54 protein-coding genes, 1 other RNA gene and 1 pseudogene (1 of these 56 running past the window's edge) are annotated in these 57,671 nt (G+C 40.5%); 36 read left to right on the plus strand and 20 right to left on the minus strand.

From position 1 onward, the window contains the following. The 8 genes from KIH23_RS12550 to rlmH all read left to right on the plus strand — a co-directional run. On the plus strand, positions 1-232 hold a 232-nt coding region (locus KIH23_RS12550; protein ID WP_213213847.1), incomplete at its 5' end, for a hypothetical protein. 150 nt (positions 233-382) lie between these two features. Continuing rightward, complete coding sequence (gene uvrA / locus KIH23_RS12555; protein ID WP_213213848.1) at positions 383-3,229, plus strand: excinuclease ABC subunit UvrA; 2,847 nt, start codon at positions 383-385, stop codon at positions 3,227-3,229. Between the two features lie 194 nt (positions 3,230-3,423). After that, positions 3,424-4,152 carry a TIGR00730 family Rossman fold protein gene (locus tag KIH23_RS12560; protein WP_213213849.1) on the plus strand — a complete coding sequence of 243 codons (729 nt, stop codon included), beginning with the start codon at positions 3,424-3,426 and terminating at the stop codon, positions 4,150-4,152. Between the two features lie 39 nt (positions 4,153-4,191). After that, positions 4,192-7,023, plus strand: coding sequence for an aminopeptidase (locus KIH23_RS12565; protein WP_213213850.1), 2,832 nt, complete (start codon positions 4,192-4,194; stop codon positions 7,021-7,023). Between the two features lie 190 nt (positions 7,024-7,213). Further along, a complete protein-coding gene (locus tag KIH23_RS12570; protein ID WP_213213851.1) occupies positions 7,214-9,616 on the plus strand; it encodes a thiamine pyrophosphate-dependent enzyme in 2,403 nt (800 codons plus the stop codon). A 32-nt stretch (positions 9,617-9,648) separates the two neighbouring features. Then, positions 9,649-10,164, plus strand: a complete 516-nt coding sequence (locus KIH23_RS12575; RefSeq protein ID WP_213213852.1) for a hypothetical protein — start codon at positions 9,649-9,651, stop codon at positions 10,162-10,164. A gap of 5 nt (positions 10,165-10,169) precedes the next feature. Further along, positions 10,170-10,709, plus strand: a complete 540-nt coding sequence (locus KIH23_RS12580) for a hypothetical protein (protein WP_213213853.1) — start codon at positions 10,170-10,172, stop codon at positions 10,707-10,709. A gap of 33 nt (positions 10,710-10,742) precedes the next feature. Then, positions 10,743-11,216, plus strand: coding sequence for a 23S rRNA (pseudouridine(1915)-N(3))-methyltransferase RlmH (gene rlmH / locus KIH23_RS12585; RefSeq protein ID WP_213213854.1), 474 nt, complete (start codon positions 10,743-10,745; stop codon positions 11,214-11,216). Here rlmH and folP read toward each other — a convergent pair whose 3' ends face one another. Continuing rightward, on the minus strand, positions 11,217-12,068 hold the full coding sequence (folP, locus tag KIH23_RS12590; protein ID WP_213213855.1) for a dihydropteroate synthase: 852 nt from the start codon (positions 12,066-12,068) through the stop codon (positions 11,217-11,219). It lies immediately after the preceding gene. 76 nt (positions 12,069-12,144) lie between these two features. On the opposite strand from folP, the gene KIH23_RS12595 reads away from it, so the two are divergent. The 7 genes from KIH23_RS12595 to KIH23_RS12625 are packed head-to-tail and all read left to right on the plus strand — an operon-like array spanning position 12,145 to position 16,616. Then, entirely contained in the window at positions 12,145-12,693 is a 549-nt protein-coding gene (locus KIH23_RS12595; RefSeq protein WP_213213856.1) for a DUF1599 domain-containing protein, read from the plus strand. Between the two features lie 25 nt (positions 12,694-12,718). Then, on the plus strand, positions 12,719-13,819 hold the full coding sequence (locus KIH23_RS12600; RefSeq protein ID WP_213213857.1) for a BT_3928 family protein: 1,101 nt from the start codon (positions 12,719-12,721) through the stop codon (positions 13,817-13,819). Between the two features lie 19 nt (positions 13,820-13,838). Beyond that, entirely contained in the window at positions 13,839-14,189 is a 351-nt protein-coding gene (locus KIH23_RS12605; RefSeq protein ID WP_213213858.1) for a hypothetical protein, read from the plus strand. A gap of 25 nt (positions 14,190-14,214) precedes the next feature. Beyond that, positions 14,215-14,709, plus strand: a complete 495-nt coding sequence (locus KIH23_RS12610) for a TlpA family protein disulfide reductase (protein WP_213213859.1) — start codon at positions 14,215-14,217, stop codon at positions 14,707-14,709. Then, complete coding sequence (tpiA, locus tag KIH23_RS12615; RefSeq protein ID WP_213213860.1) at positions 14,709-15,464, plus strand: triose-phosphate isomerase; 756 nt, start codon at positions 14,709-14,711, stop codon at positions 15,462-15,464. Before KIH23_RS12610 ends, tpiA begins: the two co-directional genes overlap by 1 nt. An 18-nt stretch (positions 15,465-15,482) precedes the next feature. After that, a complete protein-coding gene (prmA, locus tag KIH23_RS12620; RefSeq protein ID WP_213213861.1) occupies positions 15,483-16,316 on the plus strand; it encodes a 50S ribosomal protein L11 methyltransferase in 834 nt (277 codons plus the stop codon). 24 nt (positions 16,317-16,340) lie between these two features. Beyond that, positions 16,341-16,616, plus strand: coding sequence for an ATP-dependent Clp protease adaptor ClpS (locus tag KIH23_RS12625; protein WP_213213862.1), 276 nt, complete (start codon positions 16,341-16,343; stop codon positions 16,614-16,616). Here KIH23_RS12625 and KIH23_RS12630 read toward each other — a convergent pair. The 3 genes from KIH23_RS12630 to KIH23_RS12640 form a co-directional block, all read right to left on the minus strand. Beyond that, entirely contained in the window at positions 16,613-16,888 is a 276-nt protein-coding gene (locus KIH23_RS12630) for a heavy-metal-associated domain-containing protein (RefSeq protein WP_213213863.1), read from the minus strand. The two genes, KIH23_RS12625 and KIH23_RS12630, sit on opposite strands and share 4 nt — an antisense overlap. 74 nt (positions 16,889-16,962) lie before the next feature. Further along, positions 16,963-17,376 (minus strand): DUF6691 family protein, encoded by a 414-nt coding sequence (locus KIH23_RS12635; protein WP_213213864.1) that lies wholly within the window; start codon positions 17,374-17,376, stop codon positions 16,963-16,965. 1 nt (position 17,377) lies between these two features. Further along, positions 17,378-17,935 carry a YeeE/YedE family protein gene (locus KIH23_RS12640; protein ID WP_213213865.1) on the minus strand — a complete coding sequence of 186 codons (558 nt, stop codon included), beginning with the start codon at positions 17,933-17,935 and terminating at the stop codon, positions 17,378-17,380. Positions 17,936-18,030: 95 nt separating this feature from the next. Between KIH23_RS12640 and KIH23_RS12645 the strand changes: the two genes are divergently transcribed. From KIH23_RS12645 to KIH23_RS12665, 5 genes are all read left to right on the plus strand, one after another. Continuing rightward, on the plus strand, positions 18,031-18,519 hold the full coding sequence (locus tag KIH23_RS12645) for a DUF4199 domain-containing protein (protein WP_213213866.1): 489 nt from the start codon (positions 18,031-18,033) through the stop codon (positions 18,517-18,519). Next, the gene (locus KIH23_RS12650) at positions 18,516-18,971 is read left to right on the plus strand and encodes a 2-dehydro-3-deoxyphosphooctonate aldolase (RefSeq protein ID WP_213213867.1); all 456 of its coding nucleotides are present in this window, start codon (positions 18,516-18,518) and stop codon (positions 18,969-18,971) included. Before KIH23_RS12645 ends, KIH23_RS12650 begins: the two co-directional genes overlap by 4 nt. Positions 18,972-19,066: 95 nt before the next feature. Further along, the gene (gene kdsA / locus KIH23_RS12655; protein WP_213213868.1) at positions 19,067-19,885 is read left to right on the plus strand and encodes a 3-deoxy-8-phosphooctulonate synthase; all 819 of its coding nucleotides are present in this window, start codon (positions 19,067-19,069) and stop codon (positions 19,883-19,885) included. 53 nt (positions 19,886-19,938) lie between these two features. Continuing rightward, positions 19,939-20,742 (plus strand): hypothetical protein, encoded by an 804-nt coding sequence (locus KIH23_RS12660; RefSeq protein WP_213213921.1) that lies wholly within the window; start codon positions 19,939-19,941, stop codon positions 20,740-20,742. A 78-nt stretch (positions 20,743-20,820) separates the two neighbouring features. Beyond that, positions 20,821-21,066 (plus strand): hypothetical protein, encoded by a 246-nt coding sequence (locus KIH23_RS12665; RefSeq protein ID WP_213213869.1) that lies wholly within the window; start codon positions 20,821-20,823, stop codon positions 21,064-21,066. 42 nt (positions 21,067-21,108) lie between these two features. On the opposite strand, the gene KIH23_RS12670 is transcribed toward KIH23_RS12665, so the two are convergent. The 11 genes from KIH23_RS12670 to KIH23_RS12720 form a co-directional block, all read right to left on the minus strand. After that, positions 21,109-22,545 (minus strand): MFS transporter, encoded by a 1,437-nt coding sequence (locus tag KIH23_RS12670; RefSeq protein ID WP_213213870.1) that lies wholly within the window; start codon positions 22,543-22,545, stop codon positions 21,109-21,111. A gap of 112 nt (positions 22,546-22,657) precedes the next feature. Then, positions 22,658-24,415, minus strand: a complete 1,758-nt coding sequence (locus KIH23_RS12675) for a discoidin domain-containing protein (RefSeq protein ID WP_213213871.1) — start codon at positions 24,413-24,415, stop codon at positions 22,658-22,660. A gap of 4 nt (positions 24,416-24,419) precedes the next feature. Beyond that, entirely contained in the window at positions 24,420-26,516 is a 2,097-nt protein-coding gene (locus KIH23_RS12680) for a glycoside hydrolase family 97 protein (RefSeq protein WP_213213872.1), read from the minus strand. Positions 26,517-26,568: 52 nt separating this feature from the next. Next, complete coding sequence (bglX, locus tag KIH23_RS12685) at positions 26,569-28,851, minus strand: beta-glucosidase BglX (RefSeq protein ID WP_213213873.1); 2,283 nt, start codon at positions 28,849-28,851, stop codon at positions 26,569-26,571. A gap of 9 nt (positions 28,852-28,860) precedes the next feature. Beyond that, the gene (locus KIH23_RS12690) at positions 28,861-29,556 is read right to left on the minus strand and encodes a prolyl oligopeptidase family serine peptidase (RefSeq protein WP_213213874.1); all 696 of its coding nucleotides are present in this window, start codon (positions 29,554-29,556) and stop codon (positions 28,861-28,863) included. A 5-nt stretch (positions 29,557-29,561) separates the two neighbouring features. Beyond that, positions 29,562-30,944 (minus strand): glucoamylase family protein, encoded by a 1,383-nt coding sequence (locus KIH23_RS12695; protein ID WP_213213875.1) that lies wholly within the window; start codon positions 30,942-30,944, stop codon positions 29,562-29,564. Between the two features lie 69 nt (positions 30,945-31,013). After that, positions 31,014-31,958, minus strand: coding sequence for a LamG-like jellyroll fold domain-containing protein (locus tag KIH23_RS12700; protein WP_213213876.1), 945 nt, complete (start codon positions 31,956-31,958; stop codon positions 31,014-31,016). Between the two features lie 38 nt (positions 31,959-31,996). Continuing rightward, positions 31,997-33,457 carry a RagB/SusD family nutrient uptake outer membrane protein gene (locus KIH23_RS12705; protein WP_213213877.1) on the minus strand — a complete coding sequence of 487 codons (1,461 nt, stop codon included), beginning with the start codon at positions 33,455-33,457 and terminating at the stop codon, positions 31,997-31,999. Positions 33,458-33,460: 3 nt separating this feature from the next. Beyond that, positions 33,461-36,367: a SusC/RagA family TonB-linked outer membrane protein gene (locus tag KIH23_RS12710; RefSeq protein ID WP_213213878.1), complete on the minus strand. Its 2,907-nt coding sequence runs from the start codon at positions 36,365-36,367 to the stop codon at positions 33,461-33,463. Positions 36,368-36,618: 251 nt separating this feature from the next. Further along, positions 36,619-39,363, minus strand: coding sequence for a histidine kinase (locus KIH23_RS12715; RefSeq protein ID WP_213213879.1), 2,745 nt, complete (start codon positions 39,361-39,363; stop codon positions 36,619-36,621). Positions 39,364-39,424: 61 nt separating this feature from the next. After that, positions 39,425-40,630: an NAD(P)-dependent oxidoreductase gene (locus KIH23_RS12720; protein WP_213213880.1), complete on the minus strand. Its 1,206-nt coding sequence runs from the start codon at positions 40,628-40,630 to the stop codon at positions 39,425-39,427. A 201-nt stretch (positions 40,631-40,831) separates the two neighbouring features. Between KIH23_RS12720 and KIH23_RS12725 the strand changes: the two genes are divergently transcribed. The 5 genes from KIH23_RS12725 (at position 40,832) to KIH23_RS12740 (ending at position 46,555) form a co-directional block, all read left to right on the plus strand. Beyond that, on the plus strand, positions 40,832-42,022 hold the full coding sequence (locus tag KIH23_RS12725; protein WP_317197042.1) for a serine hydrolase domain-containing protein: 1,191 nt from the start codon (positions 40,832-40,834) through the stop codon (positions 42,020-42,022). A 159-nt stretch (positions 42,023-42,181) separates the two neighbouring features. Next, a complete protein-coding gene (locus KIH23_RS13780) occupies positions 42,182-42,301 on the plus strand; it encodes a ClbS/DfsB family four-helix bundle protein (RefSeq protein WP_249684926.1) in 120 nt (39 codons plus the stop codon). Between the two features lie 634 nt (positions 42,302-42,935). Further along, positions 42,936-43,826 (plus strand): DUF6607 family protein, encoded by an 891-nt coding sequence (locus KIH23_RS12730; protein ID WP_213213881.1) that lies wholly within the window; start codon positions 42,936-42,938, stop codon positions 43,824-43,826. A 56-nt stretch (positions 43,827-43,882) separates the two neighbouring features. Next, a complete protein-coding gene (locus KIH23_RS12735; protein WP_249684928.1) occupies positions 43,883-45,898 on the plus strand; it encodes a TonB-dependent receptor plug domain-containing protein in 2,016 nt (671 codons plus the stop codon). 30 nt (positions 45,899-45,928) lie between these two features. Beyond that, positions 45,929-46,555: an HmuY family protein gene (locus KIH23_RS12740; RefSeq protein ID WP_213213882.1), complete on the plus strand. Its 627-nt coding sequence runs from the start codon at positions 45,929-45,931 to the stop codon at positions 46,553-46,555. A gap of 781 nt (positions 46,556-47,336) precedes the next feature. Here KIH23_RS12740 and KIH23_RS13905 read toward each other — a convergent pair. The 3 genes and pseudogenes from KIH23_RS13905 to KIH23_RS12755 all read right to left on the minus strand — a co-directional run. Further along, positions 47,337-47,471: pseudogene (locus KIH23_RS13905) on the minus strand (T9SS type A sorting domain-containing protein); the annotation flags it as partial. Positions 47,472-47,482: 11 nt separating this feature from the next. Next, on the minus strand, positions 47,483-47,968 hold the full coding sequence (locus KIH23_RS12750) for a hypothetical protein (protein WP_213213883.1): 486 nt from the start codon (positions 47,966-47,968) through the stop codon (positions 47,483-47,485). A gap of 162 nt (positions 47,969-48,130) precedes the next feature. Beyond that, positions 48,131-48,757 (minus strand): chloramphenicol acetyltransferase, encoded by a 627-nt coding sequence (locus KIH23_RS12755; protein WP_213213884.1) that lies wholly within the window; start codon positions 48,755-48,757, stop codon positions 48,131-48,133. A 400-nt stretch (positions 48,758-49,157) separates the two neighbouring features. Between KIH23_RS12755 and ssrA the strand changes: the two genes are divergently transcribed. Further along, positions 49,158-49,553, plus strand: a transfer-messenger RNA (tmRNA) gene (gene ssrA / locus KIH23_RS12760). Between the two features lie 424 nt (positions 49,554-49,977). Here the strand turns inward: ssrA and KIH23_RS12765 are convergent. Together KIH23_RS12765 and KIH23_RS12770 are read right to left on the minus strand one after the other, a co-directional pair. Continuing rightward, on the minus strand, positions 49,978-51,357 hold the full coding sequence (locus tag KIH23_RS12765) for a S41 family peptidase (protein WP_213213885.1): 1,380 nt from the start codon (positions 51,355-51,357) through the stop codon (positions 49,978-49,980). A 127-nt stretch (positions 51,358-51,484) separates the two neighbouring features. Then, a complete protein-coding gene (locus tag KIH23_RS12770; RefSeq protein ID WP_213213886.1) occupies positions 51,485-52,210 on the minus strand; it encodes a LytTR family DNA-binding domain-containing protein in 726 nt (241 codons plus the stop codon). A 221-nt stretch (positions 52,211-52,431) separates the two neighbouring features. Between KIH23_RS12770 and KIH23_RS12775 the strand changes: the two genes are divergently transcribed. From KIH23_RS12775 to KIH23_RS12820, 10 genes are all read left to right on the plus strand, one after another. Continuing rightward, positions 52,432-52,596, plus strand: coding sequence for a hypothetical protein (locus KIH23_RS12775; protein WP_213213887.1), 165 nt, complete (start codon positions 52,432-52,434; stop codon positions 52,594-52,596). A gap of 6 nt (positions 52,597-52,602) precedes the next feature. Beyond that, positions 52,603-53,118: a HEAT repeat domain-containing protein gene (locus tag KIH23_RS12780; protein WP_213213888.1), complete on the plus strand. Its 516-nt coding sequence runs from the start codon at positions 52,603-52,605 to the stop codon at positions 53,116-53,118. A 2-nt stretch (positions 53,119-53,120) separates the two neighbouring features. Then, the gene (locus KIH23_RS12785) at positions 53,121-53,744 is read left to right on the plus strand and encodes a class I SAM-dependent methyltransferase (RefSeq protein WP_213213889.1); all 624 of its coding nucleotides are present in this window, start codon (positions 53,121-53,123) and stop codon (positions 53,742-53,744) included. Between the two features lie 10 nt (positions 53,745-53,754). Further along, on the plus strand, positions 53,755-54,426 hold the full coding sequence (locus KIH23_RS12790; RefSeq protein ID WP_213213890.1) for a TMEM175 family protein: 672 nt from the start codon (positions 53,755-53,757) through the stop codon (positions 54,424-54,426). Continuing rightward, positions 54,423-54,788, plus strand: coding sequence for an iron chaperone (locus KIH23_RS12795; protein ID WP_213213891.1), 366 nt, complete (start codon positions 54,423-54,425; stop codon positions 54,786-54,788). Before KIH23_RS12790 ends, KIH23_RS12795 begins: the two co-directional genes overlap by 4 nt. 81 nt (positions 54,789-54,869) lie before the next feature. Next, on the plus strand, positions 54,870-55,550 hold the full coding sequence (locus KIH23_RS12800) for an OmpW/AlkL family protein (RefSeq protein ID WP_213213892.1): 681 nt from the start codon (positions 54,870-54,872) through the stop codon (positions 55,548-55,550). A 163-nt stretch (positions 55,551-55,713) separates the two neighbouring features. After that, positions 55,714-56,034, plus strand: coding sequence for an ArsR/SmtB family transcription factor (locus KIH23_RS12805; RefSeq protein WP_213213893.1), 321 nt, complete (start codon positions 55,714-55,716; stop codon positions 56,032-56,034). After that, positions 56,031-56,462: an SRPBCC domain-containing protein gene (locus KIH23_RS12810; protein ID WP_213213894.1), complete on the plus strand. Its 432-nt coding sequence runs from the start codon at positions 56,031-56,033 to the stop codon at positions 56,460-56,462. Before KIH23_RS12805 ends, KIH23_RS12810 begins: the two co-directional genes overlap by 4 nt. 15 nt (positions 56,463-56,477) lie before the next feature. Then, positions 56,478-57,467, plus strand: coding sequence for an SRPBCC domain-containing protein (locus tag KIH23_RS12815; RefSeq protein ID WP_213213895.1), 990 nt, complete (start codon positions 56,478-56,480; stop codon positions 57,465-57,467). A gap of 21 nt (positions 57,468-57,488) precedes the next feature. Further along, on the plus strand, positions 57,489-57,671 hold the beginning of the coding sequence (locus KIH23_RS12820) for a DoxX family protein (protein WP_213213896.1). Its footprint extends 195 nt past the window's final position; the window shows 183 of its 378 coding nt (coding positions 1-183); its start codon is at positions 57,489-57,491; its stop codon lies off the right edge, out of view.

Raw genomic sequence — 57,671 nt, forward strand, 5'->3', positions numbered from 1 at the left:
TCTGGTTTTGAATCGTATATTCGACAAATATCCCTTCTGTCCTAAAGCGAAGCGGTCTTACAGCGAAGCGGTCGTTCTTCTCATTCCGACGCAGGAAGAACCTCATACACTTCCCAACTCAGGCACTCAGTATCTCAGCTTCTCAGCATCTCAGGCACCAATTGGCACGGATTGCAAATCGGCGCTGTCTGGTTTTGAATCGTATATTCGACAAATATCCCTTCTGTCCTAAAGCGAAGCGGTCTTACAGCGAAGCGGTCGTTCTTCTCATTCCGACGCAGGAAGAACCTCATACACTTCCCAACTCAGGCACTATTTTTATCTCACCCTTTACCTCAAAACAAAACCGAAAATAAATACCTTTGCGCTTTGCAAAAAAACCATGTTTACAGATTCTATAGAAGTGCTCGGTGCCCGAGTGCACAACCTCAAAAATATTGACATCAGCATACCGCGCGAGCAGCTCGTGGTTATTACCGGACTTTCGGGTTCGGGCAAATCATCGTTGGCTTTTGACACCATTTATGCCGAAGGGCAACGCCGTTATGTAGAGACTTTTTCGGCCTATGCACGTCAGTTTTTGGGCGGATTAGAGCGCCCTGATGTTGATAAGATTGATGGCCTCTCGCCGGTGATTGCCATTGAGCAAAAAACCACGAGCAAAAGTCCGCGTTCTACCGTGGGCACCATTACCGAAGTGTATGACTTTTTGCGTTTGTTGTTTGCGCGTGCCGCCGATGCCTACAGCTACAACACGGGTGAGCTCATGGTGTCGTATTCAGATGATCAAATCAAAGAACTTATTGCGCAGCATTTTACCGGAAAACGCATCAATATATTAGCACCGGTGATTCGTGCGCGTAAAGGACATTACGGCGAGCTTTTTCAGCAAATAGCCAAGCAAGGATTTTTGCGTGTACGCGTGAATGGCGAAATCAAAGAAATTACCCCGGGCATGAAGCTTGACCGCTATAAAACGCATGATATTGAAATCGTGATTGATCGGTTACTACTCGAAGACGCAGCGCCCGACAGCACCCTGTTTCAGCAGAATGATTTGCGCCTATCCCAAAGCATACAAACGGCCATGCACCACGGCGACAACATCTTGATGATTCTGGATCAAGACACCGATGAAGTGCGCTACTTTAGCCGCAATTTGATGTGCCCAACTACGGGTATATCGTATCAAAACCCTGAGCCGAACTTGTTTTCATTTAACTCACCCAAAGGCGCTTGCCCGCATTGCAACGGTTTGGGCCATGTAGATGAAATCAACCTCAAGAAGATTATTCCGAACCCTAAGTTATCAATCAAAGCCGGAGGTATAGCGCCGTTGGGCGAATACAAAAACAGTTGGATATTCAAACAACTTGAAACCATTGGTGAGCGCTTTGGCTTTAAAATCACCGATGCTATGGAGAAGATTCCTGAAGATGCGATGGAGATTATTCTCTATGGCGGACGCGAGAAATTCAACGTGGCCTCGAAGACTTTGGGCGTAACCAAAGAATACAAAATTGAGTTTGAAGGCATTTCGCACTTCATCAAAAACCAACACGACGAAAGTGGTTCGAGCACTATTAAACGCTGGGCCAAAGAGTTTATGGACGAGGTGATTTGCCCTGAGTGCAACGGTTCGCGCCTCAAGAAAGAAGCTTTGTATTTTAGAATCAACAATCAAAACATTCAGCAGCTTTCAGAAATGGACATTGCTGATTTGGCCGCTTGGTTTGATCAGATTGATGCGATACTCACCGACAAACAAAAACAAATTGCCACCGAAGTCATCAAAGAAATTCGCGACCGACTGCACTTTTTGGTGAACGTGGGCTTAGATTATTTGTCGCTGAGCCGCAGTTCAAAATCGCTTTCGGGTGGTGAAGCGCAACGCATTCGTTTGGCCACGCAGATTGGTTCGCAACTCGTGGGCGTGTTGTATATTTTAGATGAACCCAGTATTGGTTTGCACCAACGCGACAACGAAAAACTGATTAAATCACTCGAGCAATTGCGCGATATTGGCAACTCAGTCTTGGTGGTCGAGCACGACAAAGACATGATTGAGCGCGCTGATTATGTGATTGACATTGGCCCGAGAGCCGGCAAACACGGCGGTGAAATCATCAGTCAAGGAACGCCCAAAGACATCCTCAAACAACATACGCTCACAGCGCAATACCTCAACGGCGAACGCGAGATTGCGGTGCCGAACAAGCGCAGAGCGGGCAACGGAAAGTTTTTAAAATTATCAGGCGCCACGGGCAACAACCTCAAAAACGTGAGCATTGAATTGCCGTTGGGGCAGCTTATTTGCGTATCGGGTGTGTCGGGTTCGGGTAAATCAACCCTAATCAATGAAACGCTCTACCCTATTTTGAACGCGCACTTTTTTAATGCGGTCAAAAAACCCATGCCGTACAAAAAAATCGAAGGTTTAGAGCATATTGACAAAGTGATTGATATTGACCAAAGCCCGATTGGCAGAACCCCGCGCTCAAATCCGGCCACGTATACCGAGGTTTTTTCTGAAATCAGAAATCTGTTTACCATGACTTCTGAGAGTATGATTCGCGGTTATAAAGCCGGCCGATTTAGCTTTAATGTGGCGGGCGGCCGATGTGAAACCTGCGAAGGTTCGGGCGTGCGCACCATTGAGATGAGTTTCTTGCCCGATGTATATGTTGAATGCGAAACTTGTCAAGGCAAACGATTCAACCGCGAAACACTAGAGATTCGCTATAAAGGCAAATCAATTTCGGACGTTTTAAACATGACCGTGGATGAAGCGGTGGTGTTTTTTGAGCATATTCCGAAGATTTACCGAAAAATCAAAACCATTCAAGAGGTAGGTTTGGGCTATATTACGCTTGGGCAACAAAGCACCACGCTTTCGGGCGGCGAAGCGCAGCGCATTAAACTGGCGGGTGAACTCTCAAAAAAAGATACCGGAAATACGTTTTATATCTTGGATGAACCCACCACAGGTTTGCACTTTGAAGACATACGCGTGCTCATGGAAGTGATTCAAAAACTCGTAGACAAAGGCAATACGATTTTGGTGATTGAACACAATATGGACGTGATCAAACTGGCCGATTATATTATTGATATTGGCCCCGAAGGCGGAAAAGGCGGCGGAACCGTAGTAGCCTGTGGCACACCTGAAGAAATAGTCAAAAAAGGCAAAGGTTATACCGCTCCGTTTTTGAAGCGGGAGTTGGCATGATGGAAGTGTAAAGATAAATTGTAGTGGTAATTTATTTTTTTAGCGTAATTTAGCCCGCTGTTTTTAACAGATGTTTCTGCGGAAACGGCATTGCAGCCCTGATCGAAGCAGCATCCCCGCAGCGCAGCGCGCAAGGGATAACGCGTAGAGCAGGAATAGCTGCCCTAATCATTTTTAAAAATTGTATAGATTATATGAAGATTCAAGATTTTGACAACGACGATGACAAAGTAATTCAAGACAAGCTTAAACAAAAGACTTGGAATGAGATTCGCACCAATGATTCGTGGGCGATTTTTAAGATTATGTCAGAGTTTGTGAATGGTTATGAAACCATGGGGCGCATTGGTCCGTGTGTGTCTATTTTTGGATCGGCGCGCACCAAGCCCGACAACAAATATTATTTATTGGCCGAAAAGATTGCTTTTAAAATCAGTAAAGCGGGTTATGGCGTGATTACCGGTGGTGGCCCGGGCATTATGGAAGCCGGTAACAAAGGTGCGCATTTTGGCGGCGGAACCTCGGTAGGTCTGAATATTGAATTGCCTTTTGAGCAACACTACAACCCGTATATTGACAAAGACAAAAACCTGAACTTTGATTACTTTTTTGTGCGCAAAGTGATGTTTGTGAAGTATTCGCAAGGTTTTGTGGTCATGCCCGGCGGTTTTGGTACACTCGACGAACTTTTTGAAGCCATCACGCTCATTCAGACCAAGAAAATTGGCAAGTTTCCGATTATTTTGGTGGGCAGAGATTTCTGGGCCGGTTTGATAGATTGGATCAAAGAAGTCATTATTGAGCGCGAGCACAATGCCAACCCGGACGATATGAATTTGTTCAGAATTGTCGACACCGAAGACGAGGTGGTTGAGGCACTGGACAACTTCTACAAAAAATACAACTTAAGCCCGAATTTTTAATCGGGCTTTTTTTATATTTAGCATCAAAATGCTATGCCCTTGAAATCTCTTCTCAAAATATTTTGGTGTTGGCTCATGCTTTGGGCTTCGGGGTATATCAACGCGCAACATCGGGTACAGGCAAAAGTGGTTTTAGACCATCAAAAACACCAGCTTTTGATTGAGCAGCAACTCACCTATTTTAACTCAAGCAACGACACCCTTAAAAAGCTGATTTTAAATGATTGGAACAACGCCTATTCAAGCAAGAGTTCGTTGTTGGCCAAGCGTTTCTCTGATGAGTTTGTGCGCAGTTTTCACTTTGCGCGCGCCAAAGAGTTAGGCGCAACTTCTGTTGAAAAAATAGCTTCAAGCCACGGTCAAAATTTAAACTGGGAACGTTTGCCCGAACAAGTTGATTTGATTGAAGTTGATCTCGCACAACCTATTTTGCCCCAACAAAAACAAACAATAGTGTTGGTTTATGTGTTGCAAATTCCGAGCGATAGGTTTACTGATTTTGGCTATACTGAAAAAGGCGGTTATGCATTGCGCGATTGGTTGTTGCTGCCGGCCTTGTATCGCGACCAAAAGTTTGCTCGGTACAGCAATGCCGATTTGGATGATGCTGCGTATGGCTTGACCGATTTTGATTTAGAAGTGCATGTGCCTGAACATTTAGAGTTATTTACTGATTTGAGTCAAACTTCTGTTGAGAAATCGAATGCTGAAAAGGTGTATACCATAGCCGGTACATCACGTGTTAACTTTAGTTTTTATCTTCAACCAAAACCTGAGTTTTACAGCTATAAAAATAATGATATAGAAGTAGTTACAGATATTCAAGACGCCAAACTTAACGACATTCAAAAAGCGGTGATTATTGATCAAATTGCCGATTTTGTTCAAGACCACTTGGGCCGATATCCGCTGAGCAAAATGACGTTGTCTCAGGTTGATTACAGCCGAAATCCGTTTTACGGACTCAATCAGTTGCCTTCGTTTATTAGTGTTTTTAAAGACGATTTTATGTTTGAGCTCAAGTTTTTAAAAACCTACCTCAACAGTTATTTACAAAACAGTTTACACCTTGACCCCAGAAAAGAACACTGGGTTTATGATGGTATTCAAAGCTATTTGATGATGCAATATGTAGCGCAATACCACCCCGATATGAAAATGATGGGCGGCTTGTACAAATACCGTTGGCTCAGAGGTTTTAACTTGGTCAGCACCGAATTTAACGAGCAATACAATTACTTTTATTTGCTCATGGCGCGCAGAAATTTAGATCAAGCGCCCGGTGAGTCACGTGAGCAACTTATTCGCTTTAACGAAAAAATAGCCACTAAGTATTATGCGGGTTTGAGCTTAAAATATCTGGACAGTTATCTTGAAGAAAATAAACTAAGCCAAGCTCTTCGTGATTTTGTTGCCGCTAATGCCCACAAAAATACCTCACGTACTGATTTTGAACAAGCCCTCAAAAGCCAAACCGATAAAAGCATCGATTGGTTTTTTAATCATTGTATTGACAGCCGAAAACCGATTGACTTTAGCTTTGAAAACATCACCAAGACCCAAGACAGTGTTACCTTGACCATACGCAACAAAACCGGAGTTCAATTGCCGGTTCCGCTGTTTGGTTTGCATCAAAAACAAGTGATTTTTAAACAATGGATTGAGCAGTTTGCACGCGATACCACGCTCACTATAGCGCGCACTACTTTTGACAAACTGGCTTTGAATCATCTTAATGAGGTTCCTGAATTCAACCGACGCAACAATTACAGAACCTTGCGCGGTGGTATTCATCCGAACAAGCCGTTTAGATTTACGTTGCTCAAAGATTTAGAAAACCCTGAGTACAATCAGATTATTTATGTGCCCTCAATTGGGTATAATTTATACGATGGTATTACCCCGGGTTTGCGCCTGCACAACAAAACCATTTTGAATCGGCCGTTTAGTTATGACATCAACCCAATGTACTCATTTAAAACCACCGCCCTCAAAGGACATATGTCATTGGCATACAATCAATTCAATCGCGAAAGCCAATGGTACAACATACGGTATGCGCTCAACAGCTCTTTGTTTAACTACGCACCGGATGCCTCGTATTTCAAAATTAATCCGAACCTTACGTTTAACATCCGCGACCGTGATTTCAGAAGCAACCACCGTCAAGCTTTTGTACTCAAATACAGCGCTGTTGAAAAACAACAAACCAATTATTTGGTAGAGACCAATATTCAAAATTATTCGGTTTTTGGGTTTAAATACATTGACGCGCACAATGAAGTAGCCCACAAATTCAACTTGATTACCGACACCCAATTCTCGAATAGTTTTGGTAAAGTATCGGGTGAGATTCAATACAGAAAACTCTTTAGCAACAGCCATCAGTTTGATATTCGGGTGTTTGCAGGTGCTTTTACCTACAACCGCAATACCAACAGCAACGCTTTTGATTTTGGTTTGACGCGCATCAACGACTATTTGTTTGAGCAAGAATTATTGGGCCGATCTGAAAAAAGCGGTGTGTTTAGCCAGCAGTTTATTATGGGCGAAGGCGGTTTTAAATCAAAAGTATCGCCTGAAACCGTGAATCAATGGCTCATAACCAGTAATTTGAGTTTTAATGTTTGGAATTGGATAGAACTCTACGGCGATGCAGGCTTGGTCAAAAACAGACTTGCTCCGGCAAAGTTTGTATATGACAGTGGGATTCGCTTGAATTTGGTTCCGGATTATTTTGAGTTTTATCTGCCTGTATATTCAAACAACGGTTGGGAAATCAGTCAAAGTCAATACCCTGAAAAAGTACGTATTGTTTTTACGATTGACCCCAAAGTACTCGTGAACTTATTTACCCGTAAATGGTTCTAACCTTTCTTAAAAACGTTCTGATTTTTAAAGAATTATCAAACATTTAAAAGTTTTATTGCATTATAAAAAAATACCCTTGAGAATTCAGGCGTAAAATCGAATTATCAAAAAACGATATTTTAAATACGAACCGTCAATGAATTGGTTTTTTAATTAAATTTGTTGGCCAAAGTTAAAAGTGAATCCGTTTATGACACAAGCCGAAACCAGTACAGCACTGACTTTTGAAGACTTTAAAAAAGAAGTTGTCAACGATTATAAAATAGCCGTTACCAGCCGCGAATGTAGTTTGCTGGGCCGACGCGAAGTCTTGACCGGAAAAGCCAAGTTTGGCATTTTTGGCGACGGAAAAGAAGTGCCGCAACTAGCGATGGCTAAGGCGTTTAAAAACGGGGATTTCAGATCAGGTTATTACCGCGATCAGACTTTTATGATGGCCATTGGTCAACTCAGTATTGAGCAGTTTTTTGCCGGGCTATACGGCCATCCGGACATTGAATTTGACCCGATGAGCGCCGGACGTCAAATGGGCGGTCACTTTGCGACCAAAAGTTTGAACACCGACGGAAGTTGGAAAAACCTGACCGAACAAAAAAACTCGAGCGCCGACATCTCTCCTACGGCCGGACAAATGCCGCGCTTACTAGGTTTGGCTCAGGCCTCAAAAATATACAGAGAAGTTTCTGGTATTGACAGCAGTTTGTTCTCAAAAGACGGAAACGAAGTAGCTTGGGGTACGATTGGCAATGCCAGTACTTCAGAAGGCTTGTTTTTTGAAACCATCAATGCTGCCGGTGTTTTACAAGTGCCGATGGTGATTTGTGTTTGGGACGACGAATACGGCATTTCTGTGCACGCGCGCCACCAAACCACCAAAGAGAACATTTCAGAAATTCTGGGCGGATTTCAACGCGACGAGCAAACCAAAGGCTATGAAATCATCCGTGTTAAAGGATGGGATTATGCCGAATTGGTGGCTGCTTTTGAACGCGCTTCTAAAATTGCCCGTACCGAGCATGTTCCGGTGATGCTGCACGTGCGCGAACTCACTCAACCGCAAGGCCACTCAACTTCAGGTTCACACGAGCGATACAAAAATGCCGACCGATTGGCTTGGGAAGCCGAGTTTGACTGCATCAGACAAATGCGTTTGTGGATGTTGAGCTTTAATATTGCTACTGAAGCCGAACTTGATGATATTGAGACCGAAGCCAAAAAAGCAGTTTTAGAAGGTAAAAAGAATGCTTGGAATGCTTTTATCAACCCCATCAAAAACGAGCAACAGGAATTGTGTACTTTGCTTTTGCAGGTAGCCGCACAGAGCGATAATAAAGTATTCATTGAAAAATACGCCAACGATTTGGCTGCTGTTAAAGAGCCCGGACGTAAAGATTTGGTCGTATTGGCGCGCAAGGTTTTGCGTATGATTAATGGCGAAAGCGGACAACCGCAACTAGCGCAATGGATCAAAAACTACACGAATCAAATTCAACCCAAATACAGTTCGCACCTACATTCAGCTTCGGCTCAGAATGCCTTGTCTATTGCAGAGGTCAAACCCGAGTATGATGAAAATTCAGAAGACGCCGATGCTCGTGTGGTGCTCAGAGATAATTTTGACGCTTTGTTTAGCAAATATCCGCAAGCACTTATTTTTGGGGAAGACTCCGGGAATATTGGCGATGTAAATCAAGGTTTAGAAGGCATGCAAGAAAAATACGGCGCTTTGCGCGTGGCCGATGCCGGTATTCGCGAGGCAACCATTTTAGGGCAAGGCATTGGTATGGCCATGCGCGGCTTGCGTCCGATTGCCGAGATTCAATACCTGGATTATTTGCTGTATGCTTTGCAGATTATGAGCGATGATTTAGCCACCTTGCAATACCGTACCCAAGGAAACCAAAAAGCACCGCTGATTGTCAGAACCCGCGGTCACCGCTTAGAAGGCATTTGGCATTCGGGCTCTCCGATGGGCATGATTATTCACGCCTTGCGCGGTATGCATGTTTTGGTGCCGAGAAACATGACCAAGGCTGCCGGATTTTACAACACCCTGATGCAAGCTGACGAACCGGCTTTGATTGTAGAGTGTTTGAACGGCTATAGGCTCAAAGAAAAAATGCCTACCAATTTGGGCGAATTCAAAACCCCGATTGGCGTGGTTGAAACCATCAAAGAAGGTACTGATATTACTTTGGTATCATACGGCTCAACTTTGCGCCTGGTAGAACAAGCTGCCAAAGAATTACTCGAAATTGGCATTGACTGCGAAATCATCGACGCACAATCATTATTGCCTTTTGACCTCAAACACGACATTGCCAAAAGCGTGATGAAAACCAACCGTTTATTGGTTGTTGATGAAGACGTTCCGGGGGGTGCATCGGCTTATATTTTACAACAAGTTATTGATGAGCAAAACGCCTACGAATATCTTGACAGCAAACCGCAAGCTTTGAGCGCACAACCACACCGACCGGCTTATGGCACCGACGGTGATTATTTTTCAAAACCATCGGTTGAAGATATATACGAAAAAGTCTATGCGATGATGCATGAGGTCAATCCGAAGCAATATCCTGCCTTATACTAACAACTTCCCCGGCCTAAACCGGGGATTTTTGTATGCATCCAATAAATCAAAAATCATTGCGTTATGTTTTTGAAATGGCCCCGACTATGAAAAAACTGTTGCTCTTTTTACTGGCTGTATTAGTGCTGGCTTGTAAATCCGGTCAAGACAAATCTAGCGTTCAAGGATACAAAAAACTAGACATCGAAGATATTGACTCAACCCAACAAAACAAAACAGCTGTTTTGGGCAAACAAATTTTGTCAACCTGCAACACCTCGCATTTAAAACCCCTAACCTCAAAAGATGCAACTGCCAAAGTCATCAAGAATATGACCGTTAAGCGCATGACACAAACTTGCTTGAAGTTTAGAACCCAATACGGAAACTTCAAAGGGTTGACTTTTGTTGAGGCTTACAAAAACCGTAAAACCGATGATGTTGTTTACCGTTTTCAAGCTAAATTTGACAAAAAGAACGCACTAAAAGAGCTTCGGATGATTGTCAACAAACAAAACCTATTGGCTGCGGTTCAATCAAAAGATTGGAAAAACCAATTTGTTCCTTAATTTTTATGAAAACAAAACTCTTAATACTCTGCTTTTGCGCCTTAAACTTGGTTCAGGCTCAAAACAGTCTTTTTTTTAAAAACCAAACCTATCCGACCACCGAAGTTTGGAATTTTGTTTGTGAAGAATATGCTTTATACGGAACTACACAACTGCAAATAGCCAAAACCGAGAAAGGCGGCTTGCTTAAAATATCAATGCCGGCCCATGATGAAAACGCTTTTATATCAGGAAATCTATATCTTGACTTAGCCGACGGCGGAACCCTGATTTGCACCGACAAAGGCCATCGCGAAAACCGTGAGAACACCATGAATACGTATTACTTTTTTACGCCAACCGAAATGCTCAAACTTCAAAAGAACAACTTGTTGCGCGTACGGTTTCAGATCATCAGCAAGAAGAAAAAGTTTGGCAATCAGTATGGGCATTTCACGGCCATCAACAAAAAAGAATACTTCTCAACTCATTACGGCACCCAAGACAAAACCAATCTGACTGCGCCTGCGGTAAAAGCATTGTATAGCGCACAACCGGTGCATTAAGTTGTTATCTTTGCCACAGATTTTAGTTGACCCATGAACATAAAACTGCTGGCCATTGGCAAAACCGATCAAAAAAATCTGCAATCGCTCATAGACGATTATGCCAAGCGATTGTTGCATTATATCAAGTTTGATTTAGAAATAATTCCTGACATCAAAAATGTCAAAAACCTCAGTGAGCAACAGCAAAAAGAAAAAGAAGGCGAACTGATTTTGTCTAAAATTGGCCCATCAGACCAACTGGTTTTGTTGGATGAAAACGGCAAATCATTGAACAGTGTTGAATTCTCGGCCGAGCTTCAGAAGAAGATGAATTCCGGCATTAAAACTTTGGTGTTTGTTATTGGTGGCCCCTATGGCTTTTCAGAAGCTGTCTACAGTGTAGCACAAGGAAAAATTTCACTTTCAAAGATGACTTTTTCGCATCAAATGGTGCGCTTGTTTTTTGTAGAACAACTTTACCGAGGCTTTACGATTTTGCGCAACGAGCCTTATCATCATCAGTAGTTACATTTCCATTTGAGCAAAAAGCGATACGGTTTGAACAGCGGGTTTTACGTCGTGAACACGCAGTATTTTGGCACCTTTCTGCAAGGCCGTCATGTTTAAGGCTATGGTTCCTGTTAAAGAATCTTCAGGGCTGACATTGAGTGTTTTATATATCATTGACTTACGCGACAAACCGGCCAAAATAGGCAATTCGTGAAAGTTGAATAATTCGAGTTTTTGCAAAATTTCAAAATTCTGTTGGGCCGTTTTGGCAAAACCAAATCCGGGGTCAATCACCAAATCATTGATGCCCAATGAGCGTGCTTTTTGAATTCTCTCGGCAAAATAAATATTCATTTCTTTGAGTAAATCATCATAGGTAGTAAGTGCGGCCATAGTCTGCGGATTTCCGCGCATGTGCATCATGATGTACGGAACTTTGTGTTGCGCTACAACGTGCATCATCGCCTCATCTAAAAAACCTGCTGAAATATCATTGATGATATCGGCTCCGCACTCAAGAGCTGCATGCGCCACGCTGCTCTGAAAAGTATCAACCGAGATAACTGCTTTTGGAAACTCTTTTTTAATAGCCTCAAGGGCCGGCAACAAACGTTGGATTTCTTGCTCAGCAGTGAGTAAATCAGCACCTGGGCGGGTTGAAGCAGCACCAACATCAATCATATCAGCGCCCTCAGCAAGCATCTTTTCAGTTTGCGCTAAATAATGCGCTTTTTGCGTGTATTGGCCTCCGTCAAAAAACGAATCTGGGGTAAGGTTAAGTATCCCCATGACTTTGGGTTGTGCAAGACTCAAGAGCTGTCCGCGACAGTTCAAGTAAAAATGGTTGTTATTTGGCTTTGTGAACATTAAAAAAAGTTCTATTTTTGACGCGAGACCGTGAGCCTCAACGGAATTAAAGTTTAAAAAATTGCACACAAAGATAATGAAGAAAACTTCTCAGGAATATGACCAAATCATTGATTTGTGTCGTAACCTTTTTATACACAAAATGACTGATTACGGCAGTGCGTGGCGAATCCTCAGGCTTCCATCGCTTACCGATCAAATATTTATCAAGGCTCAGCGCATTCGCAGTTTACAGCAAAATGAAGTGCGCAAGATTCAAGAAGACGAAAAATCAGAGTTTATTGGCATTATCAATTATGCTATTATGGCACTGATTCAATTGGAATTGGGCGTTTCTGAGCAGCCTGACCTTGATACGGCTCAAGCCACCGAACAATACGATGCCATTGTGAGCAAAACCAAAAAACTCATGGAAGCCAAAAATCACGATTATGGTGAAGCTTGGCGCGATATGCGGGTCAACTCACTGACTGATTTGATTTTGCAAAAATTGCTTCGGGTAAAACAAATTGAAGACAACCAAGGCAAAACTTTGGTTTCTGAAGGTATAGATGCCAATTATCAAGACATGATTAACTATGCTGTTTTTGCGCTCATTTTGATGGGACAAAAAAACAACCTTTAATATTTTCCCACTCAAACCACCCAAAATGAAAAAATTTCTCGTTCACTTTTCAAGAATATTTGTAGGGCTTTTGTTCATTATCTCTGGTCTGATCAAGCTCAATGACCCGGTAGGATTTTCGTATAAACTCTCAGAATATTTTAGCGAAACGGTGCTGAACTTACCTGTATTTGTTCCGTATTCACTGGCCATAGCCCTATTTGTAGTTATTTTTGAAACTGCCTTAGGAATCATGCTATTGCTTGGTTTTAAAAACAAATTTACCGTTTGGAGCTTGCTCTTGATGATTGTTTTCTTTACCTTTTTGACTTTCTATTCTGCTTACTTTAACAAAGTTACTGATTGCGGATGTTTTGGTGATGCGCTCAAATTAACACCTTGGCAATCATTTACCAAAGACGTGGTTTTATTGTTTTTCATCTTGATTTTGTTTTTGAATATCAAGTTGATTCAACCGTTATTCAATCATAATTTCAGAAATGCATTGGTGAGCTTATCAGTTGTTTTGTGTTGCTTTATGGGGTATTGGGTATTGAACCATTTGCCGTTGAAAGATTTCAGAGCCTATAAAGTAGGGACCAATATTCAGAAAGCTATGGAAATCCCGGAAGGTACTCCTAAAACCGAAGTTGAAATGATTTTTGTGTATAACGTGAACGGAGTTAAGAAAAATTTTACCGAAAATGATTTGATGAGCCTGCCGGCCAATGCCCAATTTGTGGAGCGTATTGACAAAGTAATTTCAGAAGGTTACAAACCACCGGTACACGATTTTACAATGGAGTTGGACGGTTCTGACTACAAAGATGAATTGTTGGTTGAACCTAAACTGCTCCTGTACGTGATGTACGATTTGAATAAAGCCGATAAAAAAGGTTTGGAACAACTGGAAGGATTAACTAAAAAAGCCAAAACTGCCGGATACAAAGTCATCGCTATGACCGCATCAAATGCTGATGAAATTGCCGCGGTTAAGAAAGAGTTTGGTTATAGTTTTGACTTTTATTTCTGCGATGGTACTACCCTCAAAACCATAGAAAGAGCCAACCCGAGCATCGTAGTAATGCACCAAGGTACGATCAAACAAAAAGTACATTACAACGATATTTCGACCTTAAAACTGTAAAGATTTAAAGAATTGATTTATGTCTGAATCTAAAAGTAGAAAATCTTCGACCAGTATTGAGCGTATTCGAAGAGAAAAGAAAAAACGAAACAACAACATTATTCTTGCTTGTTTTCTTTCGCTATTTGTGGGTCATTACATTCTTAATTATGTAGCAGCCATTGAAGAACCGCCCCTTGGTGCCACCTTTAACATTGTTTTGGGCTGTACCATTATTGCCGTTGCCGGAATTATAATGCTGGTTACCATCAAGCGACAGTATTTTCCGAAGAAACGAAAAAAAACCAAGCATATCTTTTTAGATGAAGACTATAAAGAGAAAATCTCTACCCGAAAAAAACACACCCAAGAAGTTGAAACTGATGCTTAACAACCCAAACGACAAACTGTAACTGATGAAAAACGTATTGACTTGCTTACTGATGGTTGTGGTTACGGCAGCTTGCACACAGGCACAATCTGAATTTTCAAAAACGGCTTTAAAAGAAACATTGCTTCATTCTGAAGGCGAGCAAACCGCTTTTAAAGAAGTACTCAAAAAACACAAAGGCAAAACTTTAGTGATTGAATGCTGGGCTTCATGGTGTAGCGATTGTGTCAAGGCCATGCCTAAAGTAAAAGAACTACAGGCCAATCATCCGGAGGTTGAATATGTTTTTATCTCAATGGATAAAACGCCTGAGAAATGGAAACTCGGCATTGAAAAACATGAGCTTATAGGCGACCATTACCTAGCCAACGACGGCATGAAAGGTGTTTTTGGATCGGCCATAAACCTCGATTGGATTCCGCGTTATATAGTGGTAGACAAAAAAGGTAAAATAGTTTTATATCGAGCCATCGAAACAGACTTTGAAACCATTGACAAGACTTTAAATTCCCTAAAATAATGAGACACCCAATTGTAGCCGGTAACTGGAAAATGAATAAAAATGCCGAGGAAACCGAAGATTTGCTCAACGATTTAATCAATCAACTTCCGACCGATAAAGAGGTTGAAATTATCGTAGCGCCTACCTTTATCAATTTGGCATCGGCGGTAGAACATTTAGAGTTTACCAATATTTCGGTAGCCGCTCAAAATATGCATCAAGCCGAAAACGGCGCTTTTACCGGAGAGATTTCGGCAGATATGCTCAAAAGCATTGGTGTACACACCGTTATTTTAGGCCATTCTGAAAGACGTTCACTTTTTGGTGAAACCGATGCGATTATCGCAGCCAAAGTAAACCAAGCCTTAAAATACCACATGCGGGTGATTTTTTGCTTTGGTGAAGAGCTTAAAGAACGTCAAGAAAAACAACATTTTGCCGTGGTTGAAAATCAGTTGCGCAACGGTTTGTTTCAGTTAGAAGCAACTGCCTGGGAAAACATCGTATTGGCTTATGAACCTGTTTGGGCCATCGGAACCGGAGAAACAGCCTCGCCCGAGCAAGCACAAGAAATGCACGAATTCATTAGAACTACCATACGCCAACAATATGGTCAAGAAGTGGCTGATAACACAGCTATATTATACGGAGGCAGTGTAAAACCTGATAATGCAGGTGAGATTTTTTCAAAACCCGATGTAGATGGCGGACTCATTGGTGGAGCTGCGCTCAAAGCAGCTGATTTTGCTGCTATTGTAAACGCAGCAGGCTAATTGATTTAAAACAACCACATGTCAAATATTTATCTCGGATATCACTTTACCATTGAGCCCAAAGAAATGGGTTCGGAAATACTCATTGCCGAATTGGGCGAATTGCCTTTTGAAAGCTTTGTAGAAACTGATTTTGGCGTAACGGCTTATATACAAAAATCGTTGTGGCATGAAGGTTTGCTTGACGATTTATTTGTTTTGCAATCAACTGAATTTACGGCGAGCTATACCGTTGAAGAAATTGAACAAATCAACTGGAATGAAGCTTGGGAAAAAAACTTTGACCCGATTGATGTAGATGGTATCTGCCACATCAGAGCACCATTTCATGCCAAAACCGAGGCGCAATTTGACATTGTGATTGAGCCTAAAATGAGTTTCGGAACCGGACACCACGAAACCACACACATGATGATTCAGCATTTGCTGGACATGGATGTACAAGGCAAATCGACTTTAGACATGGGTTGTGGCACAGCCATTCTGGCTATTTTAGCATCAATGAAAGGTGCCGACCCTATTGATGCCATTGACATTGACAATTGGTGTTATCTGAATTCGATTGAAAATGCCGAGCGCAACCAGATTGCCAACATAAAAGTATATGAAGGCGATGCTTCGATGCTCGTGAATCAAAAATACGATTTGATTATTGCCAACATCAACCGCAATATTTTGCTCAACGATATGGCAGCTTATGTACAATGTATGAACCCGAATGCCGTTTTGCTTTTGAGCGGTTTTTATCAGGAAGATATTCCGGCTATTGATGCTTGTTGTACCGAGTTGGGCTTGCGCTTTGTGAAAAAGCTTGAAAGAAACAACTGGGTTTCATTGAAATATGTAAATTAGTATCACTCAAAAAAACTACAACTGATGGCTACCATCGAAAAAATACAAGAAAGCACTCTGACCCTTGAAGAAGTAGGAACTCAGAATGAAATTGTATTGTATAACGACGATGTAAACACCTTTGACCACGTTATCGATACGCTTATTCACGTGTGCAGACACACCTCAGAACAAGCTGAACAATGTGCTATTTTAGTACATTATACCGGAAAATGTACCGTTAAAACCGGTTCGTTTGACGAGCTCAAGCCTCAGTGTTTGCAATTGCTCAATGCCGGACTCAGCGCCGAGTTGATTTAATTTTTAGAAATTCTTCCCACAGCACAACTCACAAAAGATTGGGCTTTAGCGCTCAGCGGATTGGCCTCGCCTACAATGGGGTAACCGATCTCTGCCAGAACCTTTTTGGCTTGGTCTAAATCATTTTGTTGGGTGTATGAAAAAGCTACTGTGTTGTTATCAGCATCAACCAAAACATCTTGAAGTGCTTCAAGAGCCGATAACTTTTTGGTAATGGTGTGGGCACAACCGCCACATTTAAGATTTTGAACGGTTAAAAGAATGTGTTCCATAAAGCCTCTATTTTTAAACAAAATTAAAGCGCAGGACACCCATAAAAGGTAACATTTGTCACCTTTTAAAAAAATTAATGAGGCAATTGATCTTTGATGAGTCCGTATAAAAAAGTACCCAACAAAGCGCCGGCTAACACCAATAATACGGGCCAGAATCCGGCTCCGATTAAAATAAAGATAGGCCCCGGACAAGCGCCTGCCAATGCCCAGCCCAATCCGAAAATCAATCCGCCAATCCAATATCTAAAAGAACCTTTTTCTTTGTCGGCAATTTTAATAGGTTCGCCCTCGATGCTTTTGACTTCAAACCTTTTGATGAGTTGAATGCCCACCACACCTGTTGCAATGGCTACCATGATAATACCAAACATATGAAACGACTGAAACTGAAACATTTCATAAATACGGTACCACGAAACGGCTTCGGCCTTGGTAAGTACAATGCCGAAAATAAATCCGACAATGATGAATTTAATACTTTTCATACTAAAAAATTAAGGGCAAAATAAAATGCGACATAATGAGTCCGCCGATAAAAAAACCAACTACTGCCTTAAGCGACTGGCGTTGTAAATTGCTCATTCCGGCAATGGCGTGGCCAGAAGTACAGCCTCCGGCATAGCGAGAGCCAAATCCGATGAGCAAACCTCCAATAAGTAAAATAACAATCATTTTAGCAGAGGTAAACACCTGATTGCCAAACAAAGCATCTGGAAGCAGTTTACCGTTGGGTGCTTCAACACCCATAGCTTGCAATTGTACAATAGTTTGCGGATTCAATGTTACATTACTCGGATCACTCATATAATGCACCGCTACAAATCCGCCAAACATGGCTCCGACCAATACCAGTAAATTCCAGTATTGTGACTTGACATCAAACCTGAAAAACTCGGCACATTTATCACCTCCGGCCAAAGTACAAAGCGAACGAAGGTTAGATGACATTCCGAAAACTTTTCCGAAATAATTGAGCACCAGCATAATCACAGCAATTAAAAACCCGGCAATGGCCCAATGCCAAGTGTGAAAAAGTATTTCCATGTAGAATTGTTTTTGACAAAAATAACAATTCAATTGGTTTTTGAATTTAAATGAGCGGAATCTGCTATTTTTGATTCGATTTTTACATCTGCCTTATGAAAAAGTTTACCATCGAGTTTAAATGGGCCATTCAGTTTAGTTTGCTTTCATTGGTATGGCTAATTGTTGAAAAAAGCTTGGGTTTACACGACGAAAAAATAGCCCAACAAGCCATCTACACTAATCTTTTTGCTTTTGTAGCGGTAACGATATACTATTTGGCTCTGCGCGACAAAAAAAAGAACTATTACCTTGGGCAAATGGATTGGAAGCAAGGAACCGTTTCAGGCATTGCCTTGACATTTCTGATCACGGCTTTGGTTCCGATGGTACAGTATGTGGGCTATAACTACATCTCACCTACTTTCTTTGAACACATGATTGAATATGCTGTGCAAAGCAAACACATGAAACAAGCCCAAGCCGAAATGTTTTTTAATATGAATAGCTACACCATCATGGCTATTTTTAATGCGTTATCGATGGGTGTAATAACCTCGGCTGTTGTTGCGTTATTGCTCAAAACCAAACCTCAGAAATCATGAAAAAGCAGTGGATTCTTTTTGTTCTGGGTCTGATGACCTTGAGTTGTGTGAGTACCAAATCAACGATAAAAAATGTTGATGACAACGCTCCGACACCTCAGTTAAATAAGGTAAAAAATGCGTTTGTCCTTACCCTCTACAGCAAGGATGCGTTGTACGGATATAATGAGGAATACCCTATCAATGTTTTTTACCTCAATTCGGCCAACCCTGAACTCAACGAACAGCGATTCTTGAATGCATTGGCCGGCCCCAAAGGCGAAGTAATCAGCTATAAAAAAATCGACAAATGTTGCCCATTTCCAACCAAAAGAAATGAAATGGGTGCTGGCTCACTCAATATTTACGAACTGACATGGCCAGGGCAAAAAGAACCGGTAAAGTTATATTTGAACGGTTTTGAAAAAGGTGCTCTGATGGTTCCGGTGGGGCTTAGTTTGCAAAAAGAATAAGCCGTTAAGCTGTGCTAAATCTTACTTAAAAAAACGACTGTCTTCATTCTAAATTCATCAGTCTTTGAGTATCTTTGCGGCATCAAAATCTGCATATGAACATCCAAAACATCCCGCAAATCAAACATACCGAAAGTGGTAACTTTTTCTTATTGGCCGGTCCTTGTGCTATTGAAGGCGAAGAAATGGCTCTTCGCATAGCCGAAAAGCTCACCGGTATTTCTGACAAACTTCAAATTCCGTACGTTTTTAAAGGTTCATTTAAAAAGGCCAATCGCTCAAGAATTGATAGTTTTTCAGGCATTGGCGATGAGAAAGCACTTAAAATTTTACGCAAAGTTTCTGAGACTTTTCAAGTGCCAACAGTTACCGATATTCACACCAACGAAGATGCCGACAAGGCTGCTCAGTATGTAGATGTTTTACAGATTCCTGCTTTTTTGGTCAGACAAACTGATCTGGTTGTGGCTGCCGCGAATACCGGAAGAACCGTCAACCTTAAAAAAGGCCAGTTCATGAGCCCTGAAAGCATGAAACATGCGGTGCAAAAAGTACTTGATTGTCAGAACCAAAACGTGATGGTTACCGATCGCGGTAGCATGTTTGGCTATCAAGATATGATTGTTGATTTCAGAGGAATCCCAACCATGCAACAATTTGCCACAACCGTACTGGATGTTACCCACTCTTTACAACAACCCAATCAAACAGCTGGTGTAACCGGAGGTCGTCCGGACATGATTGAAACTATTGCCAAAGCAGGAATTGCTGTTGGAGTCGATGGAATTTTTATTGAAACCCATTTTGACCCGGCCAATGCTAAAAGTGATGGTGCCAATATGCTACACCTTGATTTATTTGAAGGCCTGATGAACAAACTGGTCGCTATCCGTAAAACTGTTCAATCATTTTAAATCAAATCGTTGTTTTGAAAAAATCTACTCTTTTCACAGCATTTCTTCTGGCCATGCTGTGCAGTAATGTTTGGTCGCAAGATCTTAAAATTCAAGAAAAATACACCGCACACAACAAAGGTAAATTCTTTGTGCACTGGGGCGGCAACCGCGAAAGCTATAGCCGTTCAGATATTACTTTTAAAGGCGACAACTACAATTTCACTTTGTATGACGTGAGCGCCCATGACAAACCCAAAGGCTGGCATATTGATTTTATCAATCCGGCACGTATGACGATTCCGCAAACCAATTTTAGAATGGGTTATTTTGTGAGTGATCATTACAGTGTTTCACTTGGATTAGACCACATGAAATATGTGATGTATCAAGACCGAAACGTCAACATAAAAGGTTATTATCCCAATGCGGGCACTTATGGTGAAACATGGCCCAATGGTCAAGTTTGGCTTTCAGAAGATTTCTTAACTTTTGAGCATACCGATGGTTTGAATTACATCAATGCCGAAGTAGCTCGTTTTGATGATGTTTCGAAATTTTTGGGCATTACTGATACCGATATGATTCAAATTAATTTGACCGAAGGTTTGGGAGGAGGTTTTCTTTATCCTAAAACCAATACCAAATTATTGGGTAAAGAACGTCACGATGACTTTCACGTTTCAGGTTATGGAATTTCAGCCAAAGCCGGAATCAACATTACTTTCTTAAAACATTTTTATGTACAAGGTGAATTAAAAACAGGATATATAGATATGCCTGACATCAGAACCACAGACGATCCGGCTGATAGAGCCTCACAACATTTTACTTTTGTTGAACGAATGATTGTCTTTGGCGGCATCTTTAAAGTTTAAGTATAATTTAGGATTTTGACTACTAAAATAGTTGGATAGTTTTATAAATTAGCTCATCAATCTTAAACTTTTAAAACCATGAGAAAATTAATTTTAGCTGCTGTTGCCTTGCTTGGCTTTACTTTGAGCACACAAGCTCAAGAAGCAAAAAAAGCAACTCAACAAGTAAAAAAAGAAGTAAAAAAAGCAACTGACAAAGCCTCTAAAGACGCCAAGGTTGTTTTAAAGAAAGACGGAACGCCGGACAAGCGATACAAACAAGCCAAAGAAGTAGTACTCAAAAAAGATGGAACTCCGGATAAAAGATACAAGCAAAACAAATAAAAAAATCCCGCTTAATGAGCGGGATTTTTTTTATTTCTAAGGTTAGTGACCTCCACTTATCTTCTGGTCAAAATCAATACCTTGTGCTTTGAGTATTGCTGAAACCTTCCAAGCATAAAAAGCTAAGTACGCAAAACACAACACACCAACAATATAACTGGCGTGAATACTGGTCAAATCGGCCATATAACCTTGTAACCAACTGATGATACCACCCCCCATAATCATCATAATCAAAAAGCTACTGCCCTGACTGGTATTTTTACCCAATCCGCTGATGGCTAAAGTAAAAATACACGGCCAAAGTGTACTACAAAACAAACCTACACTGGTAAAGGCATAAACACTCATCATTCCGGTGGTTGACATACCGAGTAATAAGGCTGCTATACCCAAAACTGAGAATATAAGTAACATTCGCGCAGGATTTCCTTTACTGGCCATATCGGCAAAAATCAACACCAAAATCACCAAGGCATACACATAAAAAGGTGTTAAATCATGCTCCATAAACTTATTAACGCCCAAGAAAACACCAAAGGCCAAATAAGGCGCAATAAAACGCAATATCTTTTGCAAATTCATATCGTCGGTAAAAGCTTCAACTGCACCGGTCCAACGGCCAATCATCAAACTGGCCCAATACAATGAAATAAACGGTGCGATGTCTTTGGTTTGAATAAGCAAGTCTTTTTCCATATACGCCGGAAGGTTGCTCGCTGTAGATACCTCTACCCCTACATACACAAAAATACCAATCATACCCAACACCAATTGCGGATAATTCAAAGCCGATTTACGCACCGAAGTTGATTCAATATTTTCTTCAACAACAGCTTGTGGACGATCTGGAATAGATGACATCTTGAGCAAGACAGCTACAATCAAAAAAGCTGCGCCCAAAACCAAGTACGGAATCTTGACACTTTCAATACTCATATCGGTATTTTGTGATGAAGCAGCTCCAAAAATGGCAAAACTTACAATCAAGGGACCAATGGTAGTACCAAGATTATTAATGCCGCCAGCCATAGTCAAACGCTGTGAACCTGTGCTGATTGGTCCTAAGGCTATAGCCAACGGATTGGCAACGGTTTGCTGCAACGAAAAACCCAAAGCTACAATAAACAAACCTGACAACATGAGCGGAAACGAGCCGGTATTGGCTGCAGGATAAAACAACAAAGTGCCCAATGCCGAAATAAATAAGCCCAACGCCAGAGCATTTTTATAACCAATTCGATTGATGAGATCGCCTTTGGTCAAGTACGAAACAATCATATAAATAATTGAACCCACGGTATAAGCTACATAAAAAGCAACCGATACCAACTGACTTTGCCCTTGGGTTAAATCAAAAGCTTTTTTAAATACGGGAATCAAAATATCGTTACTTGCAGCAACGAAGCCCCAGAAAAAGAATACTGAGGCCAAAGGAACAAACTGTGCCCAATTGGTTTTTACGCTTTCTGAACTCATAATTTTGGTTTTGTTTTGGTTAAGTGGTTATTCGTTTATTTTGTTAAAGATATCATTTTAACAATTGCATACTGATGAATTCCTACAGAGTTATTGACCAGATATTAACTTTTTAATCCGCTATTTTGACTTCAGATTTTGGGCCAATCCCGCTGGCGTTAAAAGCCTCTATCTGAAAATAATAACGATCTGATTTGTCAAGGCCGCTAAAATAGTATTCTGATTTGCCATACACCATAATTGACCCGTAAAGCTTATCGGGTGATTTTCCGAAATAAATTACGTAACCGTCGGCCGAGGGTTCTTGCTGCCATTTAAGCCACGCGTTTCTGCGCTCTCCTTTAATTTTGGGAGCTGACCTGAGCGGAACAAAATTCTGAACCGCCCCCGGTTTTTGGTTATGGGCCAATCCGAAGACCCGCAAACCGCTTATGGCAAACTTGCCGGTGGGCATTTGAATGTTCTCAAGTTTGACAAATCTAGCCAAAGCCGGGCTTTCAAGTTCTATATAATCGTGCGGAACATCGGTGGTGTTTTTACTTTTGTCAATTAATTTGTTCCAAGACTTGCCGTCGTCAGAGATATAAATGATGTAACGATGACCAAGTGTAGTTTCAGGTTTGCCCATCAAATCAGCATCTTGATCAGCGTAGTTGATTTGAATGGCGTGAATAGACGAAGGTTCTCCCAAATCAGTAATTAAATATTCACCCAAAACAGCACTTTTGGCCGACCAATAGGTTTTAATATCTTCATCAACAGCATAGTTGGGCTGAAATCCACCCAAAGTAGACGAAACCTGAACAGGTTTATTGTAGTTCAGCAACATCCAACCGGTAAAGCTCTCGGACAAATGGTTCTTTTTCTGAGCGGGCAAATAGGTCGGATAATCACCATAAGCCGTATTTGAATACAATATATCTTCTGCATCAAAACCAGCTGGCCAAATACCTAAACGTCTTTCAAAATTATTCTTGATGCAAATACCAATCGTAGATACATGCCAATATTGTCCATAGGCATCTTGAAAAGTTGCTCCGTGTCCTGAACCGCGAGCAAAGCCTCCGGGTTTATACGAAAACGGATTGTGCGACTGATACTCAAACGGGCCCAATGGATGCTTACCTACATAAACACCATCGGCATAACCACTAAATTCGGTTCCCGGTGCTCCGTACTGCAAATAGTATTTGTTGTGGTATTTGGTCATAAAAGCTCCTTCGGTAAAAGGCTGCAAAAAGGTATTGTCGTTATGTTCACCAAATCGTTCCCAGCCGTGTTCATCATCGTTGAGCGCCAAAACCGGCGTAGGCTCATCCATCGGCTGAAATGTTTTGCGGTTGAGTTTAACACCATACAACGGATACAAATTACTTGAGCCATAATATTCATAAACCTCATCGGTATCGGCATCCCAAAATATTTGCGGATCCCAAGCTCCTGCCTGAGATTTATGTACGAGCTCTTTCCATTGATTCTTGGCCGGATCGGTACTCATCCAGATTGGAAATTCTTTGGTATGGGTTGAACCTACCACCAATAAAGTATCCCGAACAAACGACAGTGAAGGGGCGCATAATTCATCGTAAACCTTGTGCTCAGGACGAAGAAATTTTCGGGATACAAACTTCCAACCCAACATATCTTTACTGTGCCAATAACCCCATTGATTGGTTGAAAACAAATAGTATTCACCTTTAAAAAAAGTAATCACCGGATCAGCGGTTGCGCGATGTTTTCCTTGGGTAACAAAACCCGGTATAGGGCAATACCCATAGTCAATGTTAATCGGATTACAATAGGTTGTATTTTGACTTTGGCCAGAGCTAACCATCAAAAACAAACCAATAACTATATAGTAAATCCGCATAAAATTAATTCAAAGGTTCAAAACTCACGGCAGCTCCACCACCGTTGGCTAAATGCAATTTTATTTTTGACTTAGACGTAACTTCAATGGTTTTGATTTGATAACTCATCGGGTTTGCCTTCCAATCAGCAGTTGGACCGTCGGTATACAAAATGGCTTTATACTTTTTTGCTGGACTCAAAAAGTCTAATTTGATTTCAGTATCACGCGCATTTTCATCGGTAATAGCGCCTAAAAACCATTTTTCTGTTTTCTTGTCTTTGCGCACCACGGTTAAATAATCGCCAGGCTCAGCTTCAAGGTAACGCGAATCTTGCCAATCAACAGCTACATCTTTAATAAACTGAAACGCGTCAAGGTGCTTTTCGTAATTTTCGGGTAAATCAGCAGCCATTTGCAAAGGTGAATACATGGTTACATACAAAGCCAATTGTTTGGCTAAAGTAGTGTGTACTTGCTCTTTTTTGCTCGCATCATAATGGCTCATCTTGATTTCAAAAATACCCGGTGTGTAATCCATCGGGCCACCCAGCAAGCGTGTAAAAGGCAAAATGGTTTCATGCATGGGCGGATTTCCTGAACTCCAAGCATTGAATTCATTACCACGGGCCGCTTCGGCTGCAATGTAATTCGGGTAAGTTCGGCTGTAACCTGTAGGCCGTGAACTTTCGTGTGAGTTGACCATTATTTTGTAATCGGCAGCACGTCGAGCAACAAAATTGTAATGTCTAACCATGGCTTGCCCATCGTGCGTTTCGCCTCGTGGAATAATTCTACCTACATAACCCGATTTAACAGCGCCGTAACCATATTGTTTCATTAAGTTAAAAGCACGGTCTAAATGGCGCTCATAATTTCCTACTGAGCCTGAAGTTTCATGATGCATGATCATTTTGACATTCTTTTGACGAGCATAATCATTCACCGCTTTTAAATCAAAATCCGGATAAGGTGTGGTAAAATCAAAAACATCTTCTTTCCAATTGCCAAACCAATCTTCCCAACCGGTATTCCAACCTTCTACCAAAACACCGTCAAACCCGTGCTTTGATGCAAAGTCAATATATCTTTTGACATTTTCGGTGGTTGCACCATGTTTTCCGGTAGGCACCAAATTCGCATCAAGCGCATTCTGTGCATTTTGTGAACCTGCATAATCCCAAGTTGATTTACCCACGTGCATTTCCCACCAAACGCCAACATATTTCATGGGTTTAATCCATGAAGTATCGTCAATTTTAGAAGGTTCATTGAGGTTAAAAATCATTTTTGACCCAACAATATCGCATGCATCTTTACTCATCATAACCGTTCGCCATGGCGTCTCGCAAGGTGCTTGTAAATAGGCTTTGTCACCAATGGCATTGGGTACCAAATGCGAGGTCAAAGTGTACGTTTCTGTATCAACATCCAGATGCATCACCGGATAATTAACCACTGCCGCCTCAAAAATATTCAAATACATCCCATCAGGCGATTTCATCATCAAAGGCGACTGTATTGTTTTTTTACCGTCAATCGTTTTTAAAGCAATTCCATTGTTTTTATCAACCAAATCTGTGTTGATTTCAGATATTTTGGTTTCGGTGTATGGGTATTCTTGGCTATCAAAATCACCGGGCAACCAAAATGCTTTGCAGTTTGAGGTGAGTTTAAATTGCGTTAATTCATCGGCAACAACAAAGTAATTTAAATTGGGTTGTTTCGGAAACTCATATCTAAAAGCGACTCCTTCGTCAAAAACGCGGAAGACTAGATTTATTTTTCGGCCACTGCTTTTTTGCAACAAAGCTATTTTAAGTTCATTATAGCGATTGCGAATGTTGGTTTGTTCTCCTAAAACCGGATGCCAAACCTCGTCAAAATTTCGGGTTTGAGATTGCTCTACCCAAAAGCCTGATACCAATGCCTCTGAAGTCTTTAGTTTGATTCCCAACTGACTTGAACTAATTATAGTTTGCGCAGCATAAGACACCGAATAAGTAGGAACTCCGAAAGAGTCGAGCTGAAAATCGAGTTTAATTTTTTGCGAAGGCGAACTCACTGATTGAGCAATAGCGCATTCGAAAAAAATCAAAATCCATAAAAATCGTTTGTTCATATTGATCATTTTGGGCTAATATAGTAAACAATCACACATCAAAAATAAATCACTACCGAAGCAGTTCAAAAGCTTCTTTGAGTGTTGCTGATGAGCTTCCGCCCACATAAACTTCAAATGCTCCGGGTTCAGCCACAAAATTCAAATCAGAGTTGTAGAACTTTAGATCATCTACACTCAGATCAAAGGTGACTTTTCGGGTTTCGCCTTTGGATAATGAAATTTTCTGAAAACCTTTTAGTTCACGCATCGGGCGAGTTACTGACCCAACTACATCTCGCAAATACAACTGAACTACTTCTTGTCCGTCAAAATTTCCGGTATTGGTTACTTCAACCGAAACAGTCAAAGTTTGTCCAGCCTTTAACTGACGGGTTGAAACCGTTAAGTTTTTGTACCCAAATTGTGTATAGCTCAAACCAAAACCAAACGAGAACTCCGGTTCATTGCGCTGGTCTAAATAATTCGACCTGAATTTTTCAAAATTACCTTCAGAATTACCCAAAGGTCTGCCTGTATTTTTATGATTGTAATAGATGGGTATTTGACCCACATTTCTCGGAAAAGTGGCCGATAATTTACCCGAAGGATTTACATCGCCAAACAAAACATCGGCAATAGCTAAACCGGCTTCTGAGCCCGGAAACCATACATCTAAAATAGCCGGAACCGACTTTACTTCATCGGCTAAAACCAGTGGACGTCCGTTGAAGAGCACCAAAACAACCGGTTTTCCGGTGGCCAATAAGGCTTTGAGTAAATCTTTTTGCGCCTGAGGGATTTCAAGGTTTGTTCGGCTGCTGCTTTCTCCGCTCATCTCGGCTGATTCACCCAGAGCTGCCACAACAACATCAGCTTTACGAGCAACTTCAAGTGCTTCGTTCATTAATTGATCACTGGTTCGCGCATCGCGGTGTAGGGTCTTACCAAACATGGTGGCACGTTCTTCATAGGCAGCATCATAATCAAGATTACTGCCTTTGGCATAAATAATCTGTGCTTGTTTGCCCAACACTTCACGAAGGCCGGCTAAGACCGAAACAGATTTAGACTGCTGAGTAGCCACACTCCATGTACCGGCCATATTTTCGGCAGCATCGGCCAATGGGCCAATCAAGGCAATGGTTCCTTGTTTTTTGAGCGGTAATAATTGCTGCTCATTTTTGAGCAAAACAAATGATTCAGCTGCTATTTTACGAGCTTCAGCGCGGGAAGCCGATGTGAAAATTTCTTTTTTTGAACGATTATCATCGCAATAACGGTACGGATCATCAAACAAACCTAAATCATATTTGGCATTGAGAATCAAACCAACGGCTTGATCAATTTGGGCCAGAGTAACTCGGCCTTCATCTAATGATTTTTTAAGGGTAGTCAAAAAGCCCTCACCCACCATATCCATCTCAACACCTGCATTCATAGCCATAGCCGAAGCGGTTTGTAAATCCCCAACCCCGTGGTGGATCATTTCATTGATGCCGGTGTAATCGGTAACTACAAAACCTTTAAAACCCCATTGCTTGCGCAATACATCTGTAAGCAACCATTTATTTCCGGTTGCCGGAATCCCGTCAATTTCATTAAACGAAGCCATAACTGTTCCTGCTCCGGCATCAATGGCCGCTTTATACGGCGGCAAATATTCGTTGTACATTCTGATCCGACTCATATCAACGGTATTGTAATCACGACCGGATTCAGCCGCCCCGTATAGAGCAAAGTGCTTAACGCAAGATAATATGGTGTTTTTTTTACTCAAATCAGTACCTTGATAACCTTTGACCATGGCTTGCGCGATTTTGCTCCCCAAAAAAGCGTCTTCACCTGAACCTTCAGCTACACGTCCCCAACGCGGATCTCGCGAAATATCAACCATGGGTGAAAAAGTCCAATTGATTCCATCGGCACTGGCCTCTTGCGCAGCAATCTCTGCCGAGCGTTGAATAAGGTTCATATTCCAACTACACGATAGTCCGAGCGGAATAGGAAAAGTAGTTTCATAACCGTGAATAACATCCATTCCAAACAACAAAGGAATTTTAAGTCTGCTTTTTTCAACGGCTATCTTCTGAACTTCTTTTATTTTTTGTACCGATTTAATGTTAAACAATCCGCCTACCTGACCTTGCTGAATTTTTTTGGCAATATCCGAACTTCCGGCCTGACCGGTAGTAATATCGCCCGAAGTAGGTAGATTGAGTTGCCCTAACTTTTCATCTAAAGTCATTTTGGCCAATAAATCGTTGACGAATTTTTCTTTAGACACTTTTGTTTGTGCATATACAGAAGATACGGTCACCAACAAAATCAATAAGCTGTATCGGAGTTGTTTCATTTTAATATTTTATAAATGTTGTTGAAATAACCACTGGTAAAATTCAGGATTTGAATAAGTCGAATCCCACGAATTGTGATTGTCATTCTGAAAAATCGTCAGACTGGCCAATGGGTTATGTTTTTTGAGTTGGTTGTAAATTTTGATGGCATAACTGGGCGGAACAACATCATCGAGCGCTCCGTGATAGATGCGTATAGGAACATTTTTAATGCGCGGAAATTCATCCTCCATATAATAATCAACCGGCGCACACACCGGTGCTACAGCTGCAAACAGCTCCGGATGCTCAAAGGTAAGTTTCCAAACCCCCAAACCACCCATACTCAAACCGGTCAAGTAAATGCGCTTCGGATTGACTTGATATTGAGCCACAATTGATTCAATGAGTTCATAAACCGCGCGGGTATCCCATTTTTGATTTTCAGGGCAATGTGGTGCTAACAAAATAGCCGGCTGAGTAATCAGTGACTTATAGGTAAACGGGCTGTGACTTTTAACAATCTCGAGTGCTCCTCCTCTTTCGCCCGAACCATGCAGAAAAACCAGCAAAGGCAAATCTTTGTTGGGTTGGTTCGGAACATCAATTAAATATTCTAAAGCAACTTTTTGTTTGATTTCTTTTTGAAACTGCCCACTGAGTTCTTGTGAAAAACCGTTTACATCCAAAACAAACAAAGCCAAAAAAATCAATAGTTTCTTCATACTTTTTAAAATCCGTGTTGCGTTGATGAAAACCCTAAGTTTTGCAACCCTGTTTTTACCTCGGGTGCCTGCATAAACAAATTCCACAACAAACCGCTGCGGTAGTTTTCAATCATCGGCGCAATGGTGCCTTGATCAATGGCTAAATAACGCTTAGTTACCCAGTTATAGTGCAACGAAAAAGCATCATACGGACCGGCTATTCCCACATGGGTATTTCTTTTTTCATTATAAATGAATCGCAAAAAACGCATAGACTCATCGGGTGTGTAAGGCATTGAAGACAAAGCGGCTGTTGGTGATATCACACCTCGATCAGCTGTAGGTTGATGCGCTGCATAACCTGTAGAACCATCTGAATTACGCGTATAACTGGCCGTTAAACCCCAGCATTTATTTGAATATCCAACATACTGAAATGGGTTCACTTGACAATGCTGATAGATAATTTTAGTGTGATTTACATTCAAATCCCAATATTGGGCATACTGGTCCGAAAGTCCGCGCGGATCAAGTCCTAAATAAGAATAATGCGCCCAAAACATAGGTCCAACAATTGAGGTCCCGTTGTGATTAAATATTTTAGGAAAACCATAAGCCGAACCACCGGTAACAATGGCACCGTTTCGGGCCCATGCCTGATGATAAGATGCATTCGGAACAGGATGCGTTGGTGATGCCGCACCCATGACATAGGTAATCAAACATTCATTGTATCCCTCAAGTTTAAAGTTAAGTTGCCACTGGTAATTGGGCGACCAATGCCAATACAATGCATTTTCGCCTTTGGTGTACCAATCCCATTCAACTCCTTTCCATAAATCATCTGCTTTTTGAGCAATAGCTTGTTCTTCGACACTGCCGTTTTTAAAATATTCTCGCAATGAAATAAGGCCTTGACAAAGAAAAGCAGTTTCAACCAAATCCCCTCCGTTATCAACTGTTCCAAACGGAATTACCTCTCCGTTGGTTCCGTTCATCCAATGTGGCCAAGCGCCGTGAAAACGATCGGCATTTTCTAAAAATGTCAACGCTGTAGTAAGTCTTGAAACAGCTTCTGTTCTTGAGACAAAACCTCTTTCAACACCTACAATAATTGACATCAAACCAAAGCCCGAACCACCTGTTGTAACAATGTTGGCATCATTAGACGGGTCATCAACATGATAGCGTTCGCGTGCTAACTTTGAAACCGGATGGGCATAATCCCAAAAATATTTTATAGCATCTTGTTGTGCTTTATTTAAAAGTTCCGCATCGGTTAATTGAGGAATATTGGCATTGGGGTCAGGATTTGCCGTATTGTCTTGACCTGAACTGCCTGAAGTACAAGCAATAGACACTAGTGCTACAAATAAAACAAGACCTGATTTTGAAAAATATGACATAAAAGATTGTTTGTAGAGAAAAGAGTCCGAATTTTTGATTCGGACTCTTGTAAAAATGCTAATAAAAAATTATCTACCGGCTTTTTCTAACTCATATAAAGAATTGATATCTGCTGATGATAAAGCTTTGTCCCAAACACGGATTTCATCTACTTTTCCGGTTAAAGATTTCTGCCATGAATCAGCATTTCCTGTAAGCACTGAACCAAATGTTCCGATAAGCGGTTTGGTGTTGGCAAAGAAGTTTAAGTTAAGCGGGTTTCCACCGTTTCTGGTTTCCCATTTCGGATTTGAAATTTTCTGACCATTGGCATACACTTTAAAAGTTCCTGCTGCACCGTCCCATACAATTACATAGTGCGCCCAAACGCCTCCGTTTTTATTCGGGTAAGCAACGTGTTGAACACCTGTTGGATCAGCAGCATTTTCAGTAATCATACCGTCATCTAACTTGATGGTGTTTCGCGAATCTTGCCAGTTAGCCGAACCGTCCGCATTTTTAATTACAGCCAAACCTTTGGTTGTCAACGAGTCAACAGTAGCTGCTTTCCAACCGGTCTCGGCCATGAAGTTGATATTTCCTGCCCATTCGTCATGTGAATCATCCATTGGACGTGTCATTTGGAAAAACATAGATGGCCCATCTAGTGGTGTTCCTTGATTGTTAGAAACATTTGCCCACAAACTGATGGTCATGCTGGTGGCTGAGTTTAAGCTCGCAATGGCCGGATATGCCAAATAACCACCACTAAAGTTAGCACATTGGCCTTTAACACCGGCAGTCCACGTTGTACCTGCAGTTGATGACGGATTAGTACTAGATTTTGACTCAGTACCATTTCCGTTTAACGGCCAATAAGCTTTTAGGTTTGATGCCCCCACCTCATTGGCTGAGTTGTATCCTCCAATTGGTGGTAATGAATCTGAACTACTGCTATCGCTGCTGCAACTCACAACAGTTGACATGGTTAATCCTAAACCTAAGGCAGCTAATAAAATTCTGTTTGTTTTCATAATAGTAAAATAGATAATTGATTAAATTAATAAATGTGTTAATATCCGTTGTTTTGGGTTAGTTGAAAATTACTCTGAAGTATGGCATTATAAGGAATCGGGAATACTTCATGAACTCCTGGAATAAATGTTTTTCCATCGGCGGCCATCGCACTTACCGCTTGACCGGTTCTGATGATATCAAACCATCGCTCGTGCTCCATGGCCATCTCAAGATGACGCTCTTTGTAAATAGCAGGCAAATCAATCGTATTTAAGTCAGCCAAACCGGCACGGTGGCGTAGGTCATTGATGATTTCAAGCGCTACAGCTGAGTTGCCTATATGATATCCGGCTTCAGCGCGAATAAGTAATAAATCACTGTATTTTAAGATGCGAATATTCTTGGCGGTTTCACTTTTGTTGCCGTTCCAAGATTCAGCCAAACTGCTTTGATAGGCTTTGTAATTATAGCGCGGATTGTTCCAAGTTGGCGATCCTTGATAACCGTCCCAAAGTGTAAACGGAGTTGAAGTCACAAACATAATCGTGGCGTTCTTGCGCAAATCACCGGGCTCATAAGTATTGACCAACTTCATGGTTGGTGTATTAAAACCCCAACCCAAGTCAGGAGTTCCGCGCGGGCTTTGCACATCGGTATAACCTTGAACACCTTTTCCTAAAGTAGATTGAACCTCAAAAAGCGATTCAGAACCGTTTTCACTGACTTCTCTCCAAACATCAGCATAATTGGTCAATAAACTGTAACCCGTTACCTGCAATGACATGTCATATGATTGCTGCCACTTTTCTTGATACAAATATACTTTGGCCAACAATCCTTGGGCGGCTCCTTTTGATGCGCGCCCTTTATCATCAGAGGTATATTGAGCTGCATTGGGCAATAACTCAATGGCGCTGAGTAAATCGGCTTCAATCTGTGCATAGGTTTCTTCTTTGGTTTTGCGGTGATTAACCAATTGATTAACCAATGCTGTATTGTTGAGTTCAATTTTTTGCACAACAACCGGCACCCCGCCAAAACAACGAACCAAATCAAAATACCACAAGGCCCGCAAAAATTTTACTTCGCCTATGAGTCTGTTTTTAAGGTTTTGATTGATTGACAGCTGTTCTAAGTAGTACAATGCTGAATTGGCGCGATAAATTCCTTCATAATGGGCATCCCAAACTTCTTTAAGCGATACCATTGATGAGTCAAAGTTCAAAGCGTCTAATTTGTGTTTATCGGTTCCGGTATCGCCGGGCGTTGAACCTTTATCGGCATCATCTGATGTCATGCTGGTCATGCCAATCCACGAAAACGAATACATTTTCCAATCAAGCATAGCATTATAAACACCATTAACAAGAGCGGTGGCGTTTTGATCGTTGTTTAAAAAATCAATTTCAGATATATTGTCTCTGGGTTCTACATCTAGGTCTTTGTCGCAACTCAACAAAGCAAGAGCCACCCACAACACAGCCAAACCTTTCATTCTAATATGATAAATTTTCATGACTTAAATTTTAAAATTAGCGCCAAACAAAAACGTTTTATTGGTTGGATATGCATCTAATTCAATACCTGCTCTACCCAAAGCATTACCTGAAATTTCAGGTGAATAACCGGTGTATTTTGTAAAAATAAACGGATTAATGGCCGTGCAATACAAACGAACTTTTACCTTGTCTTTTATTAAATTATTAATGCTATATCCCAAAGTAATGTTGTTGATTCTAAAGAAACTACCGTCTTCAACATAATAGCTCAAGGCCGGTGGAACATCATTAAACGGCTTAGGATTATCAGCATTTGGCGTTGATGGTGTCCAGAAACTGTCCAGAATATCATATTCAATATTTTCATTACCGAATCGCTGAGCCTTTTTGCCATTGTATACTTTATTACCCCCCACGCCATATGTATATACAGAGAAATCAAAGTTCTTGTAATTCAGATTGAAATTAAGTCCGTAGGTATATTTCGGAAGATACGTACCGGCAATGACTTTTTCAGAACCGTAATTAAACCAACCATCCGGATTGTAACCGTTTTGTTGATAGACATAAAAACTACCCAATGGCTCGCCCACTACTACTTGCTTAACATCAATACCATTTCCTAGGTTTCCGCCGGTTAGGTTTTTAAAATATTGGCTATTCACTTCTGACAATTCATTTTGGTTCATTGAGAAGTTTCCGCCAACTGAAAAGTTCCAGTTTTTATTGAGCGTTTTTTTATAGTTCAAAGTCAATTCGAAACCTTTGTTGGTCACTACTCCAACGTTTTGAAACACATTGCCCGGAGCTACCACATCTGGCAAATCTACCATCAAAATAACATCCGTGTTTTTGCGATTGTAGTAATCAATGGTGCCTGACAAACTGTTGTTGAGTACTGTAAAATCAACCCCAAAGTCAAACTCTTTCATCTTTTCCCAAGTCAGATTATCATCAACCTCGTAGGCCAAAACCGAACCCGGATAAATATTTTGGTTGCTGCCAAAAGCATAGTTGTTTTGTCCGACTGTAAAATTTCGGGTGTTTAATGCGTATGAACCACGACCATTACCCACCACACCGTAACTCATTTTGAGCTTCAAGAAATTGACAAAAGATAGTTTTTCAAGAAAGTCTTCTTTTGACAAAATCCATCCGGCTGATATTGAAGGGAAATTTTCATAGCGCTGATTGTTTAAAAACGAGCTGATGCCTTCTCTTCTAACAATAGCCGTAAGCAAATACTTTGATTTGTAATCATATTCGGCTCTGGCAAAATATGCTAAACTAACTACCGGAGTTGAAGAGCGGTTGTCAATAACCGTACTGGGTGCTACCGGAGTATTGTTGGTCGAAAAGTTCAAAGACCAATAGTTTTCTTGGGTGGGAACATTGTAGCGCGTGGCTGACAAGGTTTCATAATTTTCAAAAATTGATTTTGACATTCCGAGCACCGCAGTTAGGTTGTGGTTGCCAAAGTCTTTTTTGTAGGTAAAGAAATTGTCAAAATTCCAGTTGTATTCGTTGTACCGATTTTGAGTCAATGAGTTGTAATTGGTTGAAACCACATTGATGAGTTCAGAAAAATAAAAATTTTGATCGGTTATATAAGTGGCTCCGTATCTGGAGTTAAACTTTAAATCATCGGTTATTTTTATTTCAGCTCCAAACGATGCGGTCAGATTGATTCTTCTGGCTTTATTGTTTACCGTTTCGAGCATGGCCACCGGATTGGCAACATTGTTATACCGAACACCTTCAACATCATTATACCCCAATGAGTTGACCAAAGGTTGTGCAAAATTGCCGTTGGCATCATACACTGGCATAATAGGTGCTTGCTTATAGGCCGCCGTAAAGGCCGAAGCTGGCTTAGTCGTGTTGTTTTCATTTGAAAAATTCACAAAACTAGTGAGCTTTACTCTTTTGTTGAACAAGCTGTATTCATTATTTGACAACACATTCAAACGACGATATCTGGTGCCCATCAGGATTCCTTTTTCATCATAATGCGATGCCGACAACGAATAGTTGACTTTATCACTGGCACCAGCCAATGAAAACGAATTACTGTACACTTCGCCTGTTTCGGTTATCTCATCAAGCCAATTGGTATCAACTTTGGGCGACATATTAAAGTACGAACTTGACCCAAGAGCTGAATTGCTGTAATAGGCATAGCGATAAGCATCGGCCATTTTTACTTTTTTCATGATTGATTTTTGACCGTAATAGGTATCAATCGTAACTTTTGGCTCACCTATTTTTCCTTTTTTGGTGGATATAATCACTACCCCATTAGCCCCTTTTTGCCCATAGATAGCCAACGAAGCCGCGTCTTTTAAGATGTCAATACTTTCAATATCATTGGGGCTTAATCCGTTGAGGCCATTGGTTTCAACATTATCAATCACATACAAAGGTGTACTGGCTCCGGTAACGGTTCCTAAGCCGCGGATGATAATGTTGGGCTGAGCACCCGGCTCATCATTGGTTACAATATTAACCCCAGCCGCTTTTCCTTGAATCGCTTGAATCGCGCTTTGTGCAGGTTGCTTTAAGAGTTCGTCTGATTTAATCTGAACCACCGATCCGGTAACTGCACCTTTCTTTTTGGTTCCATATCCTACTACAACTACTTCACTAAGTGCATTGACTTCGGGTCTTAAAAGCACTTGCATAGCATCGGCTGCCTTGAGGGTTTGGGTTTCAAAACCTATATAACTAAAAACAAGTAATTCACCCTCTGATGCGTTAATGGTAAACTTTCCGTCAAAATCAGTCACTGATTCTTTTTTGGTTTGCTTAGATTGTACGCGCACCCCCGAAATACCCATTTTGTTGCTGTCTGAAACAACCCCTGATATGGTTTGTGCTTGAATGTAGGCCGTAGCCCAGAGCAGCCATAACCAATAATATTTTTTCATAGTTAGAAATTAAATTGCGGTTAGGCTAATATAGTAAATTACAACGTTGTAGTGACTATTAAGCTCCTACAACATTACTACATCATTTTTATTCTAAAAACAATTAAAATATTGTTTTTCAATAAATTAAAATGTTAATTAAAAATTAAAAGCACATCCCGAAAACAAGAGTATGATGTAGTGTTGATGAGCAAAGAATAGCTAAATTTTAAGGTCAAAATTTTAGTAACCCCGCAAAAAAAGACATCCATTTATAAATTAATCATAAAGCGCGAAAGGTTTTCATCAACCGATAGATTGAGTTTCTTTCTGAGTCGATAGCGATGAAGCTCAACCCCGCGATATGATATGTTCATCAGCGGAGCAATCTCTTTTGAAGACAGATTCATTTTTAAGTATATACACAATTTGATGTCTTTTGAGGTTAGACTCGGATACAACTGTGTAAGCTTTTGTGCAAAATCTTTATGACTTTGCAACAGATTCTTCTCAAAACTTTGCCATTCATTCTGATTTAAAGCATTAACGCGAATAGCCTTTTTAATTTTGCTTTTGAGCTGATTGATATCGGTTTCTGAATCTAACACATACTCAATTCTGTCAATCATCTCAGATTGTTTGGCTATAGATAATGATTTCCCGGCCAACTCAGAGGCTTTAGATTGCACCTGCATTTCGAGTATGTTTTTTTCGTACTCCTGCATTTTAAGATTGCTCTCGGCTATGAGTTCAAGCTCAAGTATTTGCTGTTGGTGTTTGAGTTCTTCTTCTTTAAGTTTGAGTTTTTCAATATACCTGATTTTATTCCAACGGTAATACAGATAAAAAACAGTCGAAACCATTAAAATATAAACCAAAATCATGAGTATCGAGAAATACCAAGGTCGGTCAACTCTAAACTCAAACTGCTTTAGTTCAACAAACTTTTCACCGTCATTGTAGTACACCTTGAGCAACTGATATCCGCTTCCGAGATTACTCAACGAAATCGCCCCGTTTTTGACAGGCCAGTAATGCTTTGCATCATTAAGGGTATAAAACAAGCCCAACCGATTATAGCCAAAATAAGGCGAAATCACATCAACTTCTAGGGTTTGGTTATGCTTTAACGAAACCTCGCCTGACAAAGCATTGCCGTTGTAAAATGCCTCAATTTGAACTTTCTGACTAGGCCTATGGGCATTGTTGGTTTTAAATGAAATAAAACCGTCGTCCAAATTCATCAGCAAAAGATTATCATACTTAAAAACCTTAGAATCTTGGTTGATGATTTTGCCTTCGTAATACTTTTCTGGAATCAGCTCCCAAATATACCGATCGGCAGCTTGGTGAATCTTATACAACAACTTGTCTTTTAATACAATAAAACTAGCCTGATCAATCGGAATCACCTCATCAATTCCCGAGAAATTTTCATTGAATATCTTGTTCTTTTCAAGTTGGTTGGCAATCGAATTATAGTGATACCAAACATTGTTGATATAAAAAAGAATCTCATTTTTAAAATTGATCATCTTTACCCCGTAATCGTTATCCATACCGTTGGCTTGGGTAATATTTTCAACCTTTTCAGAAGTAAAATCAGGGCTAAAAGTAATTCGGTATAAACTTCGGTAGTTATCAACCGCCCACAACTCGCCAGGCTTATTTTGCGCCAGGTTTTTGATGGGTTTGGTGAGCCCTCTGACAATTTTGTATTGGGCTAAATTCAGCGGAGCATCATAAACAACAATACCCGAGTAATTGGCCTGATAAAACTTATTGTCATAATCACTCTTTAAAAACTTCCAACCGCCACTCACATGGTTCTTCTTGACGAGGGTTCCGTTTTGATACACAAAAGTTCCGTCATTGTGTCCGATAACATAACCTTGATCTGCTTTACTCACCTCCCAAACCTGACCTTGCGAGCTGGGCAAAAGTTCAACTTTTTTGTTTTGGTACTTAAAAGCACCGTGATTTGACCCCAGCAAATACCCCCCTGATATAGGCGCTAAACTATACACCGAGCCCAAAACGCCTGAATTGTCTGAAAAAATACTATACGGAGAATTAATCTCAATATGCGAAATTCCATTGTCCATACCCAACCAAATATCGCGTTCTAAATCAAAGGTTATTGACAGTACCGAATTGTTTTTGAGCGAATTGCTTCGGTTTAGATTAAGATACGAACCATCGCGCATATCAACAATATATACCCCTTTAAAAGCAGTACCAATCACCAAACGGTTGGGGTCGGTAAATTTGGCCGTAATAATCAACTCATGCTTTAAGGTGGCATTTAATGGGTTCTGCCAAGGTACCAAACGCTGGTTCTGCTCTACAAAAACACCATTTTTTTGTGTGAATACAAAAGCCTGGCCACCTTGAACATCAATGCTGTGAATCACAGAGTTTTCAAGACCCGACCAGTTTTTCTTTTTCTCAAATTTACCGTTGTCGTATGTGTATACACCATCGCGTATGGTTGCGGCAAACAAAGTGTCGCGCACCACAAAGCAATAAGACAATTGCATGGGCGCTCTAACCTTTTGGATTTTATTGTTTTGGTAAAAGTAAAGTTCGTTAAATGACTGAAAGACAATTTTATTTTTAAACTCAAAAATCTTCCAAATCTCTTCATTGATTGATAAACCGGTGAATAGTTTTTTGTCTTTGGTTAGCGAACTGTACTGCATTTTTCCGGCTTTGCGCTGCCAATAACCAAACTCGTTGTACGAGCCGGTGTAAACCTTATCGCGGTGTGCAAAAACCGATCGCAAGATTGTTTTATTGGGCAAGACATACTTTTCCCAACGCACCCCATTGTATCGCAATAAATAATGATTGTTGGCAAAATATAAGGCATGGTCATCGGCTTGAGTCATACTCCAGACTTGATTATCGCCATAGTAGTTTGATTTGCTGAAGTTCTCAACAAAGGGCAACAATTCCTGAGCATTGACTAAGCTTGTCAACAAGCCAATCAAACCATAAAAAAATATCTTTTTCACACCGAGCGCTTTTGCATCCCAAATGTAAAAAAGATATTGAATTTTGTTCAATTATAAACAACTATTTGCCTTCAACGTATGCTTGCAAATAAGCAAATCGCTCAGTAAGTCTTCCGTTTTCGGTTACCTTGGCACGCGCCAAAATACCGTCTTGATCACCGTTAAAAAAAGCCGGAATCACGTGTTGCATAAACATTTCACCAAAGCCTTCGCTGGCGTCTTTGGGCAATTCACACGGCAAATTGTCAATAGACATCACTATGATGGCACCCGGGTGCATATACGGAACCTCAGCATGCTCTGAGGGCAAATACCCAAAAAACGGTTCAGCTATAGTTGAAGCCTTTAAAGTACAGGCAATCGGGCCGTCATCTACATCACATGAGATGTCAGCCACAACTTTAATTTTATTGTTGGACGCATTGAGCATTTCACGGCTTAGAATTTCAGGACCATCAGCCCCAAAAAAATGTCCGGCCATAAAAATATCAGCCACTTGAGTAAAACGCTCAAAGTTTGAGGTGTAATCGGTTGGGTTTTTATAAAAATCTTGCTTTTGGGCAGGTGCGCCATCTTTGCGGCGGTAATAATCGGTAACATCAATTTGCGTGTATACCGGTTGTGCAAAGTTTTTGTTCAAGAAATCATCTACCGAAACCTGCTTGGCCTTCATGCCATCGAGTATTTCTTTAGCGCCATTAGCCACTTTACCATGACCGGTTAAAACAATTTTGATGGGCGGAAAAATCAATCGGCGCAAACGCTGTATTAGATCGTCTTTGCTCTGAAGGGTCTCTGCTTTTGGAAGATTAAAAAGTTCAAACTTGACTCCAAACGCGCGCAATCCGTTGTAGGCTCCAACAATTCCGGCATAGCGACCAAAACCAATCAAACGCTTAAATTGAGCGTCTACAATGGTTTCGTGGTCATACAAATCAATATTCTTCTCTAAAATAGACTGCAACAACTTGCGGTTGTGCGCTTGCTTTTTGATGGTATGCGAAAAGAAAAAGTACTTTTTATTCGGAATCAGTGCCTCAATAGGCACTTCTTTAACACCAAAAAGCACATCGCAATCGGTCATATCTTCAGTAACGAGTAACCCGGCTTGTTGGTACTGTTGATCAGTAAAAAAACGAATGTCTGAACTTTCTACTTTAATTTGTGCTTCCGGATGTTCTTGCTGTAGGCGAGCCGCTTCTTCCGGGGTAAAAACAACCCGTCTATCGGGTGGTGTTTTTCTTTCTTTGATGATTCCGAATTTCATTGTGGGCAAAATTTTTCAGCGCCAAATGTAAACCTTTACTACAACGTTTTCAAAAATATTTTACTAAAAATTCAGCAATCAAAATCATTGGGCTGAAGCACAAAAAACATCGTTAATAAAATGTTTATAACCCATTTTTAAAGCCCTTAAATACCCTAGCTTTGTTTGTATATATTTGTCAAAACCACTAATAACCACCCTGTGAAACTCATTTTTCTCTATATAAAACTCTTTTTTGTCGGTGCCGTTTTTATGACTTGTTCACGTCAAGAACGATCTGATTCAAACACGCCGGAGCTCAGCCAGAGCGGTTTGCCAATGATGCGCTCATCAGCTGTGCGCTACGAAAGTTTAGACGAACACTATGTGCAAAGCAAGAAAAACTGTATAGAGCAATACTGCAACAAATTTTGGAGCAACCCCAACAACAACCTGAGTTTTTTGGTAGCCAAAGACGGGCAAATCATCTATGAACGATACCAAGGCATGGGCTACCGCGAAAAAGACATTGCCATTACTTCAGAAACACCCCTGCATTTGGCCTCGGTAAGCAAAGTCTTAACGGCCACTGCCATCATGCTTTTGGTTGATTACGGCAAGCTGGATTTAGACCAAAAAGTCAATACGATTATTGATAACTTTCCGTATCCTGAGATTACCGTGCGTACTTTGCTCAACCACAGAAGCGGATTGCGCAACTATGCTTATTTTACCGAAGACAAAGGTGTTTGGGACCGCAAAAAAACCTTGACCAATCAGGACGTAGCCAATTTACTGGCCGAAAAAAACATACAGTTAGACTTTCCGACCAACAAGCGTTTTGCCTATTGCAACACCAACTATGCTTTACTGGCTTTGATCATTGAAAAAACATCGGGAGTTACCTATGCTCAGGCCATGCAAGAAATGATTTTCAAACCGCTGGGCATGAACCACACTTATGTTTTTGACTATGACAAAGACCGCGAAACCGCTATTCCGTCATACAAAGGCAACAACATTCGTTTGGCTTATGACTACCTTGATGCGGTATACGGCGATAAAAACATTTACTCTACCCCACGCGATTTGCTCAAATTTGACCTAGCGCGCAATGCTCCAACCTTTTTAAGCGAAAAACTGCGCAACCAAATTTTTAAAGGCTATAGCTACGAAACCAAAGGCACCAAAAACTACGGTTTGGGCACCCGTATGATTGAGTGGGAAGGCGGTCAGAAATTCTTTTTTCACAACGGTTGGTGGCACGGAAACACCTCGTCTTACATTAGTTTGCTCAAAGAAAACGTAACCATCATTGCGCTGTCAAACAAGTACAACAAAAATGTATATACCGCCAAGAAAGTCGCTCCCGTTTTTGGCGATTATCCGTTTGATTTTGTGGATGAAGAGTAGACACGGCTTTGCCCAAGAACACGCTGCGCTAGAGACACGGCTGCGCCTACAGACACGCTATACTACAGACCGCTGCGCTTTAAGATTGAAGATGTTTTGTATGTTCTGATTGGGCTAACCGCTATTAAAGAACTTGAAGGGAATTCAAAAATTACATTAATGAGTATTAATGACCTAGTAGCCTATCTTATTGGTTGGAGCACATTGTTTCTGAAATGCAACGAACTCGAACAACTTGCTCAAAATTTTTACAAACAGTACAAAAAAGGACAATTTTAAGACACTCCGAAAAACTTGACCAAACGGCAACGGATATATTGGCACTCATAGAGCGTAAAAACAAACATGAAGCTATATGAATCTGCCCGGTATGAGACAACAGGACATTAGACAAAATGATTCAAATAAATACATCTTCTCCTTACAAAAACGCGAAAGAAAAAATCTGAAAATGGATGAAACCAAAATCACTTGATTAAACCAAATATCTTTCGGTTAACGCACCCCAACACGACAAATGTTTTGGGCAAGCCCCTATTCAGACCTTTGTGTTTTTTTAATTAGTTCTCCATAAAGTTACTTAATATTATGGCACCCTGTGGTTAGGTAAAAAACAATACTTCTTGCAGAAGCTACTCATTTAACCAACTCCTTTGTTCCGGCAAACCTATCTCTACACATTGTATTGAATAGACTTCACTGATTAACACAATATCGTTCAAGAATCAAGCTGTTTATGAAAAAAACTCCCGTTGTCTATAGTCCTATCAACCTTCTAAAACACTGACAACAAAAACGATCGAACAAAAAACAAAAAAGAGGAGATATAATAATTAAATTTTAATTTGGATTTATTCTAAATAATAACATATATTTGCATTGTTTAGAATTAGTCTAATTTAATATAAATTACATGAAGAACTCCTTACTTATGATTTTGTTGCTAAGCCTTACAGTGCAAGCACAAAATACCCAAGACCAAAAAGCCATTAAATCTATGTGTGGTTGCTATGAAATCAAATTCAATTTTACAGAAACATTTAGCTACCCTCAAGACACTACTCATTACAAACCATCTGCGGTAAAACATGAAACCGCTTTAGAATGGGCAGAACTTATTGAAGACGAACCTTACCGAAAATCAATTCAGCACTTACTCATTGTGGGCAAAGGAATGATTGTAAAACACTGGCGCGAAGATTGGCTGTTTGAGAACACAGCCTTTTATGAGTACAACGGATTCAATGATTGGAAATTCAAGACCAGAACAAAACAAAACGTAAAAGGACAATGGACACAAAAAGTATATGAAGTAGACGACAAACCCCGATATGAAGGAACCGCAACATGGGTGCATACTGACGGAAGAACTTTTTGGCAAAATACTACCAATGCTCCGCTTCCGAGAAGAGAATATACTCAAAGAAGTGATTACAACATCACCAAAAGATTTAATGGATTAGAAATGGTTCAAAAGGGTTGGATACACAACCAAGACAACGACAAAATCATCCGAGACAAAAAAGGAAACGATGTGCTTTTGGCTCAAGAAAAAGGATACAACACTTATACAAAAGTAGACGATTTGAAATGTGAAGCAGCGCAAAAGTGGTGGAAAGAAAACCAAGATTTTTGGAAAAAAGTCCGCACCAAATGGAATGCTGAATTTGCCAAAAACAAAGACCTTAAACTACTAGCAGAACTAGACGGAAAGCCTTTGCACATACATCTTCAAAAACTAGCATCAAACGCAAGCCAAGAACAAATCAACCAAGTCATTGATCGCTTTATTGTTGCAGAATAATGAAATTCAAAAAAAATACGGTAGCCCTATTTTTAATGTATTCAAATTCATGCGCTATGGCTCAAGTAGCAACTGATTCTTTAAAAAATCATCAACTGCAAGAGGTTTTTATAACCGGAACCCGAACCGAAAGAAGCGCAGCAACCTTGCCTTTACCCACCCAAATTATCAGTGGTGAAAGCATTCAGAAATCAGGTGTGAGCCGTTTGAATGAAATCATCCAAGAACAAACCGGTCTAATTACCGTTGCTGATTTTGGCGGTGGCGAAGGTATTCAGATGCAAGGCTTAGACGCTGCTTATGTTATGATTTTGATAGATGGTCAACCTCTTTTAGGCAGAAGTGCCGGAACACTTGATTTGAGTAGAATCAGTGTCAACCACATTGATCGAATTGAAATTGTAAAGGGGGCTTCGTCTTGTTTGTACGGCTCAGAAGCTTTGGCTGGCGTTATTAATATTATTACCAAAAAAATCAAAACTACAGACACATTGAAAGGTAACTTCAGCTACAAAAAAGCAACATTTAATACGCACGATGCTTCGGCGACTTTTGAATATGGCCACCAGAAAGTAGGTATGGAATTGTTTGGTAATTACTTTAATACCCACGGCTATAACCTTTCTAAAAACGATTATCTACAAACGGTTCAACCTTACCATAACTTTACCATTCAACCCAAAATAAAAATCAATTTTTCGAGCCAAATCAACTTATCTGTCAACGCAAGATTTTATCATCAAAACCAAGACAACAAATCAGAAATCGGAACTGCTTTTTATCGCGGACAAAGCCAAATCAATGAATGGAACCATTCCCTGATACTCAACCAAACTATTGATTCAAACTTCAAACTGGTGTATGACTTATACGCCACACGGTATCAGGCCCATGAATATTTAAACGATAGCAACGATGTGCTTTTTGACAAAAGTCAATTTGATCAACGATATTATCGACCCGAAATTCGTTCACATTACAAAATAGGCAAAAACATTTTAAGTGCAGGAATGGGGCTCAACTATGAAACCTTAAACAGAACCTATTTTGAAAACAAAGCCACCCTCAACTCTGAATATATTTATGGCCAATTAGAGTGGTACATCAAAAAAAAACTCAATGTTTTATTAGGATTTAGATATGACCACCATCATCAGTATGAATCGCAATTGAGCCCTAAAATTGGGCTAAACTATCAGTGGAATGATCACTTTTCGTCAAAAATATCGGTAGGTTACGGCTATAAAGCCCCCGACTTAAGACAGTTATATTTTGATTTTACTAACTCATCGGTAGGATATACCGTTTTGGGTTATAATGTGGCCAAACAAAAACTTGATTTATTACAAAGTCAGGGGCAAATATTGTTTACCCAAGGGGCAGATTTTTCAAAGGCGCTAAAGCCTGAAAGCTCTGTTAATTTTAACTGGGGCGGTCATTATCAAAAAAGCAATTGGTCAGTCGACTATAATTTTTTCTACAATCGAATCAAAAATTTAATCGACACCAGAGCTGTTGCCCAAAAAACAAATGGTCAAAATGTATTCTCCTATTTTAACATGAACCAAATTTTCACGTATGGGCTGGAGCTCAATAGCCTATACAAAGCAAACGCTAACTGGTCTGTTGCGGTTGGTTATCAATATTTAATTGCCCAAGATCAAGGGGTAATCAACAAAATCGAGAGAGGCGAAGTATTTGCCCGAGACCCAATTACTTTGAACTCTTTTAAATTAAAACCCAGCGATTACTTTGGCTTGTACAACCGTTCAAAACACACGGCCAACATCAAAGTAAATTATCTTATATCAGCGATAAAAACCTCTGTTAACGCTCGAGTTTTTTACAGGAGTAAGTACGGAATCTACGACAGCAACAGCAATGGCATTTTAGACCAATACGATGATTTTGTGAAGGGCTACTTTGTAACCAATCTAACACTAAGCAAAGATTTTAAACACCAAATATCGGCGCAAGCGGGTCTGATTAACCTGTTTGATTATACCGACCCAAACAACATTCCTAATTTGCCGGGGAGACAATTTTTTGCCAAAATTCAATATGAATTCTAACCATTAAATACAATCAATAAATTTATCATTATGCGTACATCAAACATTTTAAAATCGGCTATAGCAATTATAGCGATTGGCTTGTTATCAGCTTGTTCAAACGACAACAACGATACCACAACCAAAGCAACTTTAGAAACAAAAACATTTTCAAACCTTTATGCCCCACAAACCGGTGGTCAAGGGCAACCCGTTGGAGGAGCCTTTACAAAATTTAGTTTTTCACAAAACACCACCGTCACAGATGACACATGGGATATTGCCTTTAGAGGAACTACCCTTTTGGTCAACGGAGGTTCTGAAATTGGCATCACAGATGAGCCAACCCGCACTGGCAGCGGATCAATAAGCATTGTTTCAAACACTTTAAGCGCAGTAACCACCCTACCGAGCGAATCAAGCTTTAATCAAGACGGAGCCGGCTCATATGCCATCCCTACCGGAAGCGGCAATGGTTGGTACAATTACAACAGTACCAACAACTTAATCACACCCATAGCGGGAAAAATATTTGTGATCAAAACACATGATGGCAAATACGCTAAAATGGAAATCATCAGTTATTACAAAGATGCTCCAGCCAACCCTGACACTACATCATTATCTAGATACTACACCTTTAAATATGTTTATCAGCCCAACGGGAATGGCTTTTAATTAAACCCAACGGCCGCGCAAAAAATTAATCATTGGGGATGTTTGAAACAGGCTCATCTGATCAACGGATGGGTCTGTTTTTTTTGATTCGAACTTTGTCAGTAACTTCAGCCAATAAACTACACAATCTATACACTAACTTGTACTAAACTTTACCCTAAAGAGCAGATTTTTCACAGAAATATTAAAGTCATCGGTATAATTTTATAGATGATGAATAGACCCGGCTGTGACCCGGGATAAGCTGCGCTAGAGACACGGCTAGACCTATGGACACCCTATGCTACAGACCGCTGGGCAATAGAACAATAGGAATTTATTTGGGTAATGCGTTCTGATATAGGTCTTTTTCAACGAAACTTCTTAGACTTTTTCATCCTTGTAAACTGATTGTGAATTTTCAGTTGCTCAAATATTTGCTCTAAACCTGTTCAACTTGCTCAACTTTCTAAACTTTTTTGGAGTCTCAATCACACAAAAGGCTCTGAGCGTTAAGGCACTCTTAAGGCACCTTTGTAGCACTCAAAGGGCAAAAAACAACGTTTTTACTGGGCTCAGAGCTGCCTTACTGCCTTAAGACTGCCTTGAAACTGCCTTAAAACCCCTACTCAATCATCTTTTTGGGGTTAATTCTTGCGGAAATATGAACAGCATAGTCAAGATTGAGCCAACCCATGAAGCCGAGCGCCCAAAGTGGTTACGGTTGTAGTTGGTGAATAATACAAATGTGGGGGTTGTATTAATTTAGAAATGCGGCTGTTGATAGCAAGCTATTACAACTCTATTCTTTGATGATTTTGATGGTTTTTTCGGAGCCGCTACTTTTTATTTTAAGAAAATAAAAACCTCTTGACAACTGTTCCATATCTATGACCGTTTGGGGCTGGTTTAGATTTTGGCTGAAAATTACTTTTCCGAGTACATCGGTTAGCGGCCGTTAAGAGTCAAAGCTTTTGATATAGATGCGCAGATAATTTTAAGTTTAGGAGCATTCAAATCATGGTCTACAATGGATGCACTAACATTTGAACTAACTTTGCCGATGACTGTTTGTTGGCAATAAACAACATTTTCAAATACAAATACTGCCGATATGCCTTTGTTGGACATTTCTCGTAGGGCTGCATTCCATTTTTTACGTCCTGGTTTTGTGAGATGGATGTTTAATTTTGCCATTTTGGGAAGGCCCGGTATTTTTTCTTCGGTGAGTTTTACGCTTTTGATGTCACTGATACTGATGATGGGAACGCGTTCAACCGTATAATTTTCATGTGAATCCAGATCTTCAAAGGTAATTGTGGTGGGGCTGTTTGGCGTTATAAAATACCAACCCGTTTCAAGTTGGTTTTGTGACCATTTAAATGAAGTGCAAACAACCCAAACGGCCATGATTAAAATTGATTTTGTATACATACATTTAGATTTTGTGGTTGTGTTTTGTACCCTTAACAGTCTGCGCAACATTGCACATGACAGAAGAGCGAACTTCGCTAAGATAGAGTTTTGTTTGCAAAAACAGTCTAAAAGCCAACAAATTGAAGCCCTCAGCATGACCCTGGTTGGCGATGGTTCTCATTACTGATTGAGCTGTCTTTGAAATTCTTCTAAATATTGGGCTAAGTGAAATCCGTCTACCAAGCCATGGTGCGCTTCAATAGACACCGGTAAATATTTTTTCTGGTCGCGAATATTAAACTTTCCGAAGGTGATTTTAGGGACTGATTCGGTTGGGTCAAAGTTTGTTGGGTGCAACAAGCCGGTAAATGACGTCCATGGAATGGTTGAATGTCGTATTAAATCTTTTTTGACATCATCATCATTTAACCTCAGCCCCGTTGAATTGTGAACGCTTTTAATTTCGTCTTGCAATTGCTCATTAAACTTGAAAAAATCTTCTGTGAAGTTTACAAAGATAAAACCAAATGTTCCATCTTTTCTGGCTATGGTAGCGCCCGCATTAACCACCGGAAACTCAACAATATTCTGATGCACAATTCTATACCGCAATTCTGTTACCGAATTAACAGCCATCATAGATTTATGAAGGTAATAGGCAAAAAAAGAATATGCATTTTCTTTTGCTTTGCTGTATGCTTTTGTACAATCAACTTCAGTGACAATCCCAAAATATGGATTGGCCATTTTTGAGAAGAAATCATAATGCTCCTTTCTGTTCCAATTTTCAGTATGGATTAATTTCATTTGAGTTTTTGTTGTTACGATTCGTGAACTCGGTATCCAAAACACAAATCTACCCACATTTAAGAAGTGTAGAAACATTAATATAAAATTTCTGATGGAAGGTTGACAGTTATACCTCTATTTAAAAGCAGTGTATAGCAACCCGGTAAACCACTTGATAACAACACTGCATTGGTGGAGCGCAGCTGCTCAGGCACTCAGAGTCTCAGCTACTAAAAAATTAAAACCACATTAACAACCAAAACTTAATTTATGCATTATATTTGCGCCTCAATTGTAATAATTTCGTAATTCGTAATTCGTAATTCGTAATTCGTAATTCGTAATTCGTAATTCGTAATTCGCAATTCGCAATTCGTAATTCGCAATTCGTAATTCGTAATTCGTAATTAAAAAAACTGGGGTCGACTGGTTTTGACAGCAAGGTCAATTGAACAGTAAGCACGTCGAGCACGGAGGCAAATCTCGTAAATCTATGTCTCAAAACTTTACACGGCGAAGGAAACTACGCTCTTGCTGCTTAATCTGAATTATAGTAAGATGAGCCTCGTCCTACCAGGTAGGAAAGCAGGATTTACCTCGAAAGCCCTGGTTCTTGGCGGTCGGTTCAGGTAAATCGTAAATTTGAACCTAAGCATCATGTAGCTTCGACGTGGTGACGAAAACTCAAGAAGATAAGCGTTGGGTGGTTGTTCCTGTCCTAGCCCAACGTCGAAAACCTAAACAGGGAATAAACGTGTAGAAAGCTCTTTGGTTGCTTGTTTGGACGGGAGTTCGACTCTCCCCGACTCCACACCAAGCGCAATGGGATTGCGGATGTAAAAAGAAAAAATCCATCAAGTTCACTTGAATGGATTTTTTCGTTTACAGACGCTCGGCTTTGCCAAAAGCCGGCCCATTGCATTTGCAGGAACGGAGTTCAGGAGACGAGCGCAGCTACTCTCCTGTTCACTTGAATGGATTTTTTCGTTTATAGACGCCAGCCTTAGCAAAACCCACCCATTGCATTTGCAGGAACGGAGTTCAGGAGACGAGCGCAGCTACGCTCCCCAACTCCACATCATTCACCATTTATAGCAGCAGCGTTCAGGAGCTGAGCGAAGCTACTCTCCTGCCTACTTCAATAGATTTTATTATATTCACCCGCCTTCACAAAACCCTCCCAATGGCATTTACAGCAGCAGCTTTCAAAAGCTAAACGCAACTACGCTCCCAACGCTCTACGGTTGTTTTGCATTAATCAATTCAAGCGCTTTATCCAAAGCTTCCTCAGCATCCACCACAACATCCGGAACTACACCAACGCGATCTAAACGCACACCATCATGGGTGTAAAAATCACCAATGGGCAACAAGAGCATGTATTTACCTGAAACTACAAAAGGAGATGCAGCCAACATACCGCCATAGGTTTTAGCCCCAACGATGGTGGCTTTTTTGCGGCTTTTGAGCGCATACACAATCGGCTCGCAGGTGCTTGCGGTGTGTCCATTGGTTAAGACGTATAAATTTCCTGTAAATACAGGATGAGTTGGTTTTTTAAAGATGAGTTTCACGCCCGGCGTAGTCTTTAATTCATTGCCAAATTCCTCGGTGTTTTTGGGTTGCAGCTCGGGTAATTGGTTGAACAGTTCGCGTTGAAAACCCGAATACTTGAGTTTGTTGGTCGGAAAATAACCCACTTCTAAATCATCGGTAACAATGTATTGAGCAAAAGCAAAAGCTGCGCTGATACCGCCGCCGCCATTGTTGCGCAAATCAATGATCAGGTTTTTGTAGGCCGGATTGGCTACGATGGTGGGCAAAATTTGGTTGAGTTCATCGGTGGTATTGCTGAAGTTCTTGATTTGCAGATAGGCCGTGGTGCTGTTCTTCTTTTCAAAAATAACGTTTTTAGAGGGATTGTTCTGCTCTGGCTCTTGATGTTCAGAAGGCTTTTCTTCGGGCAGATTTTGCTGAATAGCCAGCGTTAAATGACTAAACGGGAGCTTTTGAGCCAGCATATTAAAACCAATAAACATTTCGATATCGTCATGTGCCTCTTGACAAAGCTGTTCCATATCTTTTTCGAATTTTTTCCATGCTTGGGTTTGCAGTGCGTCTTTTGAATAAATATTGTCTTGTATCACTTTGAGCATTTGCGGATAAAGCCAGCGGTAATCAATTTTATCTTCGGCTGACGATAGACCGCTTAAAGTTCCGATAGAGATTCCGTCGGTATTGATGAATTCACCGCTCAACATTTCTTGGCGAACGATTCCTTTGAACTTTAATTTGCCCACCATCGGAATTTTGGCATCTCCAAACAAACTGTCCTTTTTCGCGCTTCCTTTGATGGTAAAAATGATTCCTTTTTTGGGTGATTTGCCCATGATTCTACCCAATCTTGCCTTGCCGCCCATCATGCGCAGATCGGCATTTTTGGGTGAAGTAATTTTGAATTGTCCGTTGGCCATCTTTATATCTAAAAAAGTAGAGATGATCATGCCGTTGCCAAAATCAATTTCGCTTTTATAATGGGTTTGTGCCCATGAATGATTACAAATAAAAAGCAGTAAAAAAGCGAGTACAGCAGGCAGGGTTTTTAGAAAACGCAACATAAGTTTAAGGAATTAAATTGAACCCCAAAGTAAGAACGAAATCCTTTATCAATGCAGGAAATGTGATGAAACGATAGTTTTTTTGACCAACGTTTAGGCAAATTTGACGGGTGTTTTTACTCTAGGGCTAAAAACCCAAATCTTTGATGCGCTTGTAGTAGGTTTTTGACAGTGGGATTTCTTTATCGACTGCCTTAAAAATGATTTTGGCACCTTGTGAATTGCCCGCAATTTCTTGAACGCTGCTCAGATTGACCAAATAAGAACGATGGCATTGTGCTAAAAAAGGCAATTGCTGCCATACATTAGAGAGCGTTTGCCGGAAGGTTTTAGAAGTAATTTTTTGGTGCGCATCAACATAACAAACTTCAATATAATTCTCGACCGCTTTAACAAATAGTAGATCGTCTTTTTGAAGGTGGAGCATTTCATTCTTGTTCTCGCCCACAAGCGTATATGAATTCACCGGTGGCGGCGTGATTCGCTCACCAAGTCTTTGTCTAAGATATACCATGAGTGGTACAAAAACGGGCATCATTCCGGCAGTAGTAATAAACAGAAAACGTCTGTAGCTACCGAACGAAACACTCAAACCTACATTAACAACATAGATATTGTATAAATACGATAGTGAGCCCACCCAAAAGCAAAAGTGCAGTACTGAAATTATTTCATCTTGAACCCGCCAAAATCTTTTTTTTCTGAGGTATTGAATTTGTTCAAACTGACTGTAGATGATAAATATGAAGCCTGCCAGAAAACCGTAACCCGACAGCAAAAGGGTTTTGTATTCGGCTTGAAATTGACTCGTATCAAAAGGCTCGAGCACAATGACAATAAAGTTTAAATACATGCTCAAAATAAAACCTACCCCAACTTTTCGCTTTGTCGAGGATAAAAAATGTATTTGTCTTTTGAAAGAATTCAAGGGTTGTAGAGATAAAATTGTGTTGTAGCAATATTCTGATTTTTTATTTGAATTTAAAAATAATATCGTGGGCTTGATTTCAGGTTATATTTTTGATGCAGGCTCAATTTTTTTTCAGACCTTAGTGTACCATTAAAAAAAAACTCATGAGAATCTTCTTGCCTTTTGTTTTTGCGCTGTTGTTTTTGGGATGGTTGGTTTACCGACTGATTGTTCGCAAAGATTTAAAAGCCAACAAAAATGACCTGTATACCGGCATTTTTTTTATTGTTATTTGGGTGGTTTTATACAGTTGGCTTTGGGCTTCATAAGATGATATGACACTTACCGAATTATTTGAAGACAAAACTTTAAACGCCAAAGGTAAAACTGAAAAACTCAGTGCCTTGCTTTTAGACGAAACCATCTCAACCCAAGCGGTCATTGCTTTTGCGCAAAACACCAAAGATGCTGACCGGGGCACTTGTATGGAGGCTTTTGAATATGCTACCAGGCTCAATTCGAGTTTGGCCACGCGCGCTTGTTTGGATTTTGCTACCGAGCATTTAGGCCACAAAGCGCCACGCGTTCAATGGGAATCGGCCAAAGTGATTGGCAACATTGCTCCTTATTTTCAGGATGATTTAGAACCGGCCATCAGCGGTTTGCTTATCAATACCGAACATTCCGGAACAGTGGTGCGTTGGGCTGCGGCTTTTGCTCTGGGCGAAATTGTCAAACTCAAATTGCCCATCAACAAAGATTTGGTTCCGACCCTTGAAAACATCATCGAACGCGAAGAGAAAAATTCTATCAAAAAAATATATCAAGCCGCTTTAAAAAAAATCAAATAATTATGGAAGACTTTAACCGCAAAAACCACTGGGATAACATTTACCAAACCAAAAGCCTGCAAGAAGTAAGTTGGTATCAGCCCGTGCCTGAAACTTCGCTGCAAATCATGGCTGATTTAAACATTTCAATTGATGCTTCGATTATTGATATAGGCGGCGGCGATAGCTTTTTGGTGGATGAATTGCTCCAAAAAGGGTATACAGATGTAAGCGTTTTAGATATTTCAGAAGCTGCTTTGAAACGGGCACAAACAAGACTCGGTGACCAAGCAACCAAAGTTGAGTGGATTTGTGCCGATGCATCGGAATTTATCCCTACCAAAACTTATGACTACTGGCACGATCGAGCGGCTTTTCATTTTTTGACTCAAGCTCATGAAATTGAACAATACCTAAAAACAGCACATCAAGCGCTTAACCTTGGTGGCTATTTGACCGTGGGCACTTTTTCTGAAAACGGCCCGTTGAAGTGCAGTGGCATTCCGATACAGCAATATTCTGAAATGCAACTGAGTGCAACGTTTGGAAAATACTTTAAAAAAATCAATTGCTTTACTGTAGATCACCCAACGCCTTTTGACACAATACAGAATTTTATTTTTGGTATTTTTCAGAAAACCAAATAAAACATACACCATGAAAGAGCATAACTCAGAATTTGTTTCCGAATCTGAAATCAAAAAAGAATTTCAAATAGAGCGTATGATTTTGTTTAGCGATGCGGTTTTTGCCATCGTTATTACGCTCATGGCTATTGAAATCAGAATTCCTGAAATCAAAGAAGAACTCAATCAAGAAGTGCTTTTGCACGAACTCAAGAATTTGTTCCCGGTACTGCTGTCGTATATGGTGAGCTTCTTTTTTATCGGCAGTATTTGGTATCAGCACCTCAAAACCTTTAGTTTGATCAAAGACTACAACCAAGGCTTGGTGGTGCGCAATTTGATTTTGTTGTTTTTTGTGGGGTTGTTTCCGTTTAGCGCGTCGGTCATTACGCGCAGTCACAATGCTTCACTAGCCTATTTTATTTATATGGGCACCATTATCTTGTGTATTATAGCGCAATATCTTTTGCAGCATTACATCATCAATACGCCCGCGATTCGCATCGGTAATATTGAGCCAGAACATTTGAATGAACTCAAGCGCAAACGCATACTTGTGATTGGTTTTTTGGTTGCGTTTGTGGCAAGTACTTTGACTTATTTAGCTAGTGATGACCCTGAGGTTCGCTCAATGGTTCCGCTGTGGGTGGTTCCGGTAGCTATTGTATATCGGTTGATGAACCGCAAATTAAAAAAAGGATGAAACCAACTACCGTTCAAGCCTATATCAGCACTTTTGCACCGGCCATACAAAGCCGATTGTTGACTTTGCGCACATTGGTTTTAAAAATAGCTCCTGAGGCCACCGAAAGCATATCTTATGGAATGCCTGCTTATAAAACTTTGGGCAAACCACTCATTTACTTTGCCGGATATGAGCGTCACATTGGCTTATATGCCACCCCTTCAGGGCATGAACAATTTAAAGAAGCTTTGTCTGTATACAAACAAGGAAAAGGTTCGGTGCAGTTCCCGAATAATGAACCGCTACCGCTTGGGTTGATTGAAAAAATCATTTTGTTTCGAGTGGATGAAAACCAGACAAAATATAACAGCAGAAAATAGTTTTTAAAATATGATTTACATCAGGTTTTGAGCTAAAACTACCCGCTAATTTTGGTGTGTAATTTAAAAACTCTTCAACCAATGAAAAGAATATTTCTAGCTGTGATGGCTTTGGGTCTGTTCAGCATCAGTTCAGTAAATGCACAAGAAACACAAAAATCAGCCGACTTTAAAAAATGGCAAGTTCGTTTGCGCGGAGTATGGGTTGCCCCAGATGAAAGCGCTAAAATTGATATTATTGGTGGTGACGCTAGTGTATCAACTACTTTTATTCCAGAACTTGACTTTACCTATTTCTTTACCAAAAATGTATCGGCCGAACTTATTTTAGGAACCACCAAGCACGAAGTGCATACCGTAGGTTCAGATATCTCTGCTGTGGGTGGCCCAACGAGTTATGACGTTGATTTAGGAAGCGTATATTTATTGCCGCCAACCTTGACCGCACAATATCACTTCATCATAGCCGACGTGTTCAGACCCTATGTAGGCGCCGGTGTTAACTATACTATTTTTTATAATGCCGACGAAGGAAAAGTGGTTAAAGGAATCAAATACGACAACGCTTTTGGTTATGCTTTTCAGGGTGGTTTTGACTTAATGGTAAATGACAAATATTTCATCAACATAGATTGTAAGAAACTCATTCTCAATACCAAAGTTAAAGTTGACGCTTCTAATTTAGCTGCCGGTTTAGAAATTCCAGCAGATGTAGATTTGAATCCATGGCTGGTTGGTTTTGGTGTTGGAATGAAATTTTAATGTTTTTTTAGTGGTTAGTATTGAAGAAGCCGTTGTGTATGCAGCGGCTTTTTTTTGTCCTCAACTGATTTGTACTCATCAGTTGATTTTTTTTATGTAATTATTTGCGCAACTAAAAAGTTGCATATATATTTGCAACCAATTAGTTTCTTATTTAAATTTTATGAGACGAGATATTTTTCAAGCCATTGCCGACCCTACCCGACGCGCCATCATCACCTTGATTGCCACACAAGCCATGACACCTAATGCTTTAGCAGAGCATTTCAACACCACAAGGCAAGCGGTTTCAAAGCATTTGCGCATCTTGACTGAATGCGAACTCATATCGGCCAACAACCAAGGCAGAGAAATTTACTATCAACTACACATTGACAAAATGAAAGAAATTGATGTTTGGCTGGAACAATTCCGCAAAGTTTGGGAAACTCGTTTTGACGCCTTAGACCAAGTATTGATCAACTTAAAAAACAAACAAATATGAGTGCACCCAAAAAAGTGATTGTAGCACGTGTTTTTGATGCTGACCCAAAGATGGTTTGGCAAGCTATTACCCAGAAAGAACTCATGAAGCAATGGTATTTTGACTTAGCTGAGTTTAAGCCAGAACTAGGTTTTAGCTTTGAATTTATGGGCGGCCCTGAAGACGGCGTGCAATACAAACATCTGTGTGAAATTACTGAAGTGATACCAGAACAGAAACTCACCTACAGTTGGCGATACGATGGCTACGACGGAATTACCTATGTAACTTTTGAACTGTTTGACCTCAACGGAAAAACGCAATTAACCTTAACGCACGTCGGGTTTGAAACCTTCCCGCTGATTCCTGATTTTGCCATACATAACTTCGAAGCCGGATGGAATCACATCATCAACACTTCGCTTAAAGATTTTTTAGAAAAAAACTAATTTAAAACAAACTATATGAACAGCCTTTTAAAATTTGATTTTACCGTTGATAAAGAAAAAAAAGCCGTACACGTACAGCGCGAATTTGCCGCTCCGCGCGATTTAGTATGGGCGGCTTGGACTACGCCCGAAATCCTCGATCAATGGTGGGCACCTAAGCCTTATAAAACCGTAACCAAAACTATGGATTTCAGGGTTGGCGGACATTGGTTTTATGCGATGATCAGCCCTGAAAATGTCGCGCATTGGTGTCGTGCCGATTACCAATCGATAGACACGCTGGAGAGTTTTTCAGGTTTGGATGCCTTTTGTGATGAGCAAGGCAACATCAACAACGATTTTCCGCGCTCGTTATGGAACAATCGCTTTACTGATTCAGGCGAAAAAACCTTGGTCAACATCACCGTTCAATATGAAAAACTCGAAGATTTAGAACAAATCATCGCAATGGGTTTTAAAGAAGGATTCACCATGGCTATGGAAAATCTAGATCAGTACATAGAATCTCAATTCAAATTGCGTCATGAAAATAAAACGACCAACAAAGCTAGAGTTTGTACTTATCTAAATTTTGACGGAAAAACCGAAGAAGCGTTTTTGTTTTATCAATCGGTGTTTAAAACCAAATTCATAGGCAAAGGCATTCAAAGATTTGGCGAACTCCCGGCCGATGCCAACCATCCACCTGTAGCCGATGATGTCAAAAATATGGTATTACACGTTGAATTGCCCATTACCGGAAACCATGTTTTGATGGGCACTGACGCACCCAAAGAAATGGGCTTTAATCTGGCGCGCGGCAACAACATGCATATTTGCATTGAGCCAGAATCACGCGATAAAGCCAAACGTCTTTATGAAGCATTATCAGCAAACGGACAAGTGAATATGCCATTGCAAGACATTTTTTGGGGCGCTTATTATGCCGAGTTTACCGATCAATTTGGCATCAATTGGATGATTAATTTTCAAAATGCTAACTTTATCAATAAACATAACGACTAAATTTCACTAAAAAAACAAATCATGAAAAAAGACAAAATCATTTATTGGATTGCAACCGGTATGATTGCCTTATTTGAAGGACTTTTACCTGCGCTAACTTCACAAACCGAAATGGCCAAAGAAGGCATCAGGCATTTGGGTTATCCGGAATACTTTGGGAATGCTTTGGTTATTTTTAAAGTGCTCGGCGTATTGGCGCTGGTG

The organism is Flavobacterium sp. CYK-55, assembly GCF_018413465.1.
In the GTDB taxonomy this organism is placed as follows: Bacteria; Bacteroidota; Bacteroidia; order Flavobacteriales; family Flavobacteriaceae; genus Flavobacterium.

Bases quoted from the DNA above. Each gene is read 5' to 3' on its own strand.
- uvrA (WP_213213848.1), top strand. From the start codon at position 383: ATGTTTACAGATTCTATAGAAGTGCTCGGTGCCCGAGTGCACAACCTC.
- KIH23_RS12560 (WP_213213849.1), top strand. From the start codon at position 3,424: ATGAAGATTCAAGATTTTGACAACGACGATGACAAAGTAATTCAAGAC.
- KIH23_RS12570 (WP_213213851.1), top strand. From the start codon at position 7,214: ATGACACAAGCCGAAACCAGTACAGCACTGACTTTTGAAGACTTTAAA.
- KIH23_RS12575 (WP_213213852.1), top strand. From the start codon at position 9,649: ATGCATCCAATAAATCAAAAATCATTGCGTTATGTTTTTGAAATGGCC.
- KIH23_RS12580 (WP_213213853.1), top strand. From the start codon at position 10,170: ATGAAAACAAAACTCTTAATACTCTGCTTTTGCGCCTTAAACTTGGTT.
- rlmH (WP_213213854.1), top strand. From the start codon at position 10,743: ATGAACATAAAACTGCTGGCCATTGGCAAAACCGATCAAAAAAATCTG.
- folP (WP_213213855.1), bottom strand. From the start codon at position 12,068: ATGTTCACAAAGCCAAATAACAACCATTTTTACTTGAACTGTCGCGGA.
- KIH23_RS12595 (WP_213213856.1), top strand. From the start codon at position 12,145: ATGAAGAAAACTTCTCAGGAATATGACCAAATCATTGATTTGTGTCGT.
- KIH23_RS12600 (WP_213213857.1), top strand. From the start codon at position 12,719: ATGAAAAAATTTCTCGTTCACTTTTCAAGAATATTTGTAGGGCTTTTG.
- KIH23_RS12605 (WP_213213858.1), top strand. From the start codon at position 13,839: ATGTCTGAATCTAAAAGTAGAAAATCTTCGACCAGTATTGAGCGTATT.
- KIH23_RS12610 (WP_213213859.1), top strand. From the start codon at position 14,215: ATGAAAAACGTATTGACTTGCTTACTGATGGTTGTGGTTACGGCAGCT.
- tpiA (WP_213213860.1), top strand. From the start codon at position 14,709: ATGAGACACCCAATTGTAGCCGGTAACTGGAAAATGAATAAAAATGCC.
- prmA (WP_213213861.1), top strand. From the start codon at position 15,483: ATGTCAAATATTTATCTCGGATATCACTTTACCATTGAGCCCAAAGAA.
- KIH23_RS12625 (WP_213213862.1), top strand. From the start codon at position 16,341: ATGGCTACCATCGAAAAAATACAAGAAAGCACTCTGACCCTTGAAGAA.
- KIH23_RS12630 (WP_213213863.1), bottom strand. From the start codon at position 16,888: ATGGAACACATTCTTTTAACCGTTCAAAATCTTAAATGTGGCGGTTGT.
- KIH23_RS12635 (WP_213213864.1), bottom strand. From the start codon at position 17,376: ATGAAAAGTATTAAATTCATCATTGTCGGATTTATTTTCGGCATTGTA.
- KIH23_RS12640 (WP_213213865.1), bottom strand. From the start codon at position 17,935: ATGGAAATACTTTTTCACACTTGGCATTGGGCCATTGCCGGGTTTTTA.
- KIH23_RS12645 (WP_213213866.1), top strand. From the start codon at position 18,031: ATGAAAAAGTTTACCATCGAGTTTAAATGGGCCATTCAGTTTAGTTTG.
- KIH23_RS12650 (WP_213213867.1), top strand. From the start codon at position 18,516: ATGAAAAAGCAGTGGATTCTTTTTGTTCTGGGTCTGATGACCTTGAGT.
- kdsA (WP_213213868.1), top strand. From the start codon at position 19,067: ATGAACATCCAAAACATCCCGCAAATCAAACATACCGAAAGTGGTAAC.
- KIH23_RS12660 (WP_213213921.1), top strand. From the start codon at position 19,939: ATGCTGTGCAGTAATGTTTGGTCGCAAGATCTTAAAATTCAAGAAAAA.
- KIH23_RS12665 (WP_213213869.1), top strand. From the start codon at position 20,821: ATGAGAAAATTAATTTTAGCTGCTGTTGCCTTGCTTGGCTTTACTTTG.
- KIH23_RS12670 (WP_213213870.1), bottom strand. From the start codon at position 22,545: ATGAGTTCAGAAAGCGTAAAAACCAATTGGGCACAGTTTGTTCCTTTG.
- KIH23_RS12675 (WP_213213871.1), bottom strand. From the start codon at position 24,415: ATGCGGATTTACTATATAGTTATTGGTTTGTTTTTGATGGTTAGCTCT.
- KIH23_RS12680 (WP_213213872.1), bottom strand. From the start codon at position 26,516: ATGAACAAACGATTTTTATGGATTTTGATTTTTTTCGAATGCGCTATT.
- bglX (WP_213213873.1), bottom strand. From the start codon at position 28,851: ATGAAACAACTCCGATACAGCTTATTGATTTTGTTGGTGACCGTATCT.
- KIH23_RS12690 (WP_213213874.1), bottom strand. From the start codon at position 29,556: ATGAAGAAACTATTGATTTTTTTGGCTTTGTTTGTTTTGGATGTAAAC.
- KIH23_RS12695 (WP_213213875.1), bottom strand. From the start codon at position 30,944: ATGTCATATTTTTCAAAATCAGGTCTTGTTTTATTTGTAGCACTAGTG.
- KIH23_RS12700 (WP_213213876.1), bottom strand. From the start codon at position 31,958: ATGAAAACAAACAGAATTTTATTAGCTGCCTTAGGTTTAGGATTAACC.
- KIH23_RS12705 (WP_213213877.1), bottom strand. From the start codon at position 33,457: ATGAAAATTTATCATATTAGAATGAAAGGTTTGGCTGTGTTGTGGGTG.
- KIH23_RS12710 (WP_213213878.1), bottom strand. From the start codon at position 36,367: ATGAAAAAATATTATTGGTTATGGCTGCTCTGGGCTACGGCCTACATT.
- KIH23_RS12720 (WP_213213880.1), bottom strand. From the start codon at position 40,630: ATGAAATTCGGAATCATCAAAGAAAGAAAAACACCACCCGATAGACGG.
- KIH23_RS13780 (WP_249684926.1), top strand. From the start codon at position 42,182: ATGAGTATTAATGACCTAGTAGCCTATCTTATTGGTTGGAGCACATTG.
- KIH23_RS12730 (WP_213213881.1), top strand. From the start codon at position 42,936: ATGAAGAACTCCTTACTTATGATTTTGTTGCTAAGCCTTACAGTGCAA.
- KIH23_RS12735 (WP_249684928.1), top strand. From the start codon at position 43,883: ATGGCTCAAGTAGCAACTGATTCTTTAAAAAATCATCAACTGCAAGAG.
- KIH23_RS12740 (WP_213213882.1), top strand. From the start codon at position 45,929: ATGCGTACATCAAACATTTTAAAATCGGCTATAGCAATTATAGCGATT.
- KIH23_RS12750 (WP_213213883.1), bottom strand. From the start codon at position 47,968: ATGTATACAAAATCAATTTTAATCATGGCCGTTTGGGTTGTTTGCACT.
- KIH23_RS12755 (WP_213213884.1), bottom strand. From the start codon at position 48,757: ATGAAATTAATCCATACTGAAAATTGGAACAGAAAGGAGCATTATGAT.
- KIH23_RS12765 (WP_213213885.1), bottom strand. From the start codon at position 51,357: ATGTTGCGTTTTCTAAAAACCCTGCCTGCTGTACTCGCTTTTTTACTG.
- KIH23_RS12770 (WP_213213886.1), bottom strand. From the start codon at position 52,210: ATGTATTTAAACTTTATTGTCATTGTGCTCGAGCCTTTTGATACGAGT.
- KIH23_RS12775 (WP_213213887.1), top strand. From the start codon at position 52,432: ATGAGAATCTTCTTGCCTTTTGTTTTTGCGCTGTTGTTTTTGGGATGG.
- KIH23_RS12780 (WP_213213888.1), top strand. From the start codon at position 52,603: ATGACACTTACCGAATTATTTGAAGACAAAACTTTAAACGCCAAAGGT.
- KIH23_RS12785 (WP_213213889.1), top strand. From the start codon at position 53,121: ATGGAAGACTTTAACCGCAAAAACCACTGGGATAACATTTACCAAACC.
- KIH23_RS12790 (WP_213213890.1), top strand. From the start codon at position 53,755: ATGAAAGAGCATAACTCAGAATTTGTTTCCGAATCTGAAATCAAAAAA.
- KIH23_RS12795 (WP_213213891.1), top strand. From the start codon at position 54,423: ATGAAACCAACTACCGTTCAAGCCTATATCAGCACTTTTGCACCGGCC.
- KIH23_RS12800 (WP_213213892.1), top strand. From the start codon at position 54,870: ATGAAAAGAATATTTCTAGCTGTGATGGCTTTGGGTCTGTTCAGCATC.
- KIH23_RS12805 (WP_213213893.1), top strand. From the start codon at position 55,714: ATGAGACGAGATATTTTTCAAGCCATTGCCGACCCTACCCGACGCGCC.
- KIH23_RS12810 (WP_213213894.1), top strand. From the start codon at position 56,031: ATGAGTGCACCCAAAAAAGTGATTGTAGCACGTGTTTTTGATGCTGAC.
- KIH23_RS12815 (WP_213213895.1), top strand. From the start codon at position 56,478: ATGAACAGCCTTTTAAAATTTGATTTTACCGTTGATAAAGAAAAAAAA.